This is a genomic window from Pseudoalteromonas sp. S3178, from assembly GCF_005886985.1.
Taxonomy (GTDB): Bacteria; Pseudomonadota; Gammaproteobacteria; order Enterobacterales; family Alteromonadaceae; genus Pseudoalteromonas; species Pseudoalteromonas carrageenovora.
Genome location: NZ_PNCW01000013.1, coordinates 1 through 42,937, shown reverse-complemented (window position 1 = coordinate 42,937; position 42,937 = coordinate 1). Strand labels below are relative to the sequence as shown.

Below are 42,937 nucleotides of genomic sequence, written 5' to 3'. Positions count from 1 at the left end.
ACGCAGCATAAATGCCAAACAGGCGCTGCCCGAAGGGTTCTGCCTAGGGGCAATTTACTCTTTGTTGCTCGGTTTTTACTTAGCCCACTAGGTTACAAACCTCGCGCCGCGATTAAATAGCCCCTAGGTTGAACAAATTTTAATCCTGAAAGGTCAACAGGCCCTAATAAATGCGGGGATAAACGCATTAGAGATCACTTCAAACACACCTGGCTTTGAGCAAGAAATAGCAAAAGCACGCACCGCCTATAAAAATACACTCATTGGCGCTGGTACCATAATAAACACTACTCTGGCTCAGCAAGCTATTGATGCTGGCGCGCAGTTTATCGTAACGCCAAATACCAACAAATCGGTTGTCGAACTCGCCCACCAGCACGGGTTACCCGTTTTAATGGGCGCGCTAACACCTACCGATGTAGCAAATGCAATTGAATATAACGCTGATATTATTAAAGTATTTCCTGCAGGCAGTATGGGCGTTGGTTACTTTAAAGCATTAACAGGTCCATTTTCAGAAGCAGAACTTATGCCTGTTGGCGGTGTTAATTTAGATAACTTATCACAATGGTTTGAAGCAGGCGCTTGTGGTGCTGCAGTTAGTAGTGATTTTTGTAAAGTAGTTAATAACGAACAAGAACGCAGCAAACTTACTAGGCTGGTAAAAAGTTATATAAGTAAACTGCCTTAATAGGCAGTTTAATTTATTTATAATATAGTTAAATGTACGCTTATAAATTCGATTTATCGCTTAAAAAAATTAATTATTACTTAATTCAATTTTTTTAATACACGATCTTTTCTTGGTAAATAATAGTTATCGTAATCAAGGGACACTATAACGCGCTCTGCTTTTCCTAATAACTCATCACGCGGAATTAAACCAATTACACGCGAGTCAGCGCTATTATCGCGGTTATCACCCATTGCTAAGTAATAATCATCAGGAATTGTAATTGCATCAAACCCCGATAAACGTGAAGGAATATTTGCCACTCTTATCGAATGCTCTAGCCCGTTTAAATTTTCAATTTTATCAAGCGAGTCTATGTTGCTTCGCTGATCTGCATAATTAAGCTTTTTACCATTAATAATGAGCTCATTGTTTTCAAGCGCGATGGTATCGCCAGGTATACCTATTACACGCTTAATTAACCGATTATCAGCCGCTTGCGAGTCAAATACAATAATATCGCCTGTTTGTGGGTCTGCTAATTTTAATAGTTTAATATGAGTGAACGGCACACGAATGTCGTAGGCCATTTTATCGGTTAAAATTCTGTCGCCTTCTTGAATAGTCGGCTTCATTGAGCCTGTAGGCACTTCGTACCAATCAGCTACAGCACTTCTAAACACACTCATTAAAGCAATAAATACAATTAAAGAGCGATTATTTTTCCAAAATTTATAAAGCGGCTTCATACATATTCCCTACATTTTATAAGTAGTAGTATGACTAGCTTAATACAAAGCAGTTCAATGAAGAGTGTAACAAAAAGTGTGTGCAGGGTTTAAGGCATGATTACCAAGGCTTAAGCCTTGGTAATGAATAACGCTGAGGATTATTGCTGGTTTAGCTTGTCTTTCGCTTCTTTTACTTTTTCAAAATCCAAACCAAGTTCGTCAGTTGCTTCTTTAATTAAGTGCGGCTGAGTCATAACCACGGCCATTAACTGCTGTAGTTTTTCAGGCGGAATACCAAGCTCTTGTACTAATGCCATTGCCATCATTGGATTTTGGGTAAACGCTTCAAACAATGCTTTTACTTTTTCGTCGCTTACATTGTGCTCTTTAAGTATTGCTAGTATTGGGTTCATTTTTAACCTTGTGTGTTTTGTACGTATTTTATATTAACTAAATTATATTAGCTGAGCCATGCATTAACAACGTCAACGCACGGCTGAGTGTTATATCTCGTAGTTATTCTACAAGTAAAACCACTTTACCTGCATTTTCATTACGCTCTAATATAGCGTGCGCTTCGTTTGCATCGCTCCAAGGCAATGTTTTATACACGTTAAAGTCGTATTTTTTAACGGCAATATCATTATAAAAACGTGCCACTAGGTCATCGCGCACTTGGCGCTTAAACTCAATACTACGATTTCTAAGCGTTGATGCATGAAACGAAATACGCTTTTGTAAAAGCGCCGCAAAATCAACTTCGGCAAAACGCCCATCTAAAAAGGCAAGCATAACAATTTGACAATCCATTGCTGCAATGGCGGCATTTTTATTCAAATAGCTGCCCGATACAGGGTCGACAATTACATTAGCTGTTAACTCATTTGCTTTCATATATTCTACAAAGTCAGTGGTTTTGTAGTTAATTGCATGATCAGCACCGAGTTCTTTTGCGTGTTGGCATTTATCATCCGTACCAGCGGTAATAACCACAGTAGCACCAGCACTTTTAGCCATTTGAATTGCTGCGCCACCTACGCCACTAGCCCCTGCGTGAATTAACGCTGTTTGGCCTTTTTGTAATTTACCAAGCTCAAACATGGCACCAAAAGCAGTTAAATACACTTCGCTGATGGCTGCCCCTTCAACCATAGTTAGCTCATCAGGTAATTCCATTAATTGTTTGGTATCTATAGCAACATATTCACTATAAGCACCACCCGCACATAAGCTAAAAATACGTTTATCGAGCCAGCTTTTATCAACTTCGCTACCAAGCTCAACTACCGTGCCTGCGCACTCTAAACCTAAAATAGGGCTATCCCCTTTTGGAGCCGGATATTTACCTTGGCGCTGCATGCAGTCTGCACGGTTAACACCTATTGCCGCAACTTTAACTAATACTTCATGGCTTTTTAAAACCGGTTTGTCGGTTTCACTCAATGCAAGGGTGCCACCCTCATGAGAAATATATTTCATTGTTACTCCGTATTAAGTTTTGTAATAATTTATAATAATTAAGACATGGGGTTAGTTATTTTTATTTAAACCGCCAATTTTGTTTATACGGATACACATCGGGCAAGTAACCCGCCCTTATTTGCTGTTGGCAACCTTGCCAAAATTCAGCTAAAAACAAATTACTGTGCAAATTATTAAAATGGTTAAACGCTGCGTCGTTTGCGCTAAAAAACACCTTAAATTGACTCGGGAATATGTCATTTTCTGCTATATCAAAGTAAGTATTACTGCTTAACTCCTCAAGAGCATTTTGAGCGTTTGGCACGTCTCTAAAGTGACAATCGGTAAGTGGGCATATTTCATCATAATCATAAAATACAACACGCCCCCAACGGGTTACACCAAAATTTTTCATTAACATGTCACCAGGAAATATATTGGCACCGGCAAGGTCTTTAATCGCTTTACCGTAGTCGTCCATAACTTGCTGTAATGCTTTGTTATTACAACTATTGATGTACAAATTAAGTGGCGTCATTTTACGCTCTACATACACGTGTTTTAAAATAAGTGCCTTACCCGATATAACCATACTGCTGCCAATTTGCGCTTGCATTTGGTTAAGTAACTCGTCGCTAAAGCGGCTTAAGTCAAACGCTAAATACCTAAATTCGTGCGTATCTACTAAGCGACCTACCCGGTCGGCTTGCTTTACAAAATTGTATTTGTCTTTCACTTGCGCTTTTGTGGCTGTTTTTGGCGCGCTAAATTTGTCTTTTATTACTTTATAAACGTAGTCGAGCCCTTCAATAGTAAATACCAGCATAACCATACCAGGGGTGCCAGGCGCTGCTATGTATTTAAAGTTAGCAGGGCTATTTTTAGTGGTATCAACCTTGTAACGGTAAAACTCAGTTTTAGCATGCTTAATAAAACCAATCGCGTTAAATAATTCAAAACGTTTTTTATGGGGCATAAGCACGCTTAAGTAATCCACATAACGCGCAGGTTGGTCGGTATCAACCATAAAATAGGTACGGGCAAAACCAAACAGCAAACTAAGCTGATCGGCCCCCATCATTACGGCATCAAGCTTTAGCCCTTTACTGGTATTTAAAATGGCGATGGCAAACGGCATGTTATCGCCATTTTTAGCAATGCAGCGCCCTATTAAGTAGCAAGCTTTGTTTCTAAAAAATAGAGAGTTTGCGTATTCTATAAACCCGTTGTTTAAATTTATAAGCTCATACACTTGTTTACATTGCTGCTTTGCACCTACCATTAACGTTGTTTGTAATGCCTGTAAATCAGCATCTAAATTACTAAAAGACACTCTAAATACTTGGCGGGTAATGAGCGTTTTAACCGCATGGTTAAACCCATCTTTAAATGATATTCGGCTAACTAAATTTTCGTACGAGCGAGGCTCGCTTCTGTACTTTGCCTTTAATACAAACAAATGCACGGTACGAATTTTTTTATCATCCCAAATAGCACCAAAGGTCGAATTAAAAAAGGTATGCGCTATGGGTTTGTTTTCATGACTTTGCACCATATCGCCGTATATATTTTTAGCTAGCTGCCATGTTTGCGGACAATTAAGCTCGCTGTAGGCGATAACCCGCACAGCATTACTCACACTTTTTACTTCGCGTTCGTACACTTGTAAGCGCTCTCGCATGGCACTTTGTACATCATGATATTTTTGTTGTTCAAATCGGCTCTGCGCACCCAGTGTTATATTTAAAAACTGCGCAAACATCGCTTCAAAGCCTGCAAAAACAGCGCGAGCCAACTTAGTAGCTATAACTTGTTGTAGCGCATTATCTGATTGATTAGTTAATATTTTTGGCATGTTTACAACACTTTTATTTTTACCACTTATAGCGGTTATTTTTTATTAATTGTTTACACCTTAGCAAGCAGGCTTTAATTTAGGTAATTAATTAAGCATATAAATAAAATTTATTGGGCGTATTGACCTTTCGAGGTTAATTTTGCAGTCGTGTATTTGGTTTTTAAGCTAGGCAAAGTACATGTAGTGTGGTGACTCCCCATAAATGTACTTTAACGCTGCATAAAGGCCAAATACACACTGCCCATAGGGTTCTTTCTAAGGACGATTAACTCTTTGTTGCTCGATTTTTACTTAGCCCACTAGGTGGCAAATCTCGCGCCGCGATTAAATCGTCCCTAGATTGAACAAATTTCAACCCTGAAAGGCCAACACGCCCATATGAATATAAGAAACGTCGATCTTAACCTTCTCGTTTATTTAAATGTGTTAATAGATGAAAAAAGTGTGTCTAAAGCAGCAAATAAACTCGCGCTAACACAACCAGCCATGAGTAACGCATTAAAGCGTTTGCGCGATTTATTTGACGACCCGCTACTTGTGCGTGCCGCAGGCTCTATGACACCAACAGCAAAAGCAATGCAACTCAAACCTGAGGTTGAAGCATTGTTAAAAATGGCCGAATCTATTACGCAGCCTAGTGAACAATTTAACCCTGCAACGGCTGAGGTTACGTTTAGAATAATGGCAAACGACTACATTGAGTCGACTTTAATTGCCCCTTTTATTACCGAGCAGCTCACTAAAAACCCTGGCGTTAACTTTGATGTACTCAGCCCAAGCGATGTAAATCTGCAAGATATGGAAAAAGGCACTATCGATTTAGCTATAAATCGTTTTAACGGCTTACCACGCTCATTTCATCAAGCCAGTGTATGGCGCGATAATTACTGCTGTTTAACACACCCTAAAAATACGTTTTTACACCACTCAAGCCTTGATGATTACCTACAAAAAGAACATATTTGGGTAAACCGAGCAGGCTGGGGGCCAGAAGCTGCCGTTACAAATAAATCGGGAAAACAAAAGTTAGGCTGGGTAGATGAAGCACTGTGGCAGTTAGAGCAAACTCGCAAAATACGGGTATTTACACGACATTACATGATTGCAAGTTTGCTATGCCAATCAGAGCAACTTATTGCCACCTTACCGCGCAGGCAAGCTAAGTTATTAACAACCCACACCAACTTAGTGATAAGCCCAGTGCCATTTCAAATAGTCCCTATTGAGGTAAAAATGATCTGGAGCCCACTACTTCATCATGCACCCGCTCATCAGTGGCTACGCCGTGAGCTGCTTGAGTTTGCTAAAACGGTAGCTGATAGGTAATTAAGAGTAAGCATTTAGTTAGTACTCAAGAGTCTAACGCGAAAACCAGTGCTATGTACTGAATCATCAGGTTTTTAGCTGATAGCTTGGTCAGCATTTTATATACACTGTGTTAGAAATTACCTAGTGAAAACTAAAATTCCAACTCAAATACAATGTTCGCTAAAAATTGAATCAAAATAGGTACTGCGTTATTCTTAATTAGTAATATAAAGCCAATAACTTTAGATACTCGTTATCAATAACCTAAGACATATTAAAAAATGGAATTTTATGTACCAATACTTATATTTAAAGTGTTCACTTATAATGAGCAAGGCCACCAAAATTAGCTTTCTTCCTTTCTCTAAAGTTGAAACTGATAATTTAAAAACTCTCTTATTTACTGCACGACTTTTCGTTTATATAGCTCTTGCATACTTTTTGAATGGGTTAGGTACTTTTGTATATGATGTTCATGAAGTTGTTAATTTATACAACTTTGAACAAACTTGGAGCGTAATTTTTACAAATATTCATCAGACTCTACTATTGAAAAAATTATTATGGGAGATATTATTTAGCGCTGCTATATTAGCGACTGGAGGTATATTGGCTGCAATAGTTTCATTCGAGTTTAAATATAAAAGTAAAAGTGACTAACCTCAAGCCTTTGCTGTACTTTAAAACCTTATGCTATTGAAGCTGAAATTATTAAAGCACTTAACTTTCCTCCTTTAACACATAGCACTAATAATATAAAAATTCAGAAACAGTATTTTTAATAGGTAATTCATAAATGGATAGTACATCTATAATTGCATGGAGTGTTTTATTTGGCGGAATTGGTATTGGCTACCTTACTTACGGACGAAGAAAAAAAGCCGTAGTGCCACTTTGTATTGGTTTATCATTATTGGTACTTCCGTACTTTATGAGTAGTGTTAGCATGTTATTAATTGTGGGTAGTATTTTAGTAGCTATTCCCTATTTTATTAAAATTTAACAATGCTGTCGCTAAAGCTAAATAAAATAAATGCACAAATAAAAAAGCGCCATGGTATTCAACTTTGGGAAAATACCATGGCGCTTTTGAAATCGTAGAAATAGGAGTGAACCCTACCCTTCATATTTAGCAACCTTGATGCCAACCTAACTAAAAGAAAAAAGACATTTAAAATCATAAAGCTAACACAACTATGTTTTTTCTTATTATTTAACATGTACCAGTTTTGTGCATTTTAATAGGTTTTTGCACCACTTTAATTACATATGCTAAGTGAAGTTAAACCTGCCTTTTCTTAGTTAAAATTTTAATATTGATAAAATCAATATCAGTTATTGAAAACAACAATTTCATTAATATTACTCTTGGCGCTAAAGTGAAGTTAAGCCAACAAACTAAGAGTAATCATTATGACAACATCAAGCTTCACACAACAAGACGGGTTATTTATAGATGCTAATTTACATCAGTTTATTACCCAGCAGTTATGCACTAAAACCAGTACCACAGACGCATACCAAGCGCTGGCTACATTAGTTGATGAATTTGGTTGTAAATGCCGTAAAACAAAACATCAACCCGATGATATTTTAGAAGTAGATACTCTATTAAACGCTTATCAGCTTCATGATCACCCTCGCTGTCATGTAGATGCACAAACAACTGAAGCAGTTTTAGATGAATATTGCTGCCAAGTTCCAGCAATTATTGTTGTAGCCTTGATGGATACACTCAGCGGTACTCAGTGTTATGAACCTAACGCACACGATATTTACCACCGTGCTGCGCAGTTAACTAATCGTCCTTGCGTACATAGAGTAAAAACTGCATCAGCAGCTTAATAATGGAAGTGCTTAAAAGTGCTCGATAACCTTTTGTGCGAAGTCTGTGCAGCTTAAGGTTGTCGAGTTATGAGCATCGCTTGCAACCTCTTGCCACGCTTGCGCTAAATCAAATGTTAGCTCTGCATTTTTAAACGCACTCTCTAATGCGTTTTCAATAAGTAATGCACTTTTATCCCACCCCATAAACTTAAGCATTAATACCGCGCTTAAAATACTACTACTTGGGTTTGCTTTATTTTGCCCTGCTATTCTCTCAAACGTACCATGGGTTGGCTCAAAAAAAGCGACATCGTTATTAAGGTTTGCTGCGGGCATAATTCCTACTCCCCCAACTTGTGCACTGAGCATATCGGCTAAAAAGTCACCATTTTGATTTGTTGTTGCCACCACATCAAATTGCTCGGGGTTCATTAAACATTGTTGCAGCATATTATCGGCTATCACTTCTTTAATTATTAAAGGTGATTTATTTGCTCTGGCTATTTCAAGCCAACGGCCGTTTTCATGTGCAGTGGCATTAAACTCATTTTGTGCCAACGCAAAACCCCAACGTTTAAATGCGCCATCGGTAAATTTAAGTACATTTCCTTTATGCACAAGTGTTAGCGATTCGCTGTTATTTTTAAGCGCGTAATTAATTGCATAGCGAACGAGGCGCTCAGAGCCTTCTTTAGATATATTTTTTATACCTATGCCACACTCTTGTGAAAACCTTAGGCGCGTTACGCCCATTTCTTCGCATAAAAAGTCGAGCATTTTTTCGCTTTCTACGCTACCTGCTTGCCACTCTATTCCTGAATATACATCTTCACTGCTATCACGCAGCACGGTAATGTTAGTTAAAAAAGGATTTTTTAAAGGTGATGGCAACGCACTAAAGCCTTTAATAGTGCGCATATTTACAAATAGATCCATCTCGTGTCTAAGCGCTACATTTAATGAGCGAAAACCTCCGCCAAGTGGTGTAGTTAACGGTCCTTTAATTGCTATTTTGCAGGCTCGCACGGCGTTAATGGTTTCTTGAGGGAACCAATCCCCATCATATAATTTTGCAGCTTGCTCGCCGTTGTATACTTGCATCCAGTGAATTTTTCGAGCATTGCCATAACAGTGCTCTATGGCATTATTAACAACGTGCTGCATTGCAGGTGTTACCTCTTGCCCTACACCATCGCCATTAATGTAAGCAATTATAGGATTTACAGGAACATGCCACTGGCCTTTAGCATCTATAGTTATATTTTTTCCGTGCTCTGGAATTCTAATATGCTGATAAGCCATGGTTAATACCTATACCAAAAATAGTGTTAGCTGATTAAAGCATGCCTGATAGAACATGTATGTAACTTGCTTTTTATAATTAATATTAGTTAAAAAAATAGCAAATTAAATGTGCTTATTTCAGTAAATAACGGGTCTTAATATCGAGCATGAATTTAATTTAAAGAAGGTATAAATGAAGTTACTTTGGCTATGTTTGTTCTTAATGTGTTCTTTTAAAATCTTTGCTGTTGATGTGGTTATTCATAATTTAGACTCCCTTACAACTAATGGGCAAGAAACAGTAGCTACATGGATAGACCAGAGCCTTGCAAAAACACAAAATACCTTAGGCCCATTACAGCAAACCACTCTACCTATATATTTAAAGCCGCAATACTTTGCTTTTGAACCGGTGCCGTGGGCCAGTGTAAAACGTAATAACCCCGATGGGCTTGAGCTGCATATTGACCGCTATGCAAGCTTAAATGCATTTAGAAAAGATTGGACGCTATACCATGAGCTTTCGCACTTATATTTGCCATTACTACCTTACACTGGTTTTTGGTTAAGTGAAGGATTTGCCAGCTACATGCAAAACGTAATAATGCGTGATAGCGGTGTAATTAGCCAAGCGCAATTTGTTCAGCGCCTAAACGCAGGGTTTGAGCGAGCGCGCTTACAAACTAAAACAAAGCAACAACCCCTTAATGAGCTTTCAAGTGATATGTGGAGGCAACGTGCACAACAACGCGTTTATTGGACAGGTGCCGCATTTTTTGTAGAAGCTGATTTAGCCTTGCAAAAGCAAGGACTAAGCTTAGCGAGTGTTATAAAGCGGTATCAAGCATGTTGTAGAACCGCTCGTTCAAGCGCCAGAACATTTATAAAAGAACTAGATAAGCTCTCGCGAAGCAGTGTTTTTACCACGCTTTATGCCAAATACAATACACGTACCGATTTTCCTGCGGTGACAAAAGCGCAGCTTAATAAGCTTTAGCGCTATTTATATAATGGGTGTACTCATCAAATGCTGTTACGTTGAAGTTTACTGAGTATTGGTTCATAAAGCCGTGTAAAAATGGCGTCTTAGTACACTTAACACCTGCTTTTAACGCTAAAAAATTAATAACGTCATCAACATTAAAGTGGAGCTCATGCTGCGGGAATATAAATTCACATGGTATCGTTGCTTGTATATCTAAATTATTTCTAATTTGCGATGGGTAGAAGCCAATGAGCTTTTTAAGATGTGGATTGCCTGTTAATAACTGTGCGCGCCACGCTGCACTTGCGCCGGCACTAAATGCAATACACACGGTGGGTGAATCGAGCTCGTCAAATACATTTTTAACTTTAGCTGCGTAAGTATCATGGCCACTATTTTTTATAAATTTATCATAATAATATTGTTCAGTATCATATGGTTGCGATGTACCATCGTAGGGCTCTATAATCACTGTTTTAGCCATTATCGCATCTGATAACTTTGTTAAAGCTGGTGTTAATCCAAAAATATCGCTGACTATTATGTAATTCATACTTACCTTTTTATAGTTAAAAGCATCGCTTATAAGCAGTTGATAAAGTTAAGTATAAATAATTATTAAATAAATAGCTTGCACACATTTTTTATTTGGGGTACCTTTCCTCTCTGGTCTTAAAAAACCACCGCGGTTAACCTTTTTACCCTGATCCAGTAAGCCCCGCAAAACGTATATTTGAAAGCTAAGTTATTGTACGGCGAAAACCCCTTAAAAATACCGAGATGATTTATGAATCATCGCAAAAGTGTCATAAAGATCGTCAACACTGTAATGAAGCTAAACACAACATCGTTAATTTATTGACTGCAATTTGCTATAAAAATATAGCGCAGAATAAATAACAAGAATAAAGTGAGTTTTATTATGTCTTATAAATATAATGGGTCTATGATCCAAATCGCACATCCAGTGCAATCAATTTCTGTAAATAAACATCGTGTTATCTTTAGTGATACACAAGGTTTAAAAAATGCATTATTTCAAAAAGCGAGTGATGCACGTCAATTTGTTAAGTGGCTAAAAGCTAGCTAAACAATATATAACTTTAATTGCCTCTTATTATTGCAATTATTGATAAAAATTATGCCAGCCTTGTTGCTGGCATTTTACTTTTTAACACTTTGATGCCTACAATAGAGCTATAATAATAATTACTGGTAGCTGCTGTAATGCGCCGTGTATTTTTAAGCTTATTACTATTTTTTTGTTTAACCTCAATAAGTAATGCTAGAACCATTAATTGGTTAGCACACGACTTTGCACCCTATTATATTTTAAATGGCCAATTCCAACATCAAGGCCGTGATGAAAGTATTATTACTCTGCTCGAAAAACAGCTCCCCAATATTACTTTTAACCGTATGATCATCCCCTCTGGTAAAGTAGTTCAAGAGCTATCTAATACTTCACATAACGCTTGTGCGTTGTCTCTTTATAAAAATGAGTTTAGAAAACAGCATATTTACTTTACTGATGAGAGTTCGACGACAGGTTTATCTCCTTCTATTGCTATGCACACACGTTTAGCAAATGCGTTAGAGCTTAAAGATGCGAACGAGGTGTCTTTACTTGAACTAATACAAGATAAAAAGCTCACGCTTGGTGTGTCTATGAGCCGCTCTTACGGTAAAGAAATAGATACTGTTATAAACAGTACACCAGACATAGACCTAGTTATACGCCCTACTCGCGATAGCTTAGCAAGCTTAACGTATATGCTTAATTTAAAAAGAATTGATATTTTATTAGGTTACCCAAGCGAGCATTACTACTTAGCTAAATCGATGCATTTTGATAAAAACCTCACACAGCGCCCACTTAAAGAAGCGCCAGCTTTAAGTTATGGATATATTGGCTGTACTAAAAATGCACAAGGTGCTGAGGATATAAAAATACTTAACGAACAACTTAAAAAAATTAAACACACCAAGCAATATAACGAATTACTTATGCGCTGGCTGCCAGAGCACTTAAAACCTTTATTTCAACAAAGAATGGCACTAGCAAAAAAGTAACGCCCTTAATAACTGAGCTTTCACTTGAAGGTTATTTAAAGCACTACTTATAGAGGCTATATAGTAGCGTTTTCGCTTAAACTTACATAAATTAAGCTTTGTGGATTAACCTGCAAACACGTTATCAGCCCCTCTTTTATCAGCTCAAGCATAGCTATAAAACTAACTACTACACCGCTTCTGCCTTCACTTAGGGTAAATAGTTCATTAAATACAACAGCAGAATCAACTTTAGATAGTTGCTGCAGTATTTGACTCATTCGTTCACGGGTTGATAGTACTTCAGCTGTTATTTGATGATGCTCAAATGTTTTAGCTCGTGCCATTACATCGCTAAGTGCAAGCATTAAATCTTTAAGTTCAAGCTCTGGTAAGGATGGGCTATTATCACTTGCGGTTGGCATTGCGGCATGCGCAATAAAAATATCACGGCCAACACGGGGGATCTCATCTAGATTTTCGGCGGCTGTTTTAAACTGCTCATATTCTTGCAGGCGTTTAATAAGCTCAGCACGAGGGTCTTCTTCTTCTTCAAGTTCTTCGTGAACAGGTAATAGTAACCGCGATTTTATTTGTGCAAGCAGCGCCGCCATAACTAAATACTCGCCAGCGAGTTCTAGTTGAAATTCGCTCATCATTTCAACATAGCTTACGTACTGTTCAGTGATGCTAAAAATAGAGAGCTCAAGCACATCTAGCTTATGCTTTTTAATTAAATACAGTAGTAAATCGAGTGGGCCTTCAAACGTTTCTAAAATGATTTCAAGCGCATCAGGGGGAATGTATAAATCTTCGGGTTTATCAACTACGGCTTTACCATGCAAAAAAGCCAGTGGCAGCTTTTGCTGCACTGGCTCAAGTTCATTCGATACACCGTTATTTTCGGGCTTGTCACTCAACAGTGTTTACTCAAACGGGCTAGTATCGCCACAGCCAACACGTAGTATTTTTATATCGTCTTCTGATAAATCAATTACTGTTGTTGCTTGTTCAGCTAAATAGCCACCGTGAATAATTAAATCGACGTGTTTATCTAAGCGCTCTAAAATTTCATCAGGGTCCGATTCTGTAAACTCTTGCCCTGGTAAAATAAGTGAACACGACATAAGCGGCTCACCTAGTTCAGCAAGTAACGCACAGGCAATTGGGTGCTCAATAACACGCATACCTATGGTTTTCTTCTTTTCGTTTAATAAACGCTTTGGTACTTCTTTTGTACCTTTAAAAATAAAGGTATATGGCCCTGGCGTATTATTTTTAATTAATCTAAACAGTTGGTTATCTACTCTTGCATACGTAGCAAGCTCAGATAAATCTCTGCAAACAAGTGTAAAGTTATCGTTTTTTTCAATGCCACGAATGCGCTCTATACGCTCTTTAGCTTGTTTGTTTCCTAAGTTACAGCCTATGGCATAACCAGAATCTGTTGGGTATACAACTACGCCGCCTTTTTTAATAATATCAACGGCTTGGTTAATAAGTCGTGGCTGCGGGTTATCAGGATGAATATGAAATAATTGACTCATGTTAATGCCCCTTCTTGTCCTTCCCATGCTTGCCAAACACCTTGGCAGTCTTTAGGTAAGTATAAGTTTTTGCCAAGCTCTAAATAGCTTGTCGGAAAATGAAAATCAGACCCTTGCGAGCAGAGTAAATCGTACTCTCGGCTCAGTTCACCTAAAAATTGTCGCTCGCTAGGAGCTTGTTGAGGTTGTGCAACTTCCATTGCATCACCACCAACACTTTTATACTCGGTTAATAATTTACGTAACCATTTATTAGACATTTGATAACGCCCAGGATGTGCCACTACTGCAATACCTCCCGCTGAATGAATTGCTTCAATGGCGGTTTGCATATTGCACCAGTTGCTTGGCACATAGCCGGTTTTACCGCGACCTAAATATTTTTTAAATACACCCGGAAAGTTTTTAGCTACACCACGCTCTATAAGCGCGCGTGCAAAGTGCGCACGAGTAATTTGCGCGTCTTGTGCAAGCTCTTTGGCTTGCTCATAAATGCCATCAAAACCGTTTTTTGTAAGCCTTGCGCCTATTTCTAGCGCTCTGACTTCACGCTTTTGCTGCTGCTGCGTTAACAATGAAGTAAGGTCAAAATTATCAATATCAACATTTAAACCCACTATATGTATTTCGAAGCTTTCCCATTTGGTCGAAATTTCTACCCCGGCAATTAATGATAAAGGCAAATTTTCGGTTTTAATAAATTTTTGAGCGGGCTTAATAGCAGCCACAGTATCGTGATCGGTAATAGCAAACACATCTATATTTTTATCAACGGCGCGGGTAAGTAATTCTTCAACCGTTAACTGCCCGTCTGAATGCGTGGTGTGGCTATGTAAATCGTATTTTATCAAAAGAAAACTGCTTAAAATTAAGGGTTAATGGCGTTTATATAAGTATAACAAGTTTTTTGACTAAATTGTTTTAAATAAACACTTGACACAAAAGCACTAGATACGTTTTACTGTAGCCACTTTCAGACACATTAAGAATTAATAAAAATGATCAATTCAATTCAAAACACTACTTGGTGGTGGCACTCATAATTATTGGGTGATGAATTGTCGTGTCTAGCAAAAATTCAAAACCCGCATTATGCGGGTTTTTTTATAACTAAATTTTACGTAATTATATTTTTTATTTTGAGGCAAAAAAACATGAATAACGGTCTTTCTCTTACACATCGTTGGTGGTGGCGCCTGATATAGCGGGACGGTAATGATCTGTTTGTAATTTAGATATCGTTATTCAAACCCCGCACTGCTAACGCATTGCGGGGTTTAATTTTTTGAGGGAATGAGGTTTGATTTTTAGTCATATAACTACCACACCAGGCGAAGTAACTAGCATTACACAAGTTCGCGACTACATAAGTAGTCCACTTGCACTGTATGCTGCACTTGATAAGTCTAATTCGCTGCTGCTTGAATCTGCTGAGATTGATTCTAAAGACAGTGTTAAAAGTTTAATTTTAGTTGATAGTGCCCTGCGTATTGTATGTAAGGGAAAAACGGTAACTGTTAGTGCACAATCTAATAACGGCAAACAATTATTAAGCTACTTACAAGCAAATGTTAAGAGCTGCGATTCACAATTAAACGACACAACGCTTACACTTAACTACCAAGACACCAGCAGCGATATAGACGAAGCAAGTAAGCTTATTGCCGATAATGCCTTCAGCGCTCTTCGTACTTGTATTAACAGTATTCAAAGCACCACCAAAAATCCATTTTCGGTGTTTTTAGGCGGTGTATTTGCCTACGATATGGTGGCAAATTTTGAGCAATTAAGCGATGTACCTGATGGCGAAAACACCTGCCCAGATTACGTATTTTATCTAGCCGAAACCTTAGTTGTTATTGATCATCAAAAACAAACCACTGAGCTTATTGGTAATGTATTTAATGGCCCAGATGTTCATGCAAATTGCTTTGAAGTGGGTAAAGAACTAGAAAGATTAAATACCCTTTGCGACAACGCGGCAGAATTTAGCGCAGACATGCAAACTGGCGAATGCGAAGTAAACGTTGATATAAGCGATGAAACTTACTGCGAGCAAGTGGTTAAACTTAAAAAGAATATTGTCGATGGTGACATTTTTCAGGTGGTGCCTTCACGTACTTTTTCATTGCCCTGCCCTGACTCGTTACATGCTTACAGCCAGCTTAAAAAGCAAAATCCAAGCCCATACATGTTTTACATGCGCGATGAAGAGTTTGCTTTATTTGGCGCCTCTCCGGAGTCAGCGCTTAAGTACGATGTAAGTAATCAACAAGTTGAAGTGTATCCAATTGCAGGTACCCGAGCGCGTGGTAAATTTGCAAATGGACAAATAAACCCAGACTTAGATAGCCGTATTGAGCTTGAGCTAAGAAACGATCAAAAAGAGCGTGCTGAGCATTTAATGCTCGTTGATTTAGCGCGTAACGATGTTGCACGTATTAGTGTTGCAGGTACTCGTTTTGCGAAAGAGTTATTAAAAGTAGACCGTTATTCACAAGTAATGCATTTAGTGTCGCGCGTGGTAGGTACTTTAAAACCAGAGCTTGATGCCCTGCATGCTTATCAGGCCTGTATGAACATGGGCACACTTGTTGGTGCACCCAAAGTACGTGCTGCAGAGCTTGTACGCCAAACAGAAGGCAAACGCCGTGGTAGCTACGGTGGTGCAGTAGGTTATATGACCGGCGATGGCGCAATGGATAGCTGTATTGTTATTCGCTCTGCGTTTGTAAAAAATAATACGGCGTATGTGCAAGCTGGCGCAGGCGTCGTATTTGACTCAGATCCGCAATCAGAAGCGAACGAAACCCGTGCAAAAGCTCAAGCGGTCATTACCGCCATAAAATCTACTTATAAGGCGGTATAAAATGAGTAAAGCGAATCCTATTAAAATCTATTTTTTAGATAACTTTGACTCGTTCACATATAACTTAGTTGATGAGCTAACGATGCTTGGCTGCGAACTCGTTGTTTACAGAAATAATATTAGCGCTGAGGTTATTTTTAACAAAATGCGCCAAGAGAAAGACCAAGTACTGTTAGTACTTTCGCCTGGTCCTGGCACACCAAGCGATGCCGGCTGCTTAATGGAGCTAATTGAACTTGCTAAAGGTCAATTTCCTATGCTTGGTATTTGTTTAGGCCAGCAAGCTTTGACCCAAAGTTACGGCGGAGTAATCGGTCACGCCGGTGAAACCGTACATGGTAAGTCTTCAATTATCAATTTAGGCGAACACCCTGTATTTGATGGTATGGGTAATACAATGCCTGTGGCGCGTTATCATTCATTAATGGCAACAAAAGTGCCTGACAACATTGAGGTAATTGCTCAATATGAAGATATACCTATGGCTATTTATCATCATGAAGACAGTGCATTGGGCTATCAGTTTCATCCTGAATCAATACTTACGCCTAATGGCGCGATGCTACTTCAGCAAAGTGTCGCGTATTTAACACGCGCAAATTAATAGAGGACATTATGAGTACACAACGACAAGAGCCCATAAATGTTCAATATGCTATTGAGCAGCTTATTAAAAATCAATCACTAAGCTATGAGCAGTCAAAAGCGTTATTTGATGAAATAATGCAAGGCAACATGAGTGAAATTGAGCTAACTGCCCTACTTATAAGCCTTAAAATTAAAGGCGAAGTGAGCAATGAGATTGCTGGCGCTGCCGCATCAATGCGTGAAAACGCGGTTGCTTTTAATACAACTAGCTCACAACTTGCTGATAGCTGCGGTACCGGTGGCGATGGCTCAAATACAATTAATATAAGCACTACAGCTGCAATCGTAGCAGCGGCCGCGGGTATTAATATGGTAAAGCATGGTAATCGCAGTGTATCGAGTAATTCAGGCTCAGCCGATTTACTCAAAGCACTGGGCATTAATATTGATATGAGCCCAGAACAAGCTGCAAAATGCCTTGAGCAAACACACTTTACCTTTTTGTTTGCACCGCATTACCACAGTGGCGTACGCCATGCGATGGGCGTACGTACTGCACTTAAAACACGTACAATTTTTAATATTTTAGGCCCCCTTGCTAACCCTGCGGCGCCTGATGTGCAATTACTAGGTGTGTACGACGAGTCGCTATGTATGCCCATGGCACAAACGCTTAAAACATTAGGCACAAAGCGCGCAATGATAGTACATGGCTCAGGTACCGACGAAATCGCCCTGCACGGCCCAACCAATGTAGTTGAGCTCAATGATGGCGAAATAACGCAGTACACATTAAACCCAAGCGACTTTGACCTTGCAAACTATTCACTTGAACAACTAGCCGGTGAAGGCCCACAATACAACGCAAATGCAAGTCTCGCCATATTGCAGGGTAAAGGCACAGACGCACACAACGCTGCTATTGCGGTAAATGTTGCTGCGCTTTTATATCTAAGTGGTAAAGTGCAATCATTAAAAGATGGCGCACAACAAGTACAAACACTACTCAGTTCAGGCAAGGCCATGGACACATTAAATGCAATTATTGAGGTAAGTCATGGCTAATGTATTAGACAAAATTGTTGCTGATAAAAAATTAGAGCTTATTGAACGCAAAGCAGCCCGCCCACTTGAAAGCTTTAAGCATCTTGCAGAGCCTACAAGCCGCAGCTTTTATAAAGCGCTGGCGGCGCCTGGTACACAATTTATTTTGGAGTGCAAAAAAGCCTCTCCGTCAAAAGGGTTAATACGCGAGCCGTTTGATTTAACAGAGATCACCTCTGTTTATAAAAAATACGCCACCTGCATGAGCGTGCTTACAGACGTAAAGTACTTTCAAGGTAGCTTTGATTACTTAGAATTTGTACGTAGCCAAGTAGAGCAACCCCTTATTTGTAAAGATTTTTTTATAGATGAGTACCAAGTGTATATGGCGCGAATTTATGGCGGCGATGCTATTTTATTAATGCTCTCAGTACTTGATGACGAAAGCTACAAGGCTCTGCATGCAGTAGCTGACTCGCTTAATATGTCGGTATTAACCGAAGTAAGTAACGAAGAAGAAGTCCACCGCGCCCTTGCGCTCGATGCACAAATTATAGGTATTAATAACCGTGACCTTCGTGATTTAAGCACTGACTTAGCCACCACCGAAAAACTGCGTAAACTCATTCCTGCAGATAAAGTGGTTATTTCAGAGTCTGGTATTTATACCCATCAGGATGTTAAACGCCTAGCACCGCTATGCGATGGTTTTTTAATTGGCAGCTCCCTAATGGCCGAGCGCGATTTAGAGCAAGCCTGTAAAAAAGTGATACTTGGTGATAACAAAGTTTGTGGTTTAACACGCAGCCAAGACGCACAAGCAGCTTATAACAGTGGTGCTGTGTATGGTGGTTTAATTTTTCACCCTAAATCACCACGCTATGTAGATTTAGATTGTGCCCTTGAGCTTACCCAGAGCGCTCCGCTAAACTTTGTAGGTGTATTTGTAAATGCTCCCATTGAGCAAGTAGCTCAATACGCAAGTGTGTTAAAATTAGCGGCAGTTCAATTACATGGACACGAAAGTGACGATTATATTGCCACTTTGCGTACACAACTTCCTAACGGGTGTGAAATTTGGAAAGCTCAAGCAATTAAAGATGCATTACCAACACCTGTAAATGGCGTAGAACGCCACCTTTACGATACCCACAGCGATACACAAGCTGGTGGTACAGGTAAAGCATTCGATTGGTCGGTGCTTCGCGATGCAACCACACCGTTTATGCTAGCGGGTGGCTTAAATCCAGAAAATATTAAAGACGCGCTTTTTCAAGGTGCCCTTGGCCTTGACCTAAACTCAGGCGTTGAAGAATCTGCGGGTAAAAAATGCCCTAACAAATTACAAAATGCTTTTACAAGCATCAGAAATTATTGAGGTTAAAATGCAAAATCCAGCTTATTTTGGCGAGTTTGGCGGTATGTTTGTACCCGAGCTACTTGTCCCTGCGCTTAAGCAGTTAGAAAACGAATTTAACAAAGCACAAAAAGATCCTGAGTTTCAGGCAGAATTTACCAAGTTACTCAACGAGTATGCAGGGCGCCCTACGCCACTTACTTTAACGCGTAATTTAATTAAAAATCCTAAAGTTAAACTTTACCTAAAACGCGAAGATTTATTACATGGTGGCGCGCACAAAACTAACCAAGTACTTGGTCAAGCGTTGCTAACTAAACGTATGGGTAAAAAAGAAGTTATTGCAGAAACCGGCGCAGGCCAGCATGGCGTTGCAACGGCGCTTGCGTGTGCATTACTTGGCTTAAAATGCCGAATTTATATGGGTGCTAAAGATGTTGAGCGCCAACAGCCAAACGTATTTAGAATGAAATTAATGGGCGCAGAGGTTATTCCGGTAACAGCGGGCTCTGGCACACTAAAAGATGCGGTAAACGAAGCACTACGTGACTGGTCTGCAAATTATCAAGAGGCGCATTATTTACTTGGTACCGCTGCGGGTCCTCACCCATTCCCAACAATTGTACGAGAGTATCAAAAAATTATTGGTGAAGAAGCTAAACAGCAAATACTAAAAGCTGAAGGTCGCTTACCAGACGCGGTACTTGCGTGTGTTGGCGGTGGCTCTAACGCTATTGGTATGTTTACAGACTTTATTGACGAGCCAAGTGTAAAACTTATCGGTGTTGAGCCTGCTGGTAAAGGGTTAGATACCCACGAGCACGGCGCTACCATTTGTAAAGGCACCAAAGGTATATTACACGGTACGTATACTTACATTATGCAAAACGACGATGGTCAAATAGAAGAGTCATACTCGGTATCTGCCGGTCTTGATTACCCAGCAGTTGGACCACAGCACGCGTTTTTACACGAAACAGGTCGTGCTCAATATGTTGGTATTACGGATACAGAAGCACTTGATGCGTTCCAAGCACTTGCTAAAAACGAAGGTATTATTCCGGCGCTTGAATCAAGCCATGCCCTTGCTTATGCACTTAAATACGCAGAAGAGCAAACAGAAGAAAGCATTTTAGTGGTTAACTTAAGTGGCCGTGGCGACAAAGATTTAACGCACGTACACACTGTTTTATCACAAGGAGGTCAACTATGAGCCAGTTAAATACAGATCGTTACGGTAAAACATTTGCCGCCCTGAATGAGCAAAAACAAGCTGCATTTGTACCCTTTGTTACTATTGGTGACCCTGGTAAAGAGCAAAGTATTGCGATTATTAAAAGCCTAATCGACGGTGGCGCTGATGCTCTTGAGCTTGGCATTCCGTTTTCAGATCCAATCGCTGATGGCCCAGTCATTCAAAAAGCGAATATTCGCGCGCTTGATGTAAATATTAACACCCAAGATTGCTTTGATATTATTAAAGAAATACGCGATTACAATGCAGATATTCCTATCGGTTTATTACTGTATTCTAACCTTGTGTTTAAGCGCGGTCTTGAAGCATTTTATAAAGATGCAAAAGCAGCAGGCGTTGACTCTATTCTAGTTGCTGATGTGCCATTGCATGAGTCTAAAATGTTTAGAAAAGCCGCTATGGCAAATGGTGTTGATCCAATATTTATTGCTACACCCAATGCCGATGACGATACACTACGCCAGTGCGCGTCTTACGGGCGTGGTTACACGTATTTACTGTCGCGTGCAGGTGTTACCGGTACTGATACTAAAGCGCAAATGCCAGCGGGCAACATTGTTACTAAATTAAAAGAATACCATGCAGCCCCTGCTTTATTGGGCTTTGGTATTTCAACACCCGATGATGTGAAAGCAGCGCTAAATGCAGGCGCAGCCGGTGCAATTTCAGGCTCTGCCGTCGTTAAAATTATTGAGGCTAACCTTAATGATTTAGACGCAATGACCGCTCAGCTAAAAGAATTTGTCAGCGAAATGAAAGCTGCAACCGCATTATAAATTGTGTAAATTTACGCATTAAAAAAGGGCATTTAAAATGCCCTTTATTATTTTAAAATCGTACTGAAAAAGCTTAATGAGCTTGGTGCTTACCTTCTAAAATTTCTTCAATAAATTTAGCGTTAAATGCTTCTAAATCTGCGGGGCTTCTACTTGTTACTAAGCCTTGATCAACACTTACCTCTTCATCTACCCAATTTGCGCCAGCGTTAATTAAATCGCTTTTAATACTTGGGAATGAAGTGACAGTGCGATCGCGTAGTTTATTTATCTCGGCAAGTAACCAAGGCGCGTGGCAAATAGCCGCTACAGGTTTATTTTTTTCTGCGCCAAAAAAGCCGTCAATAAATGCTTTTGCGTGTTTATCTTGACGAAGAGAATCTGGGTTAAATAAACCGCCAGGCAACATAAGTGCATCGTAATCACTGGCACTTGCATTAGTTACAAGTTTATCAACGCTTACTTTGTCGCCCCATTTGTCTTCGTCCCAACCGGTGATCTGACCTTCTTTAATAGATACTATTTCAATATCGGCACCTGCGTTTAATAAAGCATCTCGTGGAGATAACAGTTCACTTTGTTCAAAGCCATCTGTAGCTAAAATTGCAATTTTTTTGCCTTTTAAACGTGTGCTGGTTTGTAATGTAGTCATTTAGATCTCCTTATAACATTTAATAAATGTGTTCGAATCATCTTATTAAAAGCATAAGAAATGCCAACTTTAAGCCACTGAAAAACATAAAGATTAATGAATGACATGACTAAAGCCATGTAAATCATTTAGAGGTTATGAATAATCTACATAGACCAGATACAACACCGCTTTGCTAATCGATAATTAAAATACTGAAGCTTCGCTTTCGCGTGAGCAAGTCCAGCGCCTACAACTCATGCACGGCATTAGTTTTTTTGTAGGCGCACAACTTGTAGGCGTGATGGGCAGTGCCCATAATTTTATATTTAATAGCGCCAATAAGAGCTAAATAAATCTATTTTAAAGAAGATCTTTTAATGCTTTAGCAGGTTTGAATACAGCTTTATTAGCGCCTTCTATTTCAATAGCTTCGCCTGTCTGCGGGTTACGCCCTGTTCGCGCTGGGTAGTAACTTAATGCAAACGTACCAAAACCATTAATTTGTACTTGGTCGCCTTCAGAAAGCGATTTAGTTATTACTTTTTGCAAGCTTGCAAGTGCAGCTTGGGTATCTTTTTTTGTAAGCTCACTGCTTTTAGCTATTTGGGCAATAAGTTGGGCTTTGTTCATTTTAGGCTCCTAAATGCACGCTTAATCAGGGGTGGTTAAGCGTAAGAATATGATGATGAATAAATAAAGCCACGCAGGCTAAGGCTTACAGGGCAACAAGTCAACCTTGTAGTTGCTTGGTGTTATGTGGTAAAAACTTCCCTGACTTCTTTTTGTATAATTTAGGTAGTATATGCACGCATTAATTGAATACATTCCGCTCATATTATTCTTTGCGGTATTTAAACTGGTTGATATTTACTGGGCAACGGGCCTTTTAATGGCAACTACACTTATCCAAGTTGCCTATAGCTACTTTAAACACGGTAAAGTGCCTACCCGCCAATGGATATTTTTTGGTATTGCCGCTGTATTTGGTACGCTCACTTTAGTTTTTCATGATGAGCAGTATATAAAATGGAAAGCCACAATAATTTACGCCGGTTTAAGCTTAACCTTACTTGTGAGCCGTTATGTGCTTAATAAAAACCTGGTTAAACAAGCATTAAGCTCAATACTCGAAAACGCGAACGATTCAAAACTAGAAATTAAAGTGCCAGAGCCTCTATGGAACAAACTTAATTTAATGTGGGTTGCCATAACAGCCGGTATTGCGGTGCTCAATATTTACATTGCTTATAATTTTTCACTCGATTTTTGGGTTAACTTTAAAGTGTTCGGCTTGATGGGCATTACCTTTGTGAGTATTTTTGCCACTATTATTGCTTTATACAAATACCTACCAGACGAAGAAGAACCTGCTAAGTAAGTTGTTTTCGTCATAAAAATGTCGTCTTTGCTTGTTAGTTTGTAAAAAAACGCAATCAGAGACGCCCTTGAACGCCAATCAATACCGCTGGTTTGAATTTACCCTCGTTTTTATAACGTTGCCTTTAATAGGTTTTACGTTACGCCACCATTTAGCTAACTGGCTTATTCCTGTATTAATAATTTTAATGAGTGTTTGCTGTATGTTGCTGCTTAGCGATCCGCATTTTAAACGCTTTAGACTCACAAGCCTTGGGCAGTTCTCTGCTGTTAAAAGGCGTATATTTAGCTTCTTTTTTTTAGGCGCCCTGTTCTCGGGTATGTTTTACGGCATTATCCATCAAGGAAACTGGTTTACCCTGCCCCTAAACTCTTTTAACGACTGGCTACTTTTAATTGTGTTGTATCCGCTGCTTTCAGTATTACCGCAAGAACTAATATTTAGAACCTACTTTTTTCATCGCTATAAACGCATTATGCCTAAAAAGGGGGTTCGTATAATTGTTAGTGCCACTGTGTTTGCGCTTGCGCATGTGGTGTATGCAAATTGGATTGCGGTAGGATTAGCATTTTTAGGCGGGTTACTCTTTTCGTATACCTATGCACAAAGCCGCTCAACGTTTGTGTGTGTTATTGAACATAGCTTATGGGGCATTTGGATGTTTACTCTTGGCATTGGCAGCTACTTAGACTCTGGTGCACTTAGTTAAACAAAAAAGCCGCATTAAATAACGCGGCTAATCGTGTTTAAAAAGCAGTTTAGATTAAAAGCCAAATAACTTAAAATCAAAAAATTTAGTGGCTACGGTATTAATAAATATTAATAGCAAAATAACCGGTATAAACGTTGAGAGTGAAAAGTTAACGTATTTCTCTGTAAAACTACCTGCATATTTCGGCGAGCCTTGGCTTAGCTCTTGCGTTAAACGCACTTTTTTCCAGCGATACATTACAAACAGACAAACCATTAAGCCATTAAATGGTAAAATAGTGTCGTAAAATACGTCATACACAATATCAAAGAAGCTTTTATTACCACTGCCATAACTAGTAAGCGACGTTAAACTATCTACCATACCAAACGACATAGTACATAAAACGGTTAGCACACCTGTTGCTAGTGTTAAAATACCTAGTGCTTTTTTACGGCTAATACCTTTGCGGTCGCTCAGTGTTGCTGTAGGTACTTCTACAATAGAAACCAGCGATGTAATTGCTGCAAAAAACACCAGCAAGAAGAACGAGAACGCAACGGCTGATGCGCCAAAGTAGCCAATATCATTTTGCAGGGCTAATAATATTTTTGGTAAATATACAAAAATCATTGAAACAGATGAGTCTGAAAGTGCAGCTGGGTCTGTATTTGGGTCAAAACTAAATATAGCCGGTAACACCATTAAACCTGCAACAAATGCAACTAACGAATCGGTTATGGCCACCATTTTAGCACTACCAACTATGTCATCTTTTTTAGATATGTAAGATGCATACGTCATTAAAATACCCATACCTAACGACAATGAGAAAAACGCTTGGCTTAGGGCACCATTTAACACGCTGGCATTCATTTTAGAAAAGTCAGGAATTATATAATACTTAACACCGGCCATCGCATTATCAAGCGTTAATACGTAGGCAACAAGCGCTAAAAGCATCACAAAAAGCGCAGGCATTAAAAACTTAGCCGCTTTTTCAATACCTTGCTTAACACCCCCAAGTAAAATCAGGTTAACGATAATTACAACAACAGCCATGTAACCAAACACTGTATAACTATTTATAAAACTGCCAAAGTGACTAGGGTCGGCAAGTGCATCTAAATTGCCCATAGCTGTTTGACTTAAGTAACCAAAAATCCAAACAGTAATTACCATATAAAATACAGCAATCATAAATGGAGTTAACACGGCTAAAAAGCCTGCTATTTTCCATTTTTTATCATTATCAGCCAAAGTTTTGTAAGAGCCTAAAGGATCTTTTTGCGCTTTACGCCCCATTGCCATTTCGGCCATCATCACTGGTAAACAGATAAATGCGACAAATAGAGCGTAGACGAGTAAAAATGCGCCGCCACCATTTTTTGTTGCAGAAACAGGAAAACCAACTAAATTACCTATGCCAACTGCAGACCCTGCAGCTGCTAATATAAATCCGAGGCGGGAACTAAAGTGCTCTCTATTTTCGCTCATGCGTTAACCTTGTTATTATTTATGTTATCCAAGCGACTCTACCAGTGTTACACCGCGCTTTTCAAGCAATTGCAACGTAAAAAATAATTCTTGGTGTAAACCTGTGTAAATACGCTTTTAATTCACCAACTATCAACGCTGTGGTATTATTTGATTAAACAAATTTAACAAAATTATGAGATTTATTATGTTGTACATGATTTACTCAACTGACGTTGAAAACAGCCTAGAGCTTAGAAAAGCGGCTCGTCCTGCTCATTTAGCGCGCTTACATGAGCTTGACGAACAAAACCGTTTATTTACAGCAGGCCCCTTACCTGCAATTGATAGCGAAGACCCACAAGATGCTGGTTTTACAGGTTCTTTAGTTATTGCAGAATTTGGATCTTTAGAAGAAGCTCGTGAGTGGGCTGCAGCTGACCCATACGTTGCTGGTGGTGTTTATGATAATTCAGTAGTTAAACCATTTAAAAAAGTATTACCCGCTTAATTGTGATATGCCCTGAGGTCAGTTGCTATCTTACAATTCAGGGTTTGTTCACAGGATTTTAATTAAAATTGTATAAGTAAAACTAAATTAAACGTTTTTACTTGAATTTTAGTAACTTAGTTAATTAAACTAGGTGGGTCTGGTCTAGGAGTTTCCGTCATGCGCGTATTATTAAGCCTAAGTTTAATTGCTTGTATTAGCTTTGCTAATTTTGCTCAAGCAGCTACAACGAGTACAAAAACAGCAAAAGCTGAGGTAAGCAAAAAGAAAGCTGTAATACTTGCTAAACAATCCATAGACGGTAAAACCCTTAAAATTACCGATAAAACAGATTTTTATACCGTACGAATACTCAAATCTGACGGCCACGTCGTTGATTTACATATAAATAAAAAAACCGGCGAAGTGAAAAAGGATTAACAAATGCGAATTTTAGTTATAGAAGACGATTTACATTTAGCAGATAACCTACGTAACGCACTAGAAAAAGAGCGCTATAGTGTGGATTTATGCCACGATGGTGAAGCAGGTCTTTTCCACATTACAGAATACCCGCTTGATATGGCCGTAGTTGATTTAGGATTACCTAAAATAGACGGTATTGAGTTAATTAATAAAGCACGTGCACAAGGCATAACAATCCCTATTTTAATATTAACAGCGCGTGACCGTTGGCAAGATAAAGTAGAAGGATTAGATGCAGGTGCAGATGATTACTTAACTAAGCCATTTCATGTAGAAGAATTAATAGCACGTTGTAATGCGTTAATTCGTCGCAGTGCAGGTAAAGCAAACCCAGAAATGACTGCTGGACCTATCAAAATTCATACACGCTCTCAGCAAGTATGGGTTGATGATAAAGAGCTCAGCCTAACAGCGTACGAGTACAAAGTACTTGAATACTTAATGGTTAACCCTCAAAAAGTGATTTCTAAATCAGAGCTTACTGAACACATATACGACCAAGATTTCGATCTTGATTCGAATGTAATTGAAGTGTTTGTACTTCGCTTACGTAAAAAACTTGACCCTGAAGGCACATTAAACCCAGTAGAAACACTACGCGGGCGTGGTTACAGGCTTAAAAGTCAGTGGTAGCACCTCAAATATCGCTTAAAATAAGGCAAGGATTTATCCTTGTCTTTGTTTTATTAGTCGCACTGCCCATATTATTTTACTCAATTGGTAAAGCGTATTACGCTTCATTAGTTGATGCGACAGAAAAAACCCTCGAAGCACAGCTCTACTCTTTAATCTCTGAAGTGGACTTTACAGAGCATGGTATTATTATGCCAAGCACCATTCTCGCGCCAGAACTCAACAGATTAAATTCAGATACCTACGCCATGATTTACCGCGACAACGATCCTATTTGGCACTCTGAGTCGGCGGTTAATGTTAACTTTGTTCCCCAGCAAATAGAGACTAAGGCAGGTGCCGCTGATTTTCGCCGCGTAGAATATAAAAATACAGTGTATTGGCAACTGAGTCTTACAGTCATTCTTAATAACATTGACCAATCTGAACAAGCCCGCTTTATATTAGTAAAACGAAACGATGCACTACTTAGACTAATGGATGGTTTCAAACAAACATTGGTTGATTGGATGTTCATTATGGGTATTGCAATCGCTGGGCTTATGGCGATTGGATTTATTTGGAGTGCACGGCCGCTGCAACGCCTCGATAAAGAGATAAAAGCAATTGAATCGGGCGATATTCAAGAAATTAAAGGGCTCTACCCTGTTGAATTGCAAACAATAAAGTCAGACCTTAATTTATTACTTGAGTCACAACAGCGCCAAAAAGAACGATACAGAGCGTCATTAAGTGACCTTGCACATGCACTTAAAACACCACTTGCAGTGCTTAAATCAAGCCCGCTTGCAAACGATGCCGACGCACAAGAACAATTAGACCGAATTAATGTGATGATCGAGCATCAGTTAAAACGTGCTGCTACTGGCGCATCAGATACATGGAAAAAACAAACACCGGTTAAGCCTGTGGTTGACTCTATTTTAAGTGCTATGGCCAAAGTTTACCGTGATAAAGATATTATATTTAACTGCACTGTAACCGAAAAAGACTACTTTTTGGGTGATCAAACCGATTTAATGGAGCTACTTGGTAACTTAATTGATAACGCCTGCAAAGCGTGTCGCTCTCAAGTTGAAGTACAAGTGATTCAAGCTAAAACGCTTTGTATTGGTATAAGTGATGATGGCCCAGGTGTGCCAGAAGATAAGCGCGAATCACTATTAACCCGTGGCACTCGCCTTGATACATACGAAAGTGGTCACGGTGTAGGCATGGCAATTGTATCTGATTTAGTTAAGTCGTATCACGGCACGCTTACTATTACTAAGTCTGATAACTTAGGCGGTGCGCAATTTATTTTAGAGTTTAATTACAATGACAAAAAATAATGCTTTTACTAAATTAGCAGCAAGTGTGCTGTTACTTGCAAGCCAATACAGCCTTGCTGGCGACACCTGTACATTAGCAGAAAACGCAAGTACTGACGAAGCTAAGCGATACATTCAGTGCCTTGATAGTGAACTTGAAAGAGCAAAGCAAGTACAAGGCACTTGGATACAAAAACGTAAGTATGAGTTAGGACAAATAGAGGACTCCACAGGAAATACCCAAGTGTTACCTTTATTTAAAAGAAGTATTATTGACCACGAAAAATATATTGAAAGCAGCTGCCAATGGCGCTATTTGCTAAAACTTCCTAATGCTACAACAGCAGCTATGAGCTACAAGCAGTGTGAAATTCAATTAACACATCAGTTTACTGACATTTTAAAAATGCCAGTAAACTAGTAAATTAGTTAACTTAATCTTGCTCTATTTTTTCGCCACTGCCTAACATGGTGGCGACCCACTTACCTTCTTCACTTGCTTCTAATGCAATTTTAACAATCATAGTTAGTGGCACTGATAGCAACATACCTACAGTGCCCAGCAACCAGCCCCAAAATATTAATGATAAAAACACCACTAAAGTAGAAAGCCCAAGTCCCTTACCCATAAATTTAGGCTCTATGATATTACCCATAACAGTATTTATAGTTAAGTAGCCTGCGCCAACAAGCCCCGCAATTAAAGGGCCCTGTGTTATAAGAGCAAGCAATACAGCAGGCACTGCGGCAATAATAGAACCAATGTTAGGAATGTAATTAAACATAAATGCTAATACGCCCCACAATACAAAGTAATCAACATCTAAAATCCATAAATAAAACGCAGCTATAATACCAGTGCCGAGGCTTACTAAGGTTTTGATGGCAAGATATGAATTTATAGATTCTAAAAAGCGGTCAATCTGCTTCATTTTGTTATCGGGGTCTTTAAGTGCCGCGTGAATTTTGTTTCGCAGCATTGGGCCTTCAAATAGCATAAAAACAACGGTTAGTATTATCAAAAACATATTAGCCATTACGCCACCTAAACCAGTAAGCATATTGGTGGCTACATCAACCATTTTACCTGGGTCAAACATGGACAATATTTGGTCTTTATTTATTAAAATATTGTATTGAGAAGCCAGGTCCACTAACCATACAAAATCTTCTTGAAGTTTGGCTTTGTACTCTGGAAGCTGCTGCGAAAAGTCATTTACTGACTGCCCAACTAGTCCACCGAGACTGACCCCTAAGCCAACAATAATTAGCACAACCAGCATTACCGCTATACCTTTAGGAATGCTGTAACGTGCAAAAAATTTAATTAATGGATTACAAACAATGGCAATAAATGCCGCTAAAATAAAGGGAATAATAATCACGCTCGCTGCTTTAATACCTGCGAGTACTACTACCAAGGCAGCAAAAACTATTAAGCTTTTATTTACGCCAGTTAAACTTGCCAATTCGTTAATCCTTTTATTAATGATAAGGCTTTAGTGTAAGGCAAAAGCCAATTAAATGAAATATTTACCAAGTGATCATAAAAGTGAGTTTTACGTATAAATTTGCAATGCTGGGTGCTTGCGAGTATTAATTAATCTGCATAACGGTTAATAGGTTTATTAAAATATTGAGTCATAAAAACAGTAAGCTTGTATTTTTTGGCTATAAATTTCATTTAAAACAAAGTAAGTTTGCACGTAAAAAACAGGCCTTTAGTAACTAAATTCATTGCTGTTAACACTTAAATGTTATTAAACTATGTTTAATAACAAGCGTTTAGGTTACTTACTCACATTTAATTTAAGGATTAATAATGCATATATTTATTACAGGCGCGACAGGGTTAATAGGCAAACATTTATGCCCTTTTTTACTGCATCACAACACGGTGACCGTTCTTAGCCGTAATCCTACCAAAGCAAATGTACTGTTAAGCCATAAAGTAAAAGCAGTAAGTGATATTAACAGTGTCGATTTTAATACTGTTGATGTAGTTATCAATCTTGCAGGCGAGCCTATTGTAAATAAGCGCTGGAGCGACAAACAAAAGCAAATAATTCGCGATAGCCGCCTTATTATCACCGAGCAAATTTCAAACGCTATTAAAGCGTGCTCTACTCCACCACACACGTTTATATCTGGCAGCGCTATAGGCTTTTATGGCCGTCAAGGCAATAAGGTCATCGACGAAAGTTTTAATGAACCGCATAATGAATTTGCGCACACCTTGTGTAAAGACTGGGAAAACGCAGCGCTTGCAGCTCAATCAGAGCAAACTCGTGTGTGCTTATTAAGAACTGGCATTGTCCTATCAAAAAAAGGAGGGGCATTAGCCAAAATGTTACCTGCGTTTAAGCTATGTTTAGGCGGCCCTATCGCAAGTGGTGAGCAAGGTATGTCGTGGATACACATTGACGATATGACACAGCTCATATTGTTTATAATAAAGCACAACGAAATATCGGGGCCTGTAAACGCAACAGCCCCTACCCCTGTTAGCAACGCTCAATTTAGCAAACGCTTAGGGGAAGCTCTATCACGCCCGGCATTCATTCCTATGCCAGCCTTTGTACTTAAAGTGCTAATGGGTGAAATGTCTGATTTGCTCACTACCGGTCAGTTTGTTAAACCAACAAATTTGCAAGAACATCATTATCGCTTTCACCATACCGATATAAAATCGGCTTTAGAGAGTTTGGTTTAGCGTGTGTTAACATTTAAAAAGGTAATATTGTAGCTGGTTAAAAGTGGTACTTTTAACCTTGTTGACCTTTCACAGTTAATACCTAATAATTAGGGGGTTAATTTACTATATTAATTACTTATAAAGAGAACCAATCATGTTACATCTTCCTACTGTGATCTGCCTCTCTTTTATCCTTAACCTTATGATAGGTTTCTTTTTTGTATCTGTTTATAAATACAAAAGCCAACCTGCTTTTTTATTATTCAGCCTTGCTTGTTTTTCTTTCGCAGCGGCTGAGGTATTTGCAAGTATTCGGGTTTACATAGACTTCCCTTTCGTTACCCATTATTTAGCAAACATTTTTATTATTTTAAGCCCATTATTAATAATCGTCGGGCTATTTAAATATAAAAATACACAAAATATTAGTTTAATGCCCTTGTACTGCATTTTTGGTTTTTCTGCGTTTTTACTATTAGCTATTTATCCTTTTGATGCTGCAAAAATGTTTACCAGTTTAATTATTGCTGGGCTATTTATCTATTCAGCTTATTTAATTAAAAGCATGAGCTTTGTTGCTAAAATTCAGCAAAAAGCGCTAACCACCTGTTTTTTAGTGCACAGTGGAGTCATGCTTTTACAAGTAGCAGTGCTATCAATCCCTGTTATTAATAGTAACGTGGTAGATATTACCGCTCCTTTACAAATAATCCTTATCAGTCATTTAATATTAGCGACCTTAAGTGCCCTCATATTACCCTTTTTACTTTTTTCGAATACTGAATACACGCTTTCAAACCTCGCTAACACAGATTCTCTCTCGCAGCTTCTTAATAGAAGAGGGTTTTTTAATAAAGCCAAAGAGTCACTCAATCAGCTTAGTAATAAAGATAAAAGCGTTAGTATAATTATTTTAGATATTGATTTTTTTAAGCGCGTAAATGATGAATATGGCCATGATACGGGTGATCAGGCAATAAAATGGATCGCCCAAAATATTAAAGAGCAATTTATAAATGCCGGTATTAGCGCAAGAATAGGCGGAGAAGAATTTGCAATTTTACTGCCTGACTATTCGTTAAGTGCAGCAAGAGAATCTGCTGAGTATTTACGTGAAAATATTTCTAAGCACCCTTTTTATTATAAAGGTGCGCATATAAACCTCTCTGTTAGTGCTGGAGTAAGCACTGCATTAAACGGGCAAATGAGCATAAAGGATTTACTATCATTAGCAGATAAACGCCTATACCTTGCTAAAGAAACCGGTAGAGACAAAGTTGTCACCTTTGACGAAAAACAGCTGTTAATGCAAAGCTAGAATATTTAGAGCTTTAGGGTTTGTTTTTTAAAAAGTGTCTATCCTAGTGCGAGATTTATTAGTGCGCACGTTACTCGCTAACTTACACCCATATACGTAACAAAGAGTTGTAAACGTCTAAAGTAGACCTGCAAACAGCGCACTTTAAATTTTACATATAGACTCGCCTTAGTACTACTTATACCAATCCGTAATAAGACTCAATTATTTTGCGGGGCTAAACGTATTGCTACCTGCATTAAAAACTCTCATTTACGACTGCATAGATGCAGGAGCAATTGCCGAGAACAACTAAATAGCGAATTAGTATTAAATAACCTGAGTTCTGGATAATAAATCTATCTCAAGCAGCTATTTTTAGCGCTAACTGCGTTGAATTTCCTTGCAATAGACTAGCTATTGACGCGTAAATTCGCCTTGTTTTCACCAAAAAATTCTAGCTAGAGAGAAACAGGCTTAAATATCGTTATTATTTATAGTGTTTTTAAATCTCTTAACCAGAATTCAGGTTAAATATTATCTTACAGCATAAAAAAGCCCTTCAATCGAAGGGCTTAAACACAATATAGTTTTATATTAAGAGTTTTAACTACTTACAAGCGAGTGTTGCATCTTTGGCTTTATTAGGCACAAACTGTATGTTTGCCACCGATACCGAAGCCTTAGCACTGCTGTGTAAACTAAATGGGCTAGTGAGGCTTGCAAAATTCACCCCTTTATCAGCATAACAACCTAAATCTACAGAAACTGATTGCCATTTATTAACAACAGTTTTGTCTACTATTTTTGCTAAATCAATGCTTGCGCCGCATGCACCTGAACATGTCATTGCTAAATCAACAGGCCCCGCTAGTGACTCATTTAATTTAATGTCAAAGCTTATAACCGCATCGGCTTCTAAATAAGCAATGGTGTCTTCTGCAAAACTGGTCACTATTTCTGCACTGGCTTTTTCAGTACCGCTAAAGTTAAATTGACGCGCATCCTCTTGCACTGTTTTATCTTCAGTGCGGTACTTAATTGCGCCAAACTCGTGCGTACTGCTAGATACATCTAAAAGTTCATCCCCCGATTTAAGTAGCAATCTCCACGGGGCTATTGGCGCACCCACTAAAATATCCATGCTGGTAAGTGCAGAGTTGTCTAATTTAGAGTCCTCGTCTAAGTTATCAGCTAATATATTTTTATCGCCATATGTTAAACCAAAGCCATACGGTAGTAATGGGCTGTAATCTTCATCACCTTTATTAACGGTGCTTTGTACAGCCGATTTAGGCCAAGAAAATGACAACTTACCTTTAAAGTTATGTTGGGTCGCCCCATCTTTAGCTTTCAATATTACATCTGCAATACCTGCGCCCTCAGTACCAGGTAACCAAGCAGCGACAAACGCATCAGATGCATTTAGCTCACTATTAACCCACATAGGGCGACCCGATATAAATACCGATACCACTGGAATGCCTCGTGCTTTTAATGACGTTAAAAGTGCTAAAGATTTTTTATTACCGCGTTCAAATTCTAAATTATCTCTATCGCCATGACCTTCTGCGTAGGGTTCTTCGCCAAATACAACAATGGCTACATCTGGACGTTGCTCAAACGAACCATCGGCACTTAATATGGCTTGACCACCTGCGGCTGAAATTTGATCTTCAAGCCCTTTGTAAATTGACGTTGCACCAGGGAAATCAGCATTTTTATTATTTGTACCTTGCCAAGTAATACTCCACCCGCCCGACTGCTTACCAATATTATCGGCGCCATCGCCTGCAACCAGTACTGTTTGGTTTGCAGCAAGTGGTAATATATTGTTTTTATTTTTGAGTAACACCAGTGACTCACGAACTGCCTGACGCGCAACTTCGCGGTGTTGCTGTGCTCCAATTAGCTCAGTTTTACCCGAAAACTGGCGCTTAGCAGGGCTTGGCTTATCAAATAAACCGGCACGTAATTTAACGCGTAAAATTCTTGCTACCGCATCATCAATGCGTGACATGCTGATTTCGCCAGACTTAACTTGCGCAATTGTGTTCTCGTACAAAGGCTTCCAAGCACCTGTTGGCACCATAAAAATATCAAGACCTGCATTAACGGCTTGTGCACAACTTTCGTTAGTACAGCCTTCAATTTGGCCATGACCATTCCAGTCACCAACAACAAAGCCATCAAAACCCATACGTGTTTTTAGAACGTCTGTTAATAAGTATTTATTGCCGTGATTTTTAACGCCATTCCAGCTATTAAAAGACGCCATTACAGATTGACTACCTGCCGATAACCCACCAACGTAACCTTGGGCGTGTATATCAAACAAGTCTTGCTCACTGTCGATATTATTACCTTGGTCATCGCCATCTACCGTGCCGCCATCACCTAAAAAGTGCTTAACGGTACTAATAACACGTTTATCACTTAAAAAGTCGCCATCGGCTTTGCCCTGTAAACCATTTACAATGGCAGCAGAGTAATCACGTACTATTTGAGGATCTTCAGAGTATCCTTCGTACGTTCTTCCCCAGCGATCATCGCGAACAACAGCAACAGTAGGTGCAAACACCCAATCAATACCGGTTGCCATTACTTCTACCGCGGTAATAGATGCAATTTGCTCTATTAATTCAGGATTATTAGCAGCGCCTAAACCAATGTTATGCGGAAATAAGGTCGCGCCAATTACATTATTATGACCATGTACAGCATCGGTGCCCCACATTGTCGGAATGTTAGTGCCATCAAGCGAGTCATCTACAGAGGCCTGATAAAAACTCTCTGCCAGTGCAACCCAATCCATAGGTGTTGCGTGTTTATCACCATTAGGAAATGCACCACCACCGTTAAGGTATGAACCAAAGCCATATTTGCGCATGTCTTCAACGGTAATATCACGAATTTCTGGTTGAATCATTTGAGCTACTTTTTGCTCAAGCGTCATCGTTTTTAAATAATCCGCAATTTTTGCTTCTATCGCTGGGTCTTGTTTTACGGCAATATTAAGTTTTGGCCAAATTTGCTCTGTTTTAGATAAAGCATTATTAGTTTCAGGGGGTGTTGTCGCGTCATTTGAACAAGCCGATAAACTACCTAGTGATGCAATTAATGTGGCAAGTGCTATTTTATTAAGTGTAAAAGGGGTTTTCATTATAGAGTCTCCTGAGCTTGAACTGGTTTGCTTCCGCTTAAACCATAAAACACGATAAATATGTAACATAAAATAGGTAAAATATACGAAAGTTGAACACCCACATTATCAGCAAGCGCACCTTGTAAAAGTGGCACTATTGCCCCCCCTACAATCGCCAAACACAAAATGCCAGAGCCCTGTGCGGTATGCTTACCAAGCCCATTTAACGCTAAACTAAAAATAGTGGGGAACATAATAGAATTGAATAAACCAACCAATAATATTGACCACATAGCTAACTGACCCGACGTACTCATAGCTATAACCACTAAAATAATAGCCATACTTGCGTTAAAGCCAAGTACTTTACCAGCGGGTAATTTTTGCATTACAGCAGCACCAATAAAACGCCCAACCATAGCGCCACCAAAATAATAAGTAATGTAATGAGCAGCAACATGCTCTTTTAAACCGGCAATATTTTCTTGTGCTAAAAAGCTTACTAAAAAGCTACCAATCGCCACCTCTGCACCTACATACGCAAAAATTCCCACAGCACCGAGCGTTAGGTGGCGGTATTGCCATGCACTGCCCTCAATTGTATTTGATTTTTCAGCAGCTTCTTTTTGCTCACTCATTATGTCTGGCAATTTAAGCCATGCAAAAATACCGGCTAATAAAATAAGCATGCCTGCTAAAAGTAAATAAGGAAGTTGTACCGACTCTGCATTTTGCGCGGGTGTTAAAAATGCTTCAGACGCCGAGTCTAGTATTAAGAAAGCACCAAACGTTGGAGCAACTGCAGTACCTAGCGCGTTAAAAGCTTGAGTAAGCGTTAAACGAGATGATGCTGTTTTAGGTGAGCCTAATAAACTAACGTAAGGGTTAGCAGATACTTGCAGTAATGTTATGCCGCTTGCTAATACAAACAAGGCAAACAAAAAAACTGGGTAATTGTGCATAGCGGCTGCAGGGTAAAAAAGTACGCACCCTAATGCTGCAATGAGCAGTCCAACCACTATTCCCTTTTTATAACCAAGCTTTTTAACAATATAGCCACTAGGCAAAGACATTAAAAAGTAAGCGCCAAAAAAGCAAAATTGCACAAGCATGGCTTGCACATAAGTTAAATCAAAAACCGCTTTTAAATGCGGGATCAAAATATCATTTAAACAGGTAATAAAACCCCACATAAAAAACAGTGAAGTTAAAGAAGTAAGTGCAAAACCATAGTTTTTATCTTGGTAATTTTGCGACTGTGTGTGTGATGTCAGTGGTGCTGAACTAGCCATGTGCTCTCCGCAATTTATTATTATAAATTGATCTTCAGTACATTATTAATACAATCTCCCGCTAAGGCGCAGTATTAAAGAGTTGACCTGAAGATTAATTAACATTAATCTAAAAATGTAAGCGCTTTCACGGCTAATTAAATACGAACATGTTACATATTTCAACAACTTTTATTTTTATTAATGTGTTGTACCCGCTGTAAAGCAGTAAATAAAAGCGCTAAGCGTGCAATTTAGATCTCAAAAAGGTTTGTAACTAATGACAAAAATATCATTACCATCTCATTCACCTCTATTAACAAAAGAATTTGTTTATGGTGTAGCTACTGCATCATTTCAAATAGAAGGAGGGTATGAACATCGCTTACCATGTATTTGGGATACATTTTGTGACACCGAGGGTAAAATTGCTGACAATTCGCATGGCCATATTGCTTGCGATCATTATAACAATTGGCAGCAAGATATAGATTTGATTGCCTCATTAGGTGTAGATGCCTACAGATTGTCTATATCGTGGCCGCGTGTAATTACGCGCTCAGGCGAGCTTAACCTAGAGGGCGTTAAATTTTATACTGACATACTCGATGAACTAAATCGCAGAAACATAAAAGCTTTTGTTACGCTTTATCATTGGGATTTACCTCAATACTTAGAAGATGAAGGCGGCTGGCTTAACAGACAAACAGCCTACGCATTTGAGCAATACGTTGAACTAATTACACGCGCATTTGGAACGCGTGTGTTTTCTTACGCTACATTAAACGAACCCTTTTGTAGTGCTTTTTTAGGTTATGAAATTGGCATACATGCCCCAGGCCTAGTAGGAAAACAGTACGGAAAAAAAGCAGCGCATCATTTATTACTTGCCCATGGCCTAGCCATGAAAGTACTAAATAAAACATCACCTAATACACAAAATGGTATTGTGCTTAATTTTACACCCGCTTACCCGCTTACAAACTCTCAAGAAGATATAGACTGTGCAAAATACGCCGATGATTATTTAAATCAGTGGTACATGAAACCTATTATGGATGGCCACTACCCAGATATAATAAACCAATTACCTAAGGATCATTTACCTGACATTCACCCAGGCGACATGGCGTTAATTTCGCAACCAACCGATTACTTAGGCATAAATTTTTATACTCGCCAAGTATATAAAGCGCACCCTACACACATATATGAACCAATAGCACCTAAGGGTCCGCTTACTGATATGGGATGGGAAATTTACCCGCAATCATTTACTGATTTACTAATCGATTTACATAAAACGTACACGTTACCGCCTATGTACATCACAGAAAATGGCGCAGCCATGCCAGATACCATAAAAAATGGTGAGGTTAACGACCTAGATAGGCTTAGCTACTATCACACACATTTAAATGCCGTACATAATGCAACCGAGCAAGGGGTTAATATAATTGGTTACTTTGCGTGGAGCTTTATGGATAATTTTGAATGGGCTGAAGGGTATTTAAAACGTTTTGGCATAGTATACGTTGATTATGAAACCCAACAACGTACTATTAAAGCTAGTGGCCACGCTTATAAAGCACTTATTTCTAATCGATAAAATAAAAATAAAGCGGGATAAAATAAACATGGTAAGTGTAAAAGAAAAAATAGCATATGGCCTCGGCGACACCGCCAGCAATATTATTTTTCAAACGGTTATGATGTTTTTAATGCTCTACTACACTGATGTAGTTGGGCTCTCGCCTGCGGTAGTAGGCACTATGTTTTTAGCAGTGCGTATTTTTGATGCTGTAACCGACCCTGTTATGGGCAACCTAGCCGACAAAACGCATACACGATGGGGGCACTTTCGTCCCTATTTATTATGGCTTGCCCTGCCATTTGCCATTATTAGTATTTTGGCGTTTACCACTCCCGATTTAAAAGGCACTGATAAAATAATTTATGCCTTTACTACCTATACGCTACTTATGGTGGCATATACCGCAATAAATATTCCTTATTGCGCCCTAGGCGGTGTACTTACAAGCGACGCAAAAGAGCGCGTTACTATCCAGTCATATCGTTTTGTGTTTGGCATGTTAGGCGGTGTGATTGTAGCGGGCTGTACTATGCCAATGGTTGAATATTTTGGCCAAGGCGATGCGGCTAAAGGCTACCAATACACCATGACAGCCATGAGTATTTTAGGCCTTGTACTTTTTTTACTGTGCTTTTTGGGCACAAAAGAGCGAATACAGCAGCCAAAAGAGCAAAACATTCCTTTTATAAAAAGTGTTAAAGCACTAATTAAAAACGATCAGTGGCGTACTCTGTGCCTTGCTGCCTTTTTTTTACTAACCGGCCAAGTGTTAAGGCTTACCCTTGCCGTTTACTACGTAAAATATTATTTAGGCCGCGACGATTTAATTACTCTATTTATGACCCTAGGCGTTGCAGCTAGTATGCTTGGCTGCGCATTAGCACAACCGCTGGCAAAGCGATTTTGTAAAATAAAAGCCTATATTAGCTTACAATTAATTGCCGCTGCTATTTGTGCGCTTAGTTACTTTATTAGTAAAGACTCTTTAGTGCTGGCATTTACCGCCTTTATTTTATGGAAGTTCTTTTTAGATATGGCCACGCCTTTATTATGGGCAAAAATGGCTGACACCATAGATTACGGGCATGAAAAAACAGGTGTTAGAATAACCGGCTTGGTGTATTCCGGCGTTATATTTTTTATAAAAATGGGTGTTGCTGTTGGTGGCGCAATTGCAGGATGGCTGCTTTCTTTTTACAGCTATCAGGCAGATGTAATACAAACTATCGATACGCAGCACGGTATTTTGCTCTCGTTTACAGTACTTCCGGCTTTTGGCTCATTATTTGTGGCCTACATAATGAAAAAATATACACTAACTAACCACGTTGTTGAAAGCATTCAAACTAAACTAACAACAACTAATTAATATATACCCAGAGCAACAATGAAAGTCTCTTTTTATTAAAACTGAAACTTACATCTTGAGGTGGTTTGAGTATGCACTCTACGGTATTATTTACCCGAAGCAGTTAAGGATAAGCGAGTAAACAATTAATATGGCCACTATTTATGAAGTATCAGATCTTGCCGGTGTGTCGTTAGCCACTGTCTCGCGGGTAATGAACAAAAACACCCGCGTCAGCGAAAAAACAACCAAAAAAGTACTCGATGCCATGGCGCAGTTAGGCTACAAACCAAACTCTATTGCACAGTCTCTTGCCTCTAACCGTACTAATAGCGTAGGTATTTTAGTTTCAGAACTGCACGGTCCTTTCTTTGCACAAATGATGGCAGGAATAGAGTCTGAGCTTAGAGCCGCCGGAAAACATGTAATTATCACCACAGGCCACAGTGAAGACGATAAAGAGAAAGACGGTATCGAGTTTTTAATTAGCCGTAAATGTGATGCACTTATACTGCACGTTGAAGCCGTAAGCGATGAATACCTTATAGAACTTAGCCAAGGTAAAACCCCTGTTTACTTAATAAATCGCTATGTAAAACCACTTAAAGATAATTGTATTAGCCTTGATAACGAACTTGGCGGTTATTTAGCGAGTAAATCTATACTTGAGCAAGGCCACAAAAAAATAGCCTACATAGCAGGCCCGCAATTTAAAGCCGATGCGCGAAACCGATTAAAAGGCCATAAAAAAGCGCTTACCGAGCACAATATCGAATTTAATAATGAGCTTTTTTACGAAGGCGACTTTAATGAAGTCGGTGGCACACAAGGGTTAAAGCAACTCATTAATAAAAAAATACCTTTTACAGCGTTAGTCTGTGCCAACGACGAAATGGCCTCTGGGGCAATGAAATATGCTCGTGAGCATGGTTATAATTTACCAAATGATTTATCGGTGATCGGGTTTGATAACGTTATATTTGCAAACTACTTGTACCCTACTTTGACAACTATAGATAACCCTGTAGAAAACATGGGTCAGATGGCCGCTAAAATGGTGCTTAAGGATATTTACCAATATAAAAACTTAGAAATAAATAGAGTATTTGAGCCAACGCTTATTAACCGTGATTCTACTCAGGCGTTATTAAAGTAAAAACAAAAAACGGCGCAAAGCGCCGTATTTTTTATGTAGTGTTAAAGACTTACTTTGCAATCCAAGGCGTTACTTTAACTACATTATTAATATTACCTAGTATGGTTGCATCGTCTTCCCAGTCGTCTTCAACTGCAAAGTAACAAACTGATTTTTCACACTTAATATTTTTGTCAGCCAATTGTGTTGGTGCATTAAATGTAACCGCAACACCTTTTTGCTCTGGCAGTAAAAACCACATTAACTTACTTACAAAAAAGCCGGACAAGTCAGTTAGCAGCTCATCTAATTCGGTATTAATGGTATATAAAGACTGCTTTGAAAGTGTCAGCCCTTCAAGCTCATTTGCCTCTATTTGCAATTTAAGTTGGCAATCATGGTTTGGGTTTTGCGGCTCAACGACAATAACAGCTTTGTCGGTATCGAGTTGTTTATCAAACGGCAAAAGTAATTGAGCTTTCTCGGTAAAGTTAAGCGGGTATTCGTTGTTTTCAGTTAAAATTGTGCCGCTTTTTATTGCACACGCTTCGTTGGTCGCAATATCGCTAATGTAAAAGTTGACTCGTGCATATTGAAAATCGCCTTTATTGACAACCTCTAATCGATCATAAAATCCATCATACGACATAACAAATTCTTTAGCGCTAACGTTTAGTGCTACAGCACTTAGCAATAATAGTGATATCGCTTTAGTGCTTTTTAAAATACCTTTATTCATCAAAGTAAGCTCTATTTTGGTTAATCATTGTGTTTAGCTCTTCTATATAAGCTTCGCCACGCTCTGAATACGACATTAAACCATGCGTTAGCTCTGTGGCTAAAATTGGCTTTTGCTCTAAACGTAAGTTTGCTCGTATAGCACGCAGCTCTTTGTAAGCATTATGAGTATTTATATTTTTAAAGTATGAACTAACAGCAGCACGTACCGACTTAAACGCAGCAACTTCGTGTGCAGCCCCTGTGTTTCTGCGCTTTGGTACCATGCCACAGCCTTTTGAGTAACACCACTGACCAAAAAAGTTAAGGCCTATGCGTGCAAACCGTGAAGTACCCCACGCCGATTCATTCGCTGCTTGCATTAGCGCAAGCTCTTTAGGAATAATATCCACACGGCGCAGCGCTTGAGTAATATTAAGCGTATTAACCGTTTCAGGTAAGCCGTACGACTTTAATATTTGAGCCGCATCTTTGTTTTGTTTTTTCAAAAGAGGTTCGTTATTTTCAAGCATCATACGAGCAATTTCTAATTTTGCACGTTGCTGTAATATTTTTTTATTTTCAGCATCTACATGGGGTCTAATAAAGCTAAAAAAGGCATGCTTTTTTTCTTTTACATCAGCAAATTCAGAAAATTTAGGTAGCTTAACGTTATGAAGTGGTTTTTCTATTTTCTTAACTTTTTTTGGTTGTTCAGACGTTTGCTCGTCTAAATCAATGTCATCGCTTTGTATAAACGGGTAAGCAAGTGCCCAAACAAAAAATACAGTTAGTAAAAGCTTAAAAATCGTTTTTAACATCTATTCTCTCTATTAATATTAGGGCGTATTGACCTTTAGTGATTAAGTTTGCAGCAGTGTGTTTGGCATTTAGGCAAGGCATAGCCTATGTAGTGTGGTTATTCCCCATAAATAGGCGATAACGCAGCATAAATGCCAAACATGCGCTGCCCAATGGGTTCTTCCTAGGGGCGAATAACTCATTGTTGCTCAATTTTTACT

At 38.9% G+C, this 42,937-nt stretch carries 42 protein-coding genes; 25 read left to right on the top strand and 17 right to left on the bottom strand.

Annotated elements, in window-relative coordinates; all coding sequences use genetic code 11:
* Positions 1 to 136 precede the first annotated feature (136 nt).
* Entirely contained in the window at positions 137 to 691 is a 555-nt protein-coding gene (locus CWC11_RS03155; protein ID WP_138681519.1) for a bifunctional 4-hydroxy-2-oxoglutarate aldolase/2-dehydro-3-deoxy-phosphogluconate aldolase, read from the top strand.
* A gap of 80 nt (positions 692 to 771) precedes the next feature.
* Here CWC11_RS03155 and lepB read toward each other — a convergent pair whose 3' ends face one another.
* From lepB to aceK, 4 genes are all read right to left on the bottom strand, one after another.
* Positions 772 to 1,422: a signal peptidase I gene (lepB, locus tag CWC11_RS03150; RefSeq protein WP_138681518.1), complete on the bottom strand. Its 651-nt coding sequence runs from the start codon at positions 1,420 to 1,422 to the stop codon at positions 772 to 774.
* Positions 1,423 to 1,562: 140 nt separating this feature from the next.
* A complete protein-coding gene (locus CWC11_RS03145) occupies positions 1,563 to 1,817 on the bottom strand; it encodes a DUF2999 family protein (protein WP_004586776.1) in 255 nt (84 codons plus the stop codon).
* A gap of 103 nt (positions 1,818 to 1,920) precedes the next feature.
* Positions 1,921 to 2,883, bottom strand: coding sequence for a zinc-binding dehydrogenase (locus tag CWC11_RS03140; RefSeq protein ID WP_138681517.1), 963 nt, complete (start codon positions 2,881 to 2,883; stop codon positions 1,921 to 1,923).
* A gap of 61 nt (positions 2,884 to 2,944) precedes the next feature.
* Entirely contained in the window at positions 2,945 to 4,720 is a 1,776-nt protein-coding gene (gene aceK, locus CWC11_RS03135) for a bifunctional isocitrate dehydrogenase kinase/phosphatase (RefSeq protein ID WP_138681516.1), read from the bottom strand.
* Positions 4,721 to 5,101: 381 nt separating this feature from the next.
* Here aceK and CWC11_RS03130 point away from each other — a divergent pair, with 381 nt between their 5' ends.
* The 3 genes from CWC11_RS03130 to CWC11_RS03120 all read left to right on the top strand — a co-directional run bounded on the left by CWC11_RS03130 (position 5,102) and on the right by CWC11_RS03120 (position 7,876).
* Complete coding sequence (locus CWC11_RS03130) at positions 5,102 to 6,049, top strand: LysR family transcriptional regulator (protein ID WP_138681515.1); 948 nt, start codon at positions 5,102 to 5,104, stop codon at positions 6,047 to 6,049.
* 778 nt (positions 6,050 to 6,827) lie between these two features.
* A complete protein-coding gene (locus CWC11_RS03125; RefSeq protein WP_138681514.1) occupies positions 6,828 to 7,034 on the top strand; it encodes a hypothetical protein in 207 nt (68 codons plus the stop codon).
* Between the two features lie 410 nt (positions 7,035 to 7,444).
* Positions 7,445 to 7,876, top strand: coding sequence for a hypothetical protein (locus CWC11_RS03120; protein WP_138681513.1), 432 nt, complete (start codon positions 7,445 to 7,447; stop codon positions 7,874 to 7,876).
* Positions 7,877 to 7,888: 12 nt separating this feature from the next.
* On the opposite strand, the gene icd is transcribed toward CWC11_RS03120, so the two are convergent.
* Entirely contained in the window at positions 7,889 to 9,160 is a 1,272-nt protein-coding gene (icd, locus tag CWC11_RS03115) for an NADP-dependent isocitrate dehydrogenase (protein WP_138681512.1), read from the bottom strand.
* 175 nt (positions 9,161 to 9,335) lie between these two features.
* Here icd and CWC11_RS03110 point away from each other — a divergent pair, with 175 nt between their 5' ends.
* Positions 9,336 to 10,139: a M61 family metallopeptidase gene (locus tag CWC11_RS03110; protein ID WP_138681511.1), complete on the top strand. Its 804-nt coding sequence runs from the start codon at positions 9,336 to 9,338 to the stop codon at positions 10,137 to 10,139.
* Here the strand turns inward: CWC11_RS03110 and CWC11_RS03105 are convergent.
* A complete protein-coding gene (locus CWC11_RS03105; protein WP_138681510.1) occupies positions 10,126 to 10,680 on the bottom strand; it encodes a hypothetical protein in 555 nt (184 codons plus the stop codon). The genes CWC11_RS03110 and CWC11_RS03105 overlap by 14 nt on opposite strands.
* 369 nt (positions 10,681 to 11,049) lie before the next feature.
* Here CWC11_RS03105 and CWC11_RS22775 point away from each other — a divergent pair, with 369 nt between their 5' ends.
* Both CWC11_RS22775 and CWC11_RS03100 read left to right on the top strand, forming a co-directional pair.
* Positions 11,050 to 11,217 (top strand): hypothetical protein, encoded by a 168-nt coding sequence (locus tag CWC11_RS22775; RefSeq protein WP_007375427.1) that lies wholly within the window; start codon positions 11,050 to 11,052, stop codon positions 11,215 to 11,217.
* 137 nt (positions 11,218 to 11,354) lie between these two features.
* On the top strand, positions 11,355 to 12,200 hold the full coding sequence (locus tag CWC11_RS03100) for a transporter substrate-binding domain-containing protein (RefSeq protein ID WP_138681509.1): 846 nt from the start codon (positions 11,355 to 11,357) through the stop codon (positions 12,198 to 12,200).
* A gap of 56 nt (positions 12,201 to 12,256) precedes the next feature.
* On the opposite strand, the gene CWC11_RS03095 is transcribed toward CWC11_RS03100, so the two are convergent.
* Genes CWC11_RS03095 through rnm form a run of 3 tightly spaced genes read right to left on the bottom strand, consistent with a single transcriptional unit; the run spans position 12,257 to position 14,577 of the window.
* A complete protein-coding gene (locus CWC11_RS03095; RefSeq protein ID WP_138681508.1) occupies positions 12,257 to 13,099 on the bottom strand; it encodes a segregation and condensation protein A in 843 nt (280 codons plus the stop codon).
* Positions 13,100 to 13,105: 6 nt separating this feature from the next.
* Positions 13,106 to 13,726, bottom strand: a complete 621-nt coding sequence (locus CWC11_RS03090) for an L-threonylcarbamoyladenylate synthase (RefSeq protein ID WP_058548994.1) — start codon at positions 13,724 to 13,726, stop codon at positions 13,106 to 13,108.
* The gene (gene rnm, locus CWC11_RS03085; protein ID WP_138681507.1) at positions 13,723 to 14,577 is read right to left on the bottom strand and encodes an RNase RNM; all 855 of its coding nucleotides are present in this window, start codon (positions 14,575 to 14,577) and stop codon (positions 13,723 to 13,725) included. Before rnm ends, CWC11_RS03090 begins: the two co-directional genes overlap by 4 nt.
* 449 nt (positions 14,578 to 15,026) lie before the next feature.
* On the opposite strand from rnm, the gene CWC11_RS03080 reads away from it, so the two are divergent.
* Genes CWC11_RS03080 through trpA form a run of 6 tightly spaced genes read left to right on the top strand, consistent with a single transcriptional unit; the run spans position 15,027 to position 21,615 of the window.
* On the top strand, positions 15,027 to 16,595 hold the full coding sequence (locus tag CWC11_RS03080; RefSeq protein WP_138681506.1) for an anthranilate synthase component 1: 1,569 nt from the start codon (positions 15,027 to 15,029) through the stop codon (positions 16,593 to 16,595).
* A gap of 1 nt (position 16,596) precedes the next feature.
* On the top strand, positions 16,597 to 17,199 hold the full coding sequence (locus tag CWC11_RS03075) for an aminodeoxychorismate/anthranilate synthase component II (RefSeq protein WP_138681505.1): 603 nt from the start codon (positions 16,597 to 16,599) through the stop codon (positions 17,197 to 17,199).
* 11 nt (positions 17,200 to 17,210) lie between these two features.
* Entirely contained in the window at positions 17,211 to 18,248 is a 1,038-nt protein-coding gene (gene trpD / locus CWC11_RS03070) for an anthranilate phosphoribosyltransferase (protein WP_138681504.1), read from the top strand.
* Positions 18,241 to 19,605 (top strand): bifunctional indole-3-glycerol-phosphate synthase TrpC/phosphoribosylanthranilate isomerase TrpF, encoded by a 1,365-nt coding sequence (gene trpCF / locus CWC11_RS03065; RefSeq protein ID WP_138681503.1) that lies wholly within the window; start codon positions 18,241 to 18,243, stop codon positions 19,603 to 19,605. Before trpD ends, trpCF begins: the two co-directional genes overlap by 8 nt.
* Before the next feature lie 7 nt (positions 19,606 to 19,612).
* Positions 19,613 to 20,797 (top strand): tryptophan synthase subunit beta, encoded by a 1,185-nt coding sequence (trpB, locus tag CWC11_RS03060; protein WP_058549169.1) that lies wholly within the window; start codon positions 19,613 to 19,615, stop codon positions 20,795 to 20,797.
* Entirely contained in the window at positions 20,794 to 21,615 is an 822-nt protein-coding gene (gene trpA / locus CWC11_RS03055) for a tryptophan synthase subunit alpha (protein WP_138681502.1), read from the top strand. Before trpB ends, trpA begins: the two co-directional genes overlap by 4 nt.
* Before the next feature lie 73 nt (positions 21,616 to 21,688).
* Here trpA and CWC11_RS03050 read toward each other — a convergent pair whose 3' ends face one another.
* A complete protein-coding gene (locus CWC11_RS03050) occupies positions 21,689 to 22,267 on the bottom strand; it encodes a type 1 glutamine amidotransferase domain-containing protein (protein WP_138681501.1) in 579 nt (192 codons plus the stop codon).
* Positions 22,268 to 22,609: 342 nt separating this feature from the next.
* Entirely contained in the window at positions 22,610 to 22,879 is a 270-nt protein-coding gene (locus tag CWC11_RS03045) for an HU family DNA-binding protein (protein WP_138681500.1), read from the bottom strand.
* Positions 22,880 to 23,051: 172 nt separating this feature from the next.
* On the opposite strand from CWC11_RS03045, the gene ispZ reads away from it, so the two are divergent.
* Together ispZ and CWC11_RS03035 are read left to right on the top strand one after the other, a co-directional pair.
* Positions 23,052 to 23,627, top strand: a complete 576-nt coding sequence (ispZ, locus tag CWC11_RS03040; protein WP_138681499.1) for a septation protein IspZ — start codon at positions 23,052 to 23,054, stop codon at positions 23,625 to 23,627.
* Between the two features lie 67 nt (positions 23,628 to 23,694).
* A complete protein-coding gene (locus tag CWC11_RS03035) occupies positions 23,695 to 24,336 on the top strand; it encodes a CPBP family intramembrane glutamic endopeptidase (RefSeq protein ID WP_138681498.1) in 642 nt (213 codons plus the stop codon).
* Between the two features lie 54 nt (positions 24,337 to 24,390).
* Here CWC11_RS03035 and CWC11_RS03030 read toward each other — a convergent pair whose 3' ends face one another.
* The gene (locus tag CWC11_RS03030) at positions 24,391 to 25,815 is read right to left on the bottom strand and encodes a sodium-dependent transporter (protein WP_138681497.1); all 1,425 of its coding nucleotides are present in this window, start codon (positions 25,813 to 25,815) and stop codon (positions 24,391 to 24,393) included.
* A gap of 187 nt (positions 25,816 to 26,002) precedes the next feature.
* Here CWC11_RS03030 and CWC11_RS03025 point away from each other — a divergent pair, with 187 nt between their 5' ends.
* From CWC11_RS03025 to CWC11_RS03005, 5 genes are all read left to right on the top strand, one after another.
* On the top strand, positions 26,003 to 26,305 hold the full coding sequence (locus CWC11_RS03025) for a YciI family protein (RefSeq protein WP_138681496.1): 303 nt from the start codon (positions 26,003 to 26,005) through the stop codon (positions 26,303 to 26,305).
* A 159-nt stretch (positions 26,306 to 26,464) separates the two neighbouring features.
* Complete coding sequence (locus tag CWC11_RS03020; protein WP_138681495.1) at positions 26,465 to 26,725, top strand: PepSY domain-containing protein; 261 nt, start codon at positions 26,465 to 26,467, stop codon at positions 26,723 to 26,725.
* 3 nt (positions 26,726 to 26,728) lie between these two features.
* Positions 26,729 to 27,403 (top strand): response regulator transcription factor, encoded by a 675-nt coding sequence (locus CWC11_RS03015; RefSeq protein WP_058548980.1) that lies wholly within the window; start codon positions 26,729 to 26,731, stop codon positions 27,401 to 27,403.
* The gene (locus CWC11_RS03010; RefSeq protein WP_058548979.1) at positions 27,397 to 28,734 is read left to right on the top strand and encodes an ATP-binding protein; all 1,338 of its coding nucleotides are present in this window, start codon (positions 27,397 to 27,399) and stop codon (positions 28,732 to 28,734) included. The genes CWC11_RS03015 and CWC11_RS03010 overlap by 7 nt, the downstream gene beginning before the upstream one ends.
* Positions 28,721 to 29,134, top strand: a complete 414-nt coding sequence (locus CWC11_RS03005; RefSeq protein ID WP_138681494.1) for a lysozyme inhibitor LprI family protein — start codon at positions 28,721 to 28,723, stop codon at positions 29,132 to 29,134. The genes CWC11_RS03010 and CWC11_RS03005 overlap by 14 nt, the downstream gene beginning before the upstream one ends.
* A gap of 13 nt (positions 29,135 to 29,147) precedes the next feature.
* Here CWC11_RS03005 and CWC11_RS03000 read toward each other — a convergent pair whose 3' ends face one another.
* Positions 29,148 to 30,182 carry an AI-2E family transporter gene (locus CWC11_RS03000; protein ID WP_138681493.1) on the bottom strand — a complete coding sequence of 345 codons (1,035 nt, stop codon included), beginning with the start codon at positions 30,180 to 30,182 and terminating at the stop codon, positions 29,148 to 29,150.
* Between the two features lie 353 nt (positions 30,183 to 30,535).
* Here CWC11_RS03000 and CWC11_RS02995 point away from each other — a divergent pair, with 353 nt between their 5' ends.
* Together CWC11_RS02995 and CWC11_RS02990 are read left to right on the top strand one after the other, a co-directional pair.
* Positions 30,536 to 31,426 (top strand): TIGR01777 family oxidoreductase, encoded by an 891-nt coding sequence (locus CWC11_RS02995; RefSeq protein ID WP_138681492.1) that lies wholly within the window; start codon positions 30,536 to 30,538, stop codon positions 31,424 to 31,426.
* Between the two features lie 136 nt (positions 31,427 to 31,562).
* Positions 31,563 to 32,726 carry a GGDEF domain-containing protein gene (locus CWC11_RS02990; protein ID WP_171038387.1) on the top strand — a complete coding sequence of 388 codons (1,164 nt, stop codon included), beginning with the start codon at positions 31,563 to 31,565 and terminating at the stop codon, positions 32,724 to 32,726.
* A 589-nt stretch (positions 32,727 to 33,315) separates the two neighbouring features.
* Here CWC11_RS02990 and CWC11_RS02985 read toward each other — a convergent pair.
* Together CWC11_RS02985 and CWC11_RS02980 are read right to left on the bottom strand one after the other, a co-directional pair.
* Complete coding sequence (locus CWC11_RS02985; RefSeq protein WP_138681491.1) at positions 33,316 to 35,868, bottom strand: glycoside hydrolase family 3 protein; 2,553 nt, start codon at positions 35,866 to 35,868, stop codon at positions 33,316 to 33,318.
* On the bottom strand, positions 35,868 to 37,142 hold the full coding sequence (locus CWC11_RS02980) for a sugar MFS transporter (protein ID WP_138681490.1): 1,275 nt from the start codon (positions 37,140 to 37,142) through the stop codon (positions 35,868 to 35,870). Before CWC11_RS02980 ends, CWC11_RS02985 begins: the two co-directional genes overlap by 1 nt.
* 259 nt (positions 37,143 to 37,401) lie before the next feature.
* Here CWC11_RS02980 and CWC11_RS02975 point away from each other — a divergent pair, with 259 nt between their 5' ends.
* The 3 genes from CWC11_RS02975 (at position 37,402) to CWC11_RS02965 (ending at position 41,219) form a co-directional block, all read left to right on the top strand.
* Positions 37,402 to 38,730 (top strand): GH1 family beta-glucosidase, encoded by a 1,329-nt coding sequence (locus CWC11_RS02975; protein WP_138681489.1) that lies wholly within the window; start codon positions 37,402 to 37,404, stop codon positions 38,728 to 38,730.
* A gap of 28 nt (positions 38,731 to 38,758) precedes the next feature.
* Positions 38,759 to 40,084 (top strand): glycoside-pentoside-hexuronide (GPH):cation symporter, encoded by a 1,326-nt coding sequence (locus tag CWC11_RS02970; RefSeq protein WP_138681488.1) that lies wholly within the window; start codon positions 38,759 to 38,761, stop codon positions 40,082 to 40,084.
* A gap of 130 nt (positions 40,085 to 40,214) precedes the next feature.
* Positions 40,215 to 41,219: a LacI family DNA-binding transcriptional regulator gene (locus tag CWC11_RS02965; protein ID WP_138681487.1), complete on the top strand. Its 1,005-nt coding sequence runs from the start codon at positions 40,215 to 40,217 to the stop codon at positions 41,217 to 41,219.
* A 49-nt stretch (positions 41,220 to 41,268) separates the two neighbouring features.
* On the opposite strand, the gene CWC11_RS02960 is transcribed toward CWC11_RS02965, so the two are convergent.
* Both CWC11_RS02960 and CWC11_RS02955 read right to left on the bottom strand, forming a co-directional pair.
* Positions 41,269 to 41,937 carry a DUF2987 domain-containing protein gene (locus CWC11_RS02960; RefSeq protein ID WP_138681486.1) on the bottom strand — a complete coding sequence of 223 codons (669 nt, stop codon included), beginning with the start codon at positions 41,935 to 41,937 and terminating at the stop codon, positions 41,269 to 41,271.
* A complete protein-coding gene (locus CWC11_RS02955; RefSeq protein ID WP_104642466.1) occupies positions 41,930 to 42,736 on the bottom strand; it encodes a glucosaminidase domain-containing protein in 807 nt (268 codons plus the stop codon). Before CWC11_RS02955 ends, CWC11_RS02960 begins: the two co-directional genes overlap by 8 nt.
* Positions 42,737 to 42,937 lie beyond the last annotated feature (201 nt).

Coding starts and splice junctions, on each gene's coding strand:
- lepB (WP_138681518.1), bottom strand. CDS start 1,422: ATGAAGCCGCTTTATAAATTTTGGAAAAATAATCGCTCTTTAATTGTA.
- CWC11_RS03145 (WP_004586776.1), bottom strand. CDS start 1,817: ATGAACCCAATACTAGCAATACTTAAAGAGCACAATGTAAGCGACGAA.
- CWC11_RS03140 (WP_138681517.1), bottom strand. CDS start 2,883: ATGAAATATATTTCTCATGAGGGTGGCACCCTTGCATTGAGTGAAACC.
- aceK (WP_138681516.1), bottom strand. CDS start 4,720: ATGCCAAAAATATTAACTAATCAATCAGATAATGCGCTACAACAAGTT.
- CWC11_RS03130 (WP_138681515.1), top strand. CDS start 5,102: ATGAATATAAGAAACGTCGATCTTAACCTTCTCGTTTATTTAAATGTG.
- CWC11_RS03125 (WP_138681514.1), top strand. CDS start 6,828: ATGGATAGTACATCTATAATTGCATGGAGTGTTTTATTTGGCGGAATT.
- CWC11_RS03120 (WP_138681513.1), top strand. CDS start 7,445: ATGACAACATCAAGCTTCACACAACAAGACGGGTTATTTATAGATGCT.
- icd (WP_138681512.1), bottom strand. CDS start 9,160: ATGGCTTATCAGCATATTAGAATTCCAGAGCACGGAAAAAATATAACT.
- CWC11_RS03110 (WP_138681511.1), top strand. CDS start 9,336: ATGAAGTTACTTTGGCTATGTTTGTTCTTAATGTGTTCTTTTAAAATC.
- CWC11_RS03105 (WP_138681510.1), bottom strand. CDS start 10,680: ATGAATTACATAATAGTCAGCGATATTTTTGGATTAACACCAGCTTTA.
- CWC11_RS22775 (WP_007375427.1), top strand. CDS start 11,050: ATGTCTTATAAATATAATGGGTCTATGATCCAAATCGCACATCCAGTG.
- CWC11_RS03100 (WP_138681509.1), top strand. CDS start 11,355: ATGCGCCGTGTATTTTTAAGCTTATTACTATTTTTTTGTTTAACCTCA.
- CWC11_RS03090 (WP_058548994.1), bottom strand. CDS start 13,726: ATGAGTCAATTATTTCATATTCATCCTGATAACCCGCAGCCACGACTT.
- CWC11_RS03075 (WP_138681505.1), top strand. CDS start 16,597: ATGAGTAAAGCGAATCCTATTAAAATCTATTTTTTAGATAACTTTGAC.
- trpD (WP_138681504.1), top strand. CDS start 17,211: ATGAGTACACAACGACAAGAGCCCATAAATGTTCAATATGCTATTGAG.
- trpCF (WP_138681503.1), top strand. CDS start 18,241: ATGGCTAATGTATTAGACAAAATTGTTGCTGATAAAAAATTAGAGCTT.
- trpB (WP_058549169.1), top strand. CDS start 19,613: ATGCAAAATCCAGCTTATTTTGGCGAGTTTGGCGGTATGTTTGTACCC.
- trpA (WP_138681502.1), top strand. CDS start 20,794: ATGAGCCAGTTAAATACAGATCGTTACGGTAAAACATTTGCCGCCCTG.
- CWC11_RS03050 (WP_138681501.1), bottom strand. CDS start 22,267: ATGACTACATTACAAACCAGCACACGTTTAAAAGGCAAAAAAATTGCA.
- CWC11_RS03045 (WP_138681500.1), bottom strand. CDS start 22,879: ATGAACAAAGCCCAACTTATTGCCCAAATAGCTAAAAGCAGTGAGCTT.
- ispZ (WP_138681499.1), top strand. CDS start 23,052: ATGCACGCATTAATTGAATACATTCCGCTCATATTATTCTTTGCGGTA.
- CWC11_RS03030 (WP_138681497.1), bottom strand. CDS start 25,815: ATGAGCGAAAATAGAGAGCACTTTAGTTCCCGCCTCGGATTTATATTA.
- CWC11_RS03025 (WP_138681496.1), top strand. CDS start 26,003: ATGTTGTACATGATTTACTCAACTGACGTTGAAAACAGCCTAGAGCTT.
- CWC11_RS03020 (WP_138681495.1), top strand. CDS start 26,465: ATGCGCGTATTATTAAGCCTAAGTTTAATTGCTTGTATTAGCTTTGCT.
- CWC11_RS03015 (WP_058548980.1), top strand. CDS start 26,729: ATGCGAATTTTAGTTATAGAAGACGATTTACATTTAGCAGATAACCTA.
- CWC11_RS03005 (WP_138681494.1), top strand. CDS start 28,721: ATGACAAAAAATAATGCTTTTACTAAATTAGCAGCAAGTGTGCTGTTA.
- CWC11_RS02995 (WP_138681492.1), top strand. CDS start 30,536: ATGCATATATTTATTACAGGCGCGACAGGGTTAATAGGCAAACATTTA.
- CWC11_RS02990 (WP_171038387.1), top strand. CDS start 31,563: ATGTTACATCTTCCTACTGTGATCTGCCTCTCTTTTATCCTTAACCTT.
- CWC11_RS02985 (WP_138681491.1), bottom strand. CDS start 35,868: ATGAAAACCCCTTTTACACTTAATAAAATAGCACTTGCCACATTAATT.
- CWC11_RS02980 (WP_138681490.1), bottom strand. CDS start 37,142: ATGGCTAGTTCAGCACCACTGACATCACACACACAGTCGCAAAATTAC.
- CWC11_RS02975 (WP_138681489.1), top strand. CDS start 37,402: ATGACAAAAATATCATTACCATCTCATTCACCTCTATTAACAAAAGAA.
- CWC11_RS02970 (WP_138681488.1), top strand. CDS start 38,759: ATGGTAAGTGTAAAAGAAAAAATAGCATATGGCCTCGGCGACACCGCC.
- CWC11_RS02965 (WP_138681487.1), top strand. CDS start 40,215: ATGGCCACTATTTATGAAGTATCAGATCTTGCCGGTGTGTCGTTAGCC.
- CWC11_RS02960 (WP_138681486.1), bottom strand. CDS start 41,937: ATGAATAAAGGTATTTTAAAAAGCACTAAAGCGATATCACTATTATTG.
- CWC11_RS02955 (WP_104642466.1), bottom strand. CDS start 42,736: ATGTTAAAAACGATTTTTAAGCTTTTACTAACTGTATTTTTTGTTTGG.